The sequence below is a fragment of the Kitasatospora sp. NPDC096128 genome, from assembly GCF_040303105.1.
Classification (GTDB): Bacteria; Actinomycetota; Actinomycetes; order Streptomycetales; family Streptomycetaceae; genus Kitasatospora.
Genome location: NZ_JBEOSP010000040.1, coordinates 12,927 through 70,597 on the forward strand (window position 1 = coordinate 12,927; position 57,671 = coordinate 70,597).

General features: G+C 75.3%; 33 protein-coding genes and 1 pseudogene (1 of these 34 only partly in view). 17 read left to right on the forward strand and 17 right to left on the reverse strand.

Going from position 1 to position 57,671, the window contains the following annotated elements:
- Window positions 1-177: 177 nt before the first annotated feature.
- Both ABTY61_RS33015 and ABTY61_RS33020 read right to left on the reverse strand, forming a co-directional pair.
- Window positions 178-597, reverse strand: coding sequence for a RidA family protein (locus tag ABTY61_RS33015; protein WP_350508823.1), 420 nt, complete (start codon window positions 595-597; stop codon window positions 178-180).
- A gap of 44 nt (window positions 598-641) precedes the next feature.
- Window positions 642-1,148 (reverse strand): cupin domain-containing protein, encoded by a 507-nt coding sequence (locus ABTY61_RS33020; RefSeq protein ID WP_350508824.1) that lies wholly within the window; start codon window positions 1,146-1,148, stop codon window positions 642-644.
- An 85-nt stretch (window positions 1,149-1,233) separates the two neighbouring features.
- Here ABTY61_RS33020 and ABTY61_RS33025 point away from each other — a divergent pair, with 85 nt between their 5' ends.
- The 5 genes from ABTY61_RS33025 (at window position 1,234) to ABTY61_RS33045 (ending at window position 8,508) form a co-directional block, all read left to right on the forward strand.
- The gene (locus tag ABTY61_RS33025; protein WP_350508825.1) at window positions 1,234-1,737 is read left to right on the forward strand and encodes a MarR family winged helix-turn-helix transcriptional regulator; all 504 of its coding nucleotides are present in this window, start codon (window positions 1,234-1,236) and stop codon (window positions 1,735-1,737) included.
- A 424-nt stretch (window positions 1,738-2,161) separates the two neighbouring features.
- Window positions 2,162-2,707, forward strand: coding sequence for a pyridoxamine 5'-phosphate oxidase family protein (locus ABTY61_RS33030; protein WP_350508826.1), 546 nt, complete (start codon window positions 2,162-2,164; stop codon window positions 2,705-2,707).
- Between the two features lie 64 nt (window positions 2,708-2,771).
- Window positions 2,772-5,927, forward strand: coding sequence for an amino acid adenylation domain-containing protein (locus tag ABTY61_RS33035; RefSeq protein ID WP_350508827.1), 3,156 nt, complete (start codon window positions 2,772-2,774; stop codon window positions 5,925-5,927).
- Window positions 5,924-7,162 carry a cytochrome P450 family protein gene (locus ABTY61_RS33040; RefSeq protein ID WP_350508828.1) on the forward strand — a complete coding sequence of 413 codons (1,239 nt, stop codon included), beginning with the start codon at window positions 5,924-5,926 and terminating at the stop codon, window positions 7,160-7,162. The genes ABTY61_RS33035 and ABTY61_RS33040 overlap by 4 nt, the downstream gene beginning before the upstream one ends.
- 53 nt (window positions 7,163-7,215) lie before the next feature.
- Window positions 7,216-8,508: a cytochrome P450 gene (locus ABTY61_RS33045; protein ID WP_350508829.1), complete on the forward strand. Its 1,293-nt coding sequence runs from the start codon at window positions 7,216-7,218 to the stop codon at window positions 8,506-8,508.
- A 154-nt stretch (window positions 8,509-8,662) separates the two neighbouring features.
- Here ABTY61_RS33045 and ABTY61_RS33050 read toward each other — a convergent pair whose 3' ends face one another.
- From ABTY61_RS33050 to ABTY61_RS33060, 3 genes are all read right to left on the reverse strand, one after another.
- Window positions 8,663-15,922, reverse strand: a complete 7,260-nt coding sequence (locus ABTY61_RS33050) for a LamG domain-containing protein (RefSeq protein ID WP_350508830.1) — start codon at window positions 15,920-15,922, stop codon at window positions 8,663-8,665.
- A 595-nt stretch (window positions 15,923-16,517) separates the two neighbouring features.
- Window positions 16,518-17,387 carry a hypothetical protein gene (locus ABTY61_RS33055; protein ID WP_350508831.1) on the reverse strand — a complete coding sequence of 290 codons (870 nt, stop codon included), beginning with the start codon at window positions 17,385-17,387 and terminating at the stop codon, window positions 16,518-16,520.
- An 11-nt stretch (window positions 17,388-17,398) separates the two neighbouring features.
- Window positions 17,399-17,962 carry a papain-like cysteine protease family protein gene (locus tag ABTY61_RS33060; protein ID WP_350508832.1) on the reverse strand — a complete coding sequence of 188 codons (564 nt, stop codon included), beginning with the start codon at window positions 17,960-17,962 and terminating at the stop codon, window positions 17,399-17,401.
- A 413-nt stretch (window positions 17,963-18,375) separates the two neighbouring features.
- Between ABTY61_RS33060 and ABTY61_RS33065 the strand changes: the two genes are divergently transcribed.
- Window positions 18,376-20,040 (forward strand): HAL/PAL/TAL family ammonia-lyase, encoded by a 1,665-nt coding sequence (locus tag ABTY61_RS33065; protein WP_350508833.1) that lies wholly within the window; start codon window positions 18,376-18,378, stop codon window positions 20,038-20,040.
- A 57-nt stretch (window positions 20,041-20,097) separates the two neighbouring features.
- Here ABTY61_RS33065 and ABTY61_RS33070 read toward each other — a convergent pair whose 3' ends face one another.
- Both ABTY61_RS33070 and ABTY61_RS33075 read right to left on the reverse strand, forming a co-directional pair.
- Window positions 20,098-20,991 carry an imine reductase family protein gene (locus tag ABTY61_RS33070; RefSeq protein ID WP_350508834.1) on the reverse strand — a complete coding sequence of 298 codons (894 nt, stop codon included), beginning with the start codon at window positions 20,989-20,991 and terminating at the stop codon, window positions 20,098-20,100.
- Window positions 20,988-22,145 carry an acyltransferase family protein gene (locus ABTY61_RS33075; protein ID WP_350508835.1) on the reverse strand — a complete coding sequence of 386 codons (1,158 nt, stop codon included), beginning with the start codon at window positions 22,143-22,145 and terminating at the stop codon, window positions 20,988-20,990. The genes ABTY61_RS33070 and ABTY61_RS33075 overlap by 4 nt, the downstream gene beginning before the upstream one ends.
- A 250-nt stretch (window positions 22,146-22,395) precedes the next feature.
- On the opposite strand from ABTY61_RS33075, the pseudogene ABTY61_RS33080 reads away from it, so the two are divergent.
- The 5 genes and pseudogenes from ABTY61_RS33080 to ABTY61_RS33100 all read left to right on the forward strand — a co-directional run.
- A pseudogene (locus ABTY61_RS33080) lies at window positions 22,396-25,284 on the forward strand (type I polyketide synthase); the annotation flags it as partial.
- A gap of 30 nt (window positions 25,285-25,314) precedes the next feature.
- Window positions 25,315-31,812, forward strand: coding sequence for a type I polyketide synthase (locus ABTY61_RS33085; protein WP_350508837.1), 6,498 nt, complete (start codon window positions 25,315-25,317; stop codon window positions 31,810-31,812).
- Window positions 31,813-31,845: 33 nt separating this feature from the next.
- The gene (locus ABTY61_RS33090) at window positions 31,846-38,295 is read left to right on the forward strand and encodes an SDR family NAD(P)-dependent oxidoreductase (protein ID WP_350508838.1); all 6,450 of its coding nucleotides are present in this window, start codon (window positions 31,846-31,848) and stop codon (window positions 38,293-38,295) included.
- A 13-nt stretch (window positions 38,296-38,308) separates the two neighbouring features.
- Window positions 38,309-39,859, forward strand: a complete 1,551-nt coding sequence (locus ABTY61_RS33095; protein WP_350508839.1) for an aspartate aminotransferase family protein — start codon at window positions 38,309-38,311, stop codon at window positions 39,857-39,859.
- A 131-nt stretch (window positions 39,860-39,990) separates the two neighbouring features.
- Window positions 39,991-41,040, forward strand: a complete 1,050-nt coding sequence (locus tag ABTY61_RS33100; protein ID WP_350508840.1) for a beta family protein — start codon at window positions 39,991-39,993, stop codon at window positions 41,038-41,040.
- A gap of 214 nt (window positions 41,041-41,254) precedes the next feature.
- Here the strand turns inward: ABTY61_RS33100 and ABTY61_RS33105 are convergent, their stop codons facing one another.
- The 5 genes from ABTY61_RS33105 to ABTY61_RS33125 all read right to left on the reverse strand — a co-directional run bounded on the left by ABTY61_RS33105 (window position 41,255) and on the right by ABTY61_RS33125 (window position 45,832).
- Entirely contained in the window at window positions 41,255-41,767 is a 513-nt protein-coding gene (locus tag ABTY61_RS33105) for a hypothetical protein (protein WP_350508841.1), read from the reverse strand.
- Window positions 41,764-42,372 (reverse strand): thioredoxin family protein, encoded by a 609-nt coding sequence (locus ABTY61_RS33110; protein WP_350508842.1) that lies wholly within the window; start codon window positions 42,370-42,372, stop codon window positions 41,764-41,766. The genes ABTY61_RS33105 and ABTY61_RS33110 overlap by 4 nt, the downstream gene beginning before the upstream one ends.
- A gap of 155 nt (window positions 42,373-42,527) precedes the next feature.
- On the reverse strand, window positions 42,528-43,661 hold the full coding sequence (locus ABTY61_RS33115) for a hypothetical protein (protein WP_350508843.1): 1,134 nt from the start codon (window positions 43,659-43,661) through the stop codon (window positions 42,528-42,530).
- Window positions 43,662-43,760: 99 nt separating this feature from the next.
- A complete protein-coding gene (locus ABTY61_RS33120) occupies window positions 43,761-45,386 on the reverse strand; it encodes a M48 family metalloprotease (protein ID WP_350508844.1) in 1,626 nt (541 codons plus the stop codon).
- Window positions 45,387-45,607: 221 nt separating this feature from the next.
- A complete protein-coding gene (locus tag ABTY61_RS33125) occupies window positions 45,608-45,832 on the reverse strand; it encodes a hypothetical protein (protein ID WP_350508845.1) in 225 nt (74 codons plus the stop codon).
- A gap of 168 nt (window positions 45,833-46,000) precedes the next feature.
- Between ABTY61_RS33125 and ABTY61_RS33130 the strand changes: the two genes are divergently transcribed.
- Together ABTY61_RS33130 and ABTY61_RS33135 are read left to right on the forward strand one after the other, a co-directional pair.
- Window positions 46,001-47,044: a homoserine dehydrogenase gene (locus tag ABTY61_RS33130; protein ID WP_350508846.1), complete on the forward strand. Its 1,044-nt coding sequence runs from the start codon at window positions 46,001-46,003 to the stop codon at window positions 47,042-47,044.
- Window positions 47,045-47,087: 43 nt separating this feature from the next.
- Window positions 47,088-48,383 (forward strand): MFS transporter, encoded by a 1,296-nt coding sequence (locus ABTY61_RS33135; RefSeq protein ID WP_350508847.1) that lies wholly within the window; start codon window positions 47,088-47,090, stop codon window positions 48,381-48,383.
- Here ABTY61_RS33135 and ABTY61_RS33140 read toward each other — a convergent pair.
- Window positions 48,370-50,004: an FAD-binding oxidoreductase gene (locus ABTY61_RS33140; RefSeq protein WP_350508848.1), complete on the reverse strand. Its 1,635-nt coding sequence runs from the start codon at window positions 50,002-50,004 to the stop codon at window positions 48,370-48,372. The two genes, ABTY61_RS33135 and ABTY61_RS33140, sit on opposite strands and share 14 nt — an antisense overlap.
- Before the next feature lie 383 nt (window positions 50,005-50,387).
- On the opposite strand from ABTY61_RS33140, the gene ABTY61_RS33145 reads away from it, so the two are divergent.
- Window positions 50,388-51,203, forward strand: coding sequence for an alpha/beta fold hydrolase (locus tag ABTY61_RS33145; protein ID WP_350508849.1), 816 nt, complete (start codon window positions 50,388-50,390; stop codon window positions 51,201-51,203).
- Here the strand turns inward: ABTY61_RS33145 and ABTY61_RS33150 are convergent.
- The 3 genes from ABTY61_RS33150 to ABTY61_RS33160 form a co-directional block, all read right to left on the reverse strand.
- Window positions 51,184-51,582, reverse strand: a complete 399-nt coding sequence (locus tag ABTY61_RS33150) for a DUF488 domain-containing protein (protein ID WP_350508850.1) — start codon at window positions 51,580-51,582, stop codon at window positions 51,184-51,186. The two genes, ABTY61_RS33145 and ABTY61_RS33150, sit on opposite strands and share 20 nt — an antisense overlap.
- Before the next feature lie 72 nt (window positions 51,583-51,654).
- Window positions 51,655-52,128: a nucleoside deaminase gene (locus tag ABTY61_RS33155; RefSeq protein WP_350508851.1), complete on the reverse strand. Its 474-nt coding sequence runs from the start codon at window positions 52,126-52,128 to the stop codon at window positions 51,655-51,657.
- A gap of 183 nt (window positions 52,129-52,311) precedes the next feature.
- Window positions 52,312-53,457, reverse strand: a complete 1,146-nt coding sequence (locus ABTY61_RS33160) for an AI-2E family transporter (protein ID WP_502895466.1) — start codon at window positions 53,455-53,457, stop codon at window positions 52,312-52,314.
- A gap of 331 nt (window positions 53,458-53,788) precedes the next feature.
- Here ABTY61_RS33160 and ABTY61_RS33165 point away from each other — a divergent pair, with 331 nt between their 5' ends.
- A complete protein-coding gene (locus ABTY61_RS33165) occupies window positions 53,789-55,873 on the forward strand; it encodes a sensor histidine kinase (protein ID WP_350508852.1) in 2,085 nt (694 codons plus the stop codon).
- 27 nt (window positions 55,874-55,900) lie between these two features.
- Here the strand turns inward: ABTY61_RS33165 and ABTY61_RS33170 are convergent, their stop codons facing one another.
- Window positions 55,901-56,158 carry a hypothetical protein gene (locus ABTY61_RS33170; protein WP_350508853.1) on the reverse strand — a complete coding sequence of 86 codons (258 nt, stop codon included), beginning with the start codon at window positions 56,156-56,158 and terminating at the stop codon, window positions 55,901-55,903.
- 340 nt (window positions 56,159-56,498) lie between these two features.
- On the opposite strand from ABTY61_RS33170, the gene ABTY61_RS33175 reads away from it, so the two are divergent.
- Entirely contained in the window at window positions 56,499-57,434 is a 936-nt protein-coding gene (locus ABTY61_RS33175; RefSeq protein ID WP_350508854.1) for an ABC transporter ATP-binding protein, read from the forward strand.
- Window positions 57,431-57,671: the 5' portion of an ABC-2 transporter permease gene (locus tag ABTY61_RS33180; protein ID WP_350508855.1), read on the forward strand. The gene runs 611 nt beyond the window's last position; the window shows 241 of its 852 coding nt (coding positions 1-241); the start codon lies at window positions 57,431-57,433; its stop codon lies beyond the right edge, outside the window. The genes ABTY61_RS33175 and ABTY61_RS33180 overlap by 4 nt, the downstream gene beginning before the upstream one ends.

Here is a 57,671-nt window from a genome sequence, read left to right on the forward strand (position 1 = left end):
CGGCCCCCCCCCCCCCACCGCGGCACCCCCCGGCCCCCGCCGGCGCGCCACGTACGCCCCGCGGGCCCGGCCCCCCGCGCCGGGGCCCCGCCCCTGCTGTCGTACTGGGCGTCAATCCGGTCTGCGGCGGTGGGCGAGGGGTCCCACCGGCCGGTGGGACCCCTGCGCGTGGGCGGGTCAGCCCGCCGCGCCCGCCGTCGGCCGGACGGCGACCGCGTCGATCTCGAAGAGCATCCCCGGCAGGGCGAGCGAGGCCACCCCGCTGAGCGTCTGTGCGGGCAGCCGGTCGCCCCAGGCCGCGGCCAGGACCCTGCCGAGGACGGCCAGCTTCTCCGGGTCGTGGTCGACGATGTACGAGCCGAGCCGGACCACGTGCTCGAAGCCGAGGCCGACCCCGGCGAGCGCGGTGCGCAGGTTGGCGAGGGCGAGCTCCGTCTGGGCGGCGAAGTCGCCGGGCACCACCTGGCCGTCGGCGTCGGAGGCGTACTGGCCGGCGATGAACACCGGTTCGCCGGGCGCGGAGGCGGCGTGGCTGTAGCCGAACGGCGTCGGGTCGTGCAGGCCGGGCGGGTTGGTGATGGTGCGGGTGTCGGTCACGGGGTTCCTTTCCTGGTGTCGGGCGGGGCTCGGTGTCGGGCGGTCTACGGCTCGGACCGGGTGGTTTCCTTCCGGGCGTCGCGCCAACTCGGCGACTCCAGGAAGTGGTTGTCGAAGAGGTCCTGCTTGGCGAGCAGTTCCTCGGGCGTCGCCTCGCCCGCGCGGATCCGCTCCAGCAGGCGGAAGTAGTCGAAGCGTTCCACCCCGGGGGTGATCACGATCAGCAGGTCCACCCCGGAGTCCGGCGCCGCCGCGAAGGCATGCGGCAGATGGGGCGGCACCACCACGAGGTCGCCGCTGCGGGCGGTCACCACCTCGTTCCCGACGAGCACGTGGGCCGAGCCGTCGACGACGAAGAACAGCTCCGAGGAGCCCCCGTGGTAGTGCGGAGTGGCGCCGTCCTTGCCGCGCCCCAGCGTGACGCGCAGGGTGCTCAGGGCGCCGCCGGTGGCGCTGGAGTCCGCCAGCAGCCGCCCCTCGCCGCCGGGCATTCCGACGGTCTCGGCTTCGTCGCCCCGCACCACCACGGCTTCCGGTCCGATCAACGTCATTGGCCTCTCCCCACAGTGAGCACTCCAGTAGTTCCATGGCTGATAGTACTACGTCTAACTATCTTCCATCGAATAACATTCCTCCATGGATCACGTGGACGTCATGCTCGACCAGTGGAGCCGGGAGCGCCCGGACCTCGACCTGGCCGCGGTCGGCACCCTCGGCCGCCTCGGCCGCCTCGCGCTGCTCGCGGGCCGGGTCGTCGAAGAGGTGTTCAAGCAGCACGGCCTCCAGCGCGGCGAGTTCGACGTTCTCGCCACCCTGCGCCGCTCCGGCGCGCCGTACGAACTGATGCCCTCCGAACTCGCCGAGCTGCTGCTGATGTCGCGAGCCGGCATGACCAGCCGGATCGACCGGCTGGAATCGGCGGGCCTGGTGGAACGCCGCACCGACCCGGCGGACCGGCGCAGCGTCCGCATCGCTCTCACCGCAGCCGGACGCGCCCTCGTGGACTCCGCCTTCACCGACCACGCGGCCAACGAGACCGCGCTGCTCTCCGCCCTCTCGGGCGGGGAGCGGGCCACCCTGGACGGGCTCCTGCGCAAACTGCTCGCCGACGTCGAGGGCGCGCAGAGTCCGGCGCCCTGACGGCCCCGCCCGCCACCCCCGCCGGAGGTCCGGTCACCCGGGACTGCCGGCGGAACGGTCGCGGTGTTCCGGGCCGCGGGGTGGCCGGACGAGGCCTGCTGACGGGAGGGCCCGGTGGGGGTGGTGGTGAAGTTCGGGCTGGTTCAAGCCACTGAGTGACATGTTCACGACAGTAGAGGGATCTCTCCGTAATCGTACGTGTCAGTAGCGTCATGCTGTTCCTACGGAGACGAACGGGCCGCCGGGTCGCACCGGCGGTCCGTCGTCGTGTCCGGCGGCGCAGCCACGCGATCGGGTGGCCGTCGTCCCGTCGTCCCGCCTTCCGCGCACGCGCTGCGCCCTCCGGCCCGGCCATGGCTGCCGAGCAGCGGCCGCGGGCTGCAACTTCCTGATGAGTAAAGGGGATTGACCGATGCTGCCCACCATGTCGCAGAACGACCGGGAGAGCTTCCTCGCCGACCGTCGAGTCGGGGTGCTGAGCGTCGCGGACCCCAGAGACGGCGACCGGGCGCCCCTGAGCGTGCCGGTCTGGTACGGCTACGAGCCCGGGGGCGAGATCCTCGTCCAGACGGGGCGCGAGACGGTCAAGGGCCGACTGCTGCGCGCCGCCGGCCGGTTCAGCCTCTGCGTGCAGGACGAGCGGCGGCCCTACCGGTACGTGAGCGTGGAGGGGCCGGTCGTGACCGTCGAGGACCCGGTCCCGCCGGCCGTCCGGGACGCCTTGGCGCACCGCTACCTGGAGCCGGACGAGGCCCGCGGCTACCTGGAGGCCACGGCCGACCAGCTCAAGGACGACATCCTGTTCCGGCTGCGGCCGCAGCGCTGGCGGACCGCCGACTTCTCGGCCTTCGCCGCCGACTTCGCCGAGCCCGGCGAGCGCGCTTCCGGAGCCGCCGCTGACGCCGCCGCCGCAGCCGATGTCGCCGCCGCCGACGCCGTTGCCGAACCCGCCGCCGACAGCGCGGACTGACCTGCGCGCCGTCGGCACCGGCCTCATGGCCGCGGCCGGCGGGCCCACTCGCCGAGAAGGACCCATGACCGATATCGATGTCTCGTCACGCCCGCTCCACCTCCCGGCCCCCCGCCCCGCGGCCCGCGCCTCCCACCAGGACCGGCCGCAGGACCTCACCCTCCAGGACCTCACCCTCCCGGAGCTCTTCGCCCGGCAGGCGGCCGCGCACCCCGACGCCCCAGCGGTCCAGCACCGCGAACGCGTCCTGAGCTACGGCCGGCTTGACGCGGGGTCGACCGCCTTGGCCGCCCGACTGCTGGCCGCGGGCATCACCCCCGGCGAACCCGTCGGAGTGTGCGGCAGCCGGTCCCCGGAGGCGCTGATAGCCCTGCTGGGCATCCTCAAGGCCGGCTGCGCGTACGTCCCGCTGGACGACGACCTGCCACCGGCCCGGCTGCGCGCCATGGCCGAGGACGCCGGGCTGCGCGCCGCCGTCACCCTACCCGGCACCGAACGCCCGGTCCGCGGCCTGCGGGTGAGCATCCCGGCCGTCGACGACGGCGACCCCGCCCCCGCGCCCGTTCGGACCGCCGACGTCCGGTCCGCCCCCACCGACTGCGCCTACGTCGCCTTCACCTCCGGCACCACCGGCCGCCCCAAGCCCGTGGCGATCCCGCAGCGCGGCGTCGCCCGGCTGGTCCTGGCCGACCGCGAGCTGCCCCCGCCCGGGCCCGGCGACCGGATCCTGCACGGCTACGGCCTGTCCTCGGACGCCTCGACCATCGAGATCTGGGGCGCCCTGCTCACCGGCGCCTGCCTGGTGATCGCCGACCGCGAGGAACTCCTCTCGCCGACCGCGCTGGAGCACCTGCTGCGCAGCCGGGGCGTCACCGTCGCCTACCTGACCACGAGCGTCTTCCATCTGCTCGCCCGGACCAGCCCGCGGGCGATGGCGGGCCTGCGCTTCGTCTCGGCCGGCGGCGAGGCGATGGACCCGCGTCTGGCGAACGCCGTCCTCGCCGCCTGCCCCGGCACCACCGTGGTCAACTTCTACGGCCCGACCGAGAACTCGGTGGTCTCCACCGCCCACGTCGTCCGCCCGCTGCCCGAGGACGCCGCGGGTGTCCCGATCGGCCGACCGTACGCCGGCACCACCTGCCACGTCCTGCGCGCCGACGGCACACCCGCGCCGCCGGGGGAGGAGGGCGAGCTGTACGTCGGTGGCGACGGGCTGGCCCTCGGCTATCCGGGCGACGACCGGCTGACCGCGGAGCGGTTCGTCCGCCTGCCGCAGGTCGAACCCGGCGGCCGGCTCTACCGCACCGGCGACCGGGTCGTCCGCAACGCCGACGGCCTGCTGGAATACCGCGGCCGCGCCGACCGCCAGGTCAAGCTGCGCGGCGCGCGGATCGAGCTCGACGAGGTGGAGGCCCGGCTGCGCGCCCACCCGGCCGTGGCCGAGGCCGTCGTCGAGGCCGACGGGGACGCGCTGACCGCCTACCTCACCCCCACCGCCCCGGGAGCGGACCTGCCGTTGCCTGAACTGCGCGGCCACTGCGCCCGCTGGCTGCCCCCGCAGGCCGTCCCGGTGCTGGTCGCCCTCGACCGCTTCCCGGTGACCAGCGGTGGCAAGGTGGACCGCAAACGCCTACGCGCCGTCCCCGTCACCGCTGCCACCGCCGCCGCCGCCGTCACCGCCGCCGTCACCGAGGACGCATCGGCGCAGGAGCGGCCGGCCGAAGGGCTCGCCGGGCTCCTCGCCGGCATCTGGCAGCAGGTGCTGCGCACCAGGCCCGCCCCCGAGGACGACTTCTTCCACCTCGGCGGCGACTCACTGCTCGCCTCCGAGGCCGTCACCCGGACCCTGGCCGCCCTCGGCCTCGATGCCGCGCTCAGCTCCACCCTCATCCGGGCCCTGCTCACCGCGCCCACCCTGGCGCGCTTCACCGAGGCCGTCCGCGCCGCCCGCGAGGGCGCCCCGGCCGGCGCCGGGGAGAGCACCGTCGACTTCGCCCGGGAGACCGAACTCGGCTTCCGCCTCCCGCCCGCCCAGGGCCCCGCACCCCGCCCCCAGGACCCGAAGGACGTCCTGCTCACCGGCGCCTCCGGCTTCGTCGGCGCCTTCCTCCTCGCCACCCTGCTGCGCCGCACCGCCGCCCGCGTCCACTGCCCGGTCCGCGCCGCCAGTGCGGCCCACGCCGAACAGCGCGTGCGCACCGCGCTGGCCCGCTACGGCCTGCGGCTCGACGAGGCCGACCGGCAGCGGCTGGAGTGCTTCCCCGCCGACCTCGCCGAGCCCGGCCTCGGACTCCCGGCCGAGCACCTCGCCGACCTCGCCGGCCGACTCGACCTGATCGTCCACAACGGCGCCCAGGTCAACTTCCTCTACCCGTACGAACAGCTGCGCGCCCCCAACGTGGACGGCACCCGCGAGATCATCCGACTCGCCGCGCCCCGCCGCGTCCCGGTCCACTTCCTGTCGACCGTCGCCGTGGTCGCCGGCTCCGGCGCGGCCGGGGTGCGCGAAGCCGCCGAGGACGCCCCACTGGCCCACGCCGACGGGCTCACCATGGGCTACGCCGAGAGCAAGTGGGTGGCGGAAGGGGTGCTGCGCCGCGCCGCGGAGCAGGGACTGCCGGTGGCCGTCCACCGCCCGTACGAGGTGACGGGGGACCAGGCGAGCGGAGTGAGCAACACCGAGACCGCGATCTGCTCCCTGTTCCGGACGATCGCCGAGACCGGGCTGGCCCCGGACATCGCCCTGCCGATGGACTTCGTCCCGGTCGACCACCTCGCCGAGGCCGTGGTCCACATCGCCACCCGGCGGGACGCCGACGGCCGCACCTACCACCTCACCAACCCCCGCCCCGCGATGCTCTCGGACGTCATCGACCGGATGCGGGCAGCCGGCTGCGCGGTGCGCACCCTGCCCTACCCGGAGTGGGTCGACGAGCTGGTCCGGCACGTCGCCGCGAACCCCACGAGCGCCACCGCCCCCTTCGTGTCGCTGTGCGTGGACCGCAGCCGCACCGCCGACATGTCCGTCAAGGAGCTGTACTTCGAGGGCACCTTCCCGGTGCTCGGCCGGCACAACGCCGAGGCCGCCCTCGCGGACAGCGGGCTGCGCTGCCCGCCGGTCGACTCCGCCCTGCTGGACCGGTACCTGGAGTACTTCTTCAGCTCCGGCTACCTCCAGCGCCCGATCACCACCGCCGCCGTCCGGGAGGGCACCCGATGACCGACACCGCCGTCCCCGCCCCCATCCCCGTCCCCGAGGTGACGCCCGGCACTGCCGGACCGCCCTGCGGCTACGCCCGGCTGCGCGCCGAACAGCCCGTCGTCCAGGCGGAGTTGCCCAACGGTGAGACCGCGTGGCTGCTCAGCCGCTACGAGGACGCCCGCGCCGCCTTCGCCGACCCCAGGCTGGTGCGGCCCCTGTTGTCCGCCTGGCCGCCCGTCGAGGGCGACGACGCGCCGCCGCCCTGCCTGCCGACCTTCCTGGAGATGCGGGGCGAGCACCACGAGCGCGTGCGGCGTGCCGTCCTGCCGCTGTTCGGCCGCGGGCGCCTGGAGTTCATGCGGCCCCGCATCCGCGCCATCGCGGCGGAACTGATCGACGCCATGACGGCCGGCTCGCCCGACCGCACGGCCGACCTGGTGGCCGGCTACGTCGAACCGCTGCCGCTGCGCGTGCTGTGCGAGACCATCGGCCTCCCGCACGAGGACCGCGACCGCTACCTCCCGCACACCCTCACCCTGCTCAGCGCCGCCGGGCTGGCCATGGACGAGATCCTCGCCGCGCTGTACGCCCTCCAGGACTACGCCTCGGAGCTGATCACCCGCAAGGAGGAGGAAGAGGGGGAAGAGGGGGAAGCACCGCAGGACGGCGACTACATCCGACTGCTGCTCGCCGAGACCCGCCGCCCCGGCAGCGAGCTGGTCCGGGACGACGTGGTGAGCTTCGTCGTCACGATGCTGATGGCCGGCTACAAGACCAACATGCAGCACACCGGCAACGCGCTGCTCACCCTCCTCACCCATCCCGACCAGCTCCGCCGGCTGCGCGACGAACCCGCCGGGACCGCCACCGCCGTGGACGAACTGCTCCGCCACGTACCGCTGATGAACGCGATCAACATCCTCGTCGCGGAGCAGGACCTCACCCTCCACGGGCAGCGGATCCGGGCCGGTGACGCCGTCGTCCCGGTGCCCGCCTCCGCCAACCGCGACCCCGAGGCGTTCACCGACCCCGACCGCCTCGACCTCACCCGCACGCCCAACCCGCACATCGCCTTCGGCCACGGCCCGCACGCCTGCACCGGCGCACACCTGACCCGCATGCAACTGGCCGTCGTGATCCAGGTACTGCTGGAGAAGCTGCCCGGCGTCGAACTCGCCGAGCCCGCCGAGTCGCTGCCCTGGGACGAGACCACCCCGCTGCGCGCCCCGGCCCGGCTGCCGGTGCGCTGGTGACGACGGCATCGACGCCGCGCACCCCCATCCCCGTACAGAAAGGACCGCGCCACATGAGCGCACCCCAGGCGCCCGCCACTACCGGCGAGGCTGCGGACGGCACGCCGGACGGCACCCCGGACGCGGGCTCCCTGCCCCGCTACCCGTTCAGCACCGACGGCGACCGCCTCGCCCCCGAACTGGACGAACTCCGCAGCCGCTGCCCCGTCGCCCGGGTGCGGACCAACTCCGGCGGCGAGGCGTGGTTGGTCACCGGCTACGAGCTGGCCCGTGACGTCCTGCGGGACCGCGCCTTCGCCCGCTCCGTACTCGGCGAGGCCGACAGTCCGACCCAGGACGCCCCGATCCTGGCGCCCGAACTGCTGGACGCCATGAACCACCTCCAGCAGGCCGGACTGCGCGACGAAGTGCTCACCGCACTCGGCCGCAACCAGCCCGAACTGCCCGCCGACTGGGTCGCCGAGGTCACCCTCGAAGGCCTGGAGCGGATGGTCGCCGAGGGCGCGCCGGGCGACCTGCAGCGCCACTTCGCCGAGTGGGTCGCCGCACAGTGCCTGTGCCGGCTGCTCGGCCTGCCGTTCGCGGACCGGGAGTGGCTCGCGGAGCGAGCCGACAAGGACCTCACCATGGCGACGTACTCCGACGAGGAACTCGCCGTCAACTGGGAGGAGATCCGCTCCTACATGGCCGCCTTCCTGGCCGCCCGCACCCCGGGGCGGCCGCGCGGCCTGGCCGACCGGCTCGCCGACCTGAACGCCGAGCGGAACCTGAACGCCGAGCAGCAGGGGCTGTACGCCGAGCAGCAGGGGCTGAGCGACGAGCAGCTGTCCAACATCGTCTCGGTGCTCTTCGTCAGCGGCTACGAGGACTTCGCCAGCTTCCTGGGCGTCGCCGCCGTCAACCTCCTCCAACACCCCGAGGCGATGGCGGAGTTGCGGGAGAGCCCGGAGGCGACACCCCGGCACGTGGAGGAACTGCTGCGGTGCAGCGTCGTGCTCGGCAACGCGATCCCGCGCTTCGTCACCGAGGACACCTCCCTGGGCGGCGAACAGGTCAGGGCCGGCGACCTGATCCTGCTCTCCCTGGACGCCGCCAACTTCGACCCCGGCACGTTCGCCGACGCCGAGCGGTTCGAGCCCGCCCGCTCGCCCAACCCCCACCTGCGCTTCGGCCACGGCCGCCACCACTGCCCCGGCGCCCACCTGGTGCGGCGGCAGTCCGACACGGCCTTCCGGGTCCTGCTCCAGCGGTTCCCGGGGCTGCGCCTGGCCGTGCCCCTGGACGAAGTCCCCTGGCACCCCGACCGGATGGCCATCATGGCCGCCGCCGTCCCGGTCACCTGGTGACCTGACCCGGTGTCCGTATCCAAGAACTCTTCGGGCAGGCAGCAGATCTCCCCGAACCTGCACGTCAGCGGTGCGAACGTCCTCTGAGAGACGACGACTCCCGTGCGGGTCGCGGCAGTCGAGCCGCGTCCCGCACGGGAGGTCCGATGGATCGTCAGGCGACGGTCAGGTCGTACGGACCGGCCAGCACCAGGTAGCCGTCATTGGCCAGCAGCCACAACTGGTACTTCCCGGCGCCGAGCCCCCGGGAGTCGGGGATCGAGACAGTGCCGTCGGCGTTCGGGGTGTACTGCCAGTGCAGCGAGCCGGCGTTGAGGGCCGCGCCGGGGCGGTAGATGCCGACCCAGTTCTTCGGCATCACCTGGTCCGCCGGGATGCTGTACCCGACGGAGATGTCGGTGCCCTGGGGGCTGGTGGCGGGCACGGTCAGCGCGGCCTTCGGCGCGGCGGGCGTCGGGGTCGGGATGGGCGTCGGGGTGGTGGCGGGCGTGCCGGTGCTGACGGCCCTGCCGGGCAGGGCCAGCGGGCCGCCGCTGTCGGAGAGTTGGTAGTACGCGGCCAGGCGTTCGGTGATGGTGGCGGTGTGCGGGACGAGGGTCGGGAAGTTGGCGGTGAGCACCGTGGCGGTGGCCGCGGTCAGCTCGGCGAGCCCGCGGGTGGCGCCGGTCAGGTACGGCTCCAGCTTCTGGAACAGCTGGTGGTCGCTGGTGAGGTTGAGCGCGCCAAGCGCCTTGGCGTAGCCGGGGGCGCCGGGCGAGCTGGTGTCGAGGACGCGGCTGACGTAGGTGACGCGGTGCATGACGCGCCAGCACGGGGGCTTGCGGTCGGCCTGTCGGGCCTTGGCGAGTTCCCGGGCGTGCGGGTGGGGGTTGTTCTCCAGCCATTCGGGGTCGACGACCTTGCCGTAGAAGTCCTCGAAGTTGTCGCTGGAGGTGTCGAGGTAGAAGGTCATGAACCGGTAGGCGTCCACCCGGCCGGGGGTGAGTACGGGCTTGTTCTTGGCGTCGAAGACGGGGTTCCCGGCGGAGTCCTGCTTCTGCAGGTCACCGTTGGGCTTGGCGGTGACGTCCAGGCTGAAGGTGCGGCTGGAGTCCTTGGACTTGCGGCGGGTGAGGCTGAATCCGCCGCCGATGGCGAGCTCGTATCCGGCGTCGAAGCCGATCCCGGCGGCCTCGAACGTGCCGCTGCTGGAGTAGGTGGCGCCCATGGTGAGGCTGTACTCGCCCGCGGTCGTCTGCACGACCTGGTCGGTGGTGCTGGTGACCTCGGAGAACAGGCCGCCCGCCGCCGTCCACACATAGGTGTTGACGATGTTGCGCTTCGCCGCGGACTTTCCGGCGGCGCGGGCCTTGGCGGCGTCGCCGCTCGCGGCGGTCAGGCCGGTGCTGCCGGTGCCGCCCATCATGCCCTTGAGCACCCGGTCGGCGGCCGCGGCGATCGGGTCGGGGCTCAGCGGGTGGGAGTTCACCGACTCGTAGAAGCCCTGGAGTTGGCGTTCCTCGCGCTGGATCCGGCGCCTGAGCGCGTAGGCCTCCTTGGGCCGGAAGTAGCTGAACCCGGTGCCGGTGCCCGCCTTCGGGAAGTCGGGGTCGGGGAACGACTGCAGGGCGCCGGTGGCGGGGTCGGCGGCGAAGCCGACCACGCCGTCGAGGGTGCCCTGCTTGGTGTACTGCGGGTTGATCGGGAACGGGATGATGTTCCAGTCGGTGGGGATGTCGGGGTTGGGGATCATCCGGTAGGCGACCAGCGCGCCGTTGTGCTTCAGCCGCAGCGCGTACTGGTCCGCGGTGTCGGACTGGACGAACGCGAAGCCGGTGTTGGCGGGCACCCAGCGGCGGCCGGCCGTGGGGTTGACCTGCTTCTTGGCGTCGTCGGGCTCCCAGGAACCGGTCAGGGAGACCTCGCTGGTGCGGGTGATGGTGGCGCCCTGGGTGACTTGGGTCTCGCCGCTCCAGCCCCAGCTCTGCTTGATCTCCGCGCTGACGCCGGCGGTGGCCGAGCCGCTGGAGGCGCGTTTTGCGGTGCCGGCGCCCAGCGGCGCGGCGACGATGTAGGTGTCGTCGCTGACCGAGCCCTTGAAGTAGGCCTTCGCCGAGGCGTCGAAGCTGCCCTTGCTCTCTCCGGCCAGCGTGTCGGTGACGGTGTTGGCCTGGACGAACTTCACCGAGGACGCGTCCTTGAAGTCGTCCGAGGTGCCCTTGATCAGGTTCTCCGACGGGACGGGCGGCGCGCCTTCGAGGTAGCCGACCAGTTGCGGCGCGAACTGCGCCTGGCCGACCCAGGTGGTGACCAGGTCACCGACCTTGTACCCGGTGGTGAGGTTCCAGGCGCCGTCCCGGATCGCGGAGTAGGCGCGCTTCATCACGCCGAACCGCAGCCCCTGCGAGTCGGTCTGCAGGTCGGCGTACTCGCCGGCCTGCGGGGTGGCACTGATGCGGCGCTGGAAGACGGTGCGGGTGCCGGTCAGCGCGGAGCGGACCTGGGCGGTGTCGTCGCTGATCGGGGCGTGTGAGATCAGCACATCGGGCACCGGAGAGGACGGGTAGAGGTGGCAGCCCGCCGGTCCGGCGTCGAGGACCTTCACCTCGGCCGTCGTACTGTCCAGGTCGATCGGGTAGTAGGCGAGCAGGTCCTCGTTCACCGTCCGCAGGCGGGTGAACATGTTGTCGAGGATCTGCTCCTGGGTACGGCAGGTCCGCCACACCCGCAGCTCGTCCAGACCGCCGTCGAGCAGCTGGCTCCAGCTGCCGTCGCGGCGCTGCATCGCGCCGACGGTGACCTGCGGGGCACCGAAGTCCGTGAGCGCAACGTTGTTGTCGGTCGTGCCGACGGAGGGGACTCCGTTGTAGTACAGGGTGATCGTGTTGCCCCGGGGGTCGGGGGTGCGGACCCGGGCGGCGCCGCGCAGCTGGGCGGGGTAGGTGCCGCAGGCGTCCGCGGTGACGGCTCCGGTGCGCTCCGGGAAACGCCACCAGGCGAGCAGGCCCTTCTCGTCCGGGGCGACCGCCCAGACGCCGATCTCCTCGGCACTGCGGACGACGTTCCAGATCCGCACCTGCGACAGGATGCCGCGGAACCCGAACGCGGTGGTGCCGACGCGGTACCGGCCGATCTCGCAGTTGGCGTCGTTGCCGATCGACTTGGCGCCCTTGAAGGTGCCGGAGTCCCCGCCCGCTGTCGTCCCGTCGACGTTGAACCGGATCTTGATCTCGCCGGTGACCGGGTCCGGGGCGGACCGGGTGACGGCGACCTTGGTGAACTGCCCCAGCGGCACGGGGGTCGCGGACGTGTACGTCCTGACGGATCCGGCCCGTCCGTCACCGGATTCGAAGGCGAACGCCAGCTTCCCGTCGCCGGTGAGGTAGAAGGCGTACGGAACGGCGTCGTCGAGGCCGGTCTCCAGGGCGCCCTTGCTGACCAGGCCCTGCGGGGTGCCGAACCTGTCGACCTTGAGGAACGCCTCGATGGTCAGCTCGCCCGCCAGGTCCAGGCTGTCGGGGCCGCCGGCGTCCAGGTGGCCGGTGCCGTCCAGGGAGACCGCCCAGTCCTGCCGGAAGCTCACGCCGACGTGGCTCCACTCGCCCACCGGGAAGGCGGCCTTGCTGGTGATCGCCTGGGTGCCCACGGCGGCCGACACCTGGAAGCTGTAGGGCGCGGACGGCTCGTAGAAGGAGAGCGGCCCGTTCGGGGTTCCGTCGTGGCTGTTCCCGGTCCGGTCCTTGGTCTGGCCGTCGGGGAACGTCCAGTACGCCAGCAGCCCCTGCTCGGCCCCGGTCATCCGGCGCTTGGCCGAGACCAGAATCTCGCCCGGGGTGCGGGCCCGGCCCCAGACCCGGAACTCGTCGGACCAGCCCGGGGTGCAGCCCAGCAGCGTGGAGGCGGTCTGCCGGTAGGCCGTCCTGGCGATGTCCTGGGCGACCTGCACGCCGTCGCGGTACAGCGTGCGGCGCCGGGTGGCGGCCTCGTACACCGCGCTCCAGCAGTGCCAGCCGAGGTCGTCCTGGCCGCCGGACAGCCGGTCCGCGCCGCCGCTCGCGTCGCGCCAACCGAAGGAAACCTGTCCGGACGCCTGGAGAGCGAACTCCAACGAGGGCGCCCCGGCCACGAACGTGGTGTGCCAGAAGACCAGGCCGTCCGAGCCCGGCTCGCGACGTGCCCAGAACTCGATGGTGAAGTCGCTTCCGCCCAGGGCGATCCGACTGCCGCAGTTGAGGTGGCCGCCGTTGGAGCGCATCGCACTCCGGTCGCTCGTCGCGGTGAGCGCCAGCGCGTACGGGACGTCACCGGAGTTGGCCTGCCAGATCCGGCTCCGGCCGTCGACCGAGGCCGGGTTGACCCAGGCCTCCACGGTGAAGTTCCCGTCCGGGGAGACGTTCGGCCACTTGCCGCTGGGCAGCGTCAGGCGCTGGCCGTTCTTGCCGAAGTTCAGCGCCCGGCCCGGGGCGTCGCCCCGCCAGCGCGGCAGCAGGGGCTGCGCGCCGTCGGCGGCCGTGCCGTCGGCGACCTGCTGGTCGGCGGCGACGCCGACGGTGGAGACGCCGAGGATCCGGGAGCCGGCGGCGAGCGAGACGCCCGGCGCGGTGCAGGTGGCCCTCGCGTAGTCGTACAGCGCCGAGTAGAGGTCCTGTCCGCGGGTGTCGGCGAGGCCGCCGACGGTCAGCGTGATCTTGTTGCTGCCGGTGGCGACGGTGCCCGCGACGGTGCGCAGCCGGCCGCCGATGGCGACGGCCGAGCCTGCGGCCAGGCCCTGGGTGAGCGGTTCGGCGAGTTCCACGACGGCGTCCTGCGCGGCGCTGATCCGGCCGAGCAGGGCGCCCGCGATCCGGCGGCCGTTCAGCACCCGGGCGAAGTCGCCCGCCGCGCGCGGCACTTCGGGGAACCGTTCGACGGTCGTGCCCGCCGTCACGGTGACGGTGCAGGTGTCGGCGGTGCCGCCGGCGGCGACGGTGACGGCGAAGTCGGCCAGCCGGGCGCCCGGATCACGGCTGATCAGGGAGACAGCGCCGGTGCCCGCGGTCAGCTTGCGGGCGGCGCGGGAGACCGTGGTGGGGTAGTAGACGGAGAAGAACTGCCCGTCGGCGCCCGCGTAGTAGAGCACCACGTCGCCGTTGGCGCTGTCCAGCAGGGACGGCGCCCGGTCGCTCCAGGCGAAGGTCAGCAGCGCGCCGTACGCGCTCAGGCCGCCCCGGTCGACGGCGACCCGCGGCATCGGCACCTGCACCTCGGCGGCGCCCTTCAGTCCGCCGGAAACCAGGGCCAGCTCCGCTTCGGCGGCGGCGACCTGGGCCTGGTCCTGGCCGATCCGGGCCTGCGCGGCGTACCTCTCCTGCAGCCCGTCGATCCACACGTCACGCTCGGACCGGCGGTTGCCCTTGTCCTTGAGGTAGTCGATGTAGCTCAGGGCGCCCGGCAATCCGTCGACGAGCTTGCGGTCGTTGCCCAACTGGATCCGGGCGGTGTCGAGCTTCGTCTGGGCGGCGGCCAGCTGGTCGTAGTTGTTGCCGGTCGCGGGCGGGCCGACCGGGTCGAGTGCCAGTTCGCGGGGGACGGCGGCGAGCCGCCCGCCCCGGTCGAGCGCGAAGTCCAAGGTGCACAGGTAGCTGCGGCCCGTGATGCCGTCCTTCAGCGGCGGCCCGGAGGTGGCGCAGGCCAGCAGGACGCGGGCCTGGCGCTTCTCGGTGGCGACGCTGCCGTAGCCGGAGGCCTGCGTCTCCTGCTGGAAGTAGAGCGTGGCGCTCAGGCCGCCGACCACCTCGCGGCCCTTGATCGTGAACATGTCGCGGGACAGCCCTGCACCGTCGCCGATGGGGGCGTCCGAGCCGACCCAGGTCGCCCCCTTGACGCTCGCGTCGCGGCGGCGGTCGCAGAGGTTGGCGGCGACGGCGCCGACGCCCTCGTCCATCCGCAGGTAGCCGACCAGGCCGGGTTCGGTGCCGATCTGGCGCCGGCCGCGGTCGGCGAGGTCGGCGGCGCTCCGGGCCTGGTTCCAGATCCGCACCTCGTCGAGGTCGCCGGCCCATCCGTTGACCTGCGCCCCGTTGTTCCAGGAGGTGCCCAGTACGTTCGCGGACGCCGGGACCGGCGCGGTCGGCACGGTGGTCCGGCCGACTTCGGCGCCGTCGACGAACAGCGCGACCTCGCTGCCCTTGACGACCATCGCCACGTGGGCGTAGACGCCGGGGGTCAGGGCCTGCTTGCCCGTCAGTGCCCAGCCCCGGGGGCCGCAGCCGGCGGTCAACCGGTACTGCCCGTCCAGGCCGAGGTGGAAGCCGGTGGGCACGCTCTCGTCGAGCGAGGCGAGGATGGTGCCGGCGGGCGCGGTGGGCTTCACCCAGGCCTCGAAGGTGCAGCCGCCGGTCGGCGCGGGCAGCCCGTCGGTGCCGATCCGCACGTCGGCGGCGGTGCCGGCGGTGAACCGCAGCGCTGTGCCGGCTCGGTCGGTGGTGGCGGGGACGGGGATCAGCGGGCGGCCGGTGTTCGGGTCGGTGCCGGGTTCACGCTCCAGCACGGACTTGCGGTACCGCGGGTCGGGGCTGGTGTACAGCTGGGTACCGGCGGTGTCGAACAGGCCGTCCTCGGACTGCTCGCAGTTGTACGACTCGATGCGCTTCTCGGCGGCGTTGTTGACGAACAGCTGCCAGCGCGAGGCGCCCTCGACCTCGGTCGGCAGCAGCATCACGGCGTACCCGCCGTCGGTCAGCTGCGGCACGAACGACAGCCTGGTGGTGGGCTCGTAGAACTGCTTGCCGTCCATGTCGCGAGTGCCGAGCGTGTCGGTGCCGCCGGCCGCCGGCCGGTACTTGCTGCGCGAGCGCTGGTAGCGGGCCTCCACCACGGGTTTGAGCGCCGAGCCGACCAGCGCGTACCGGTCGCACAGCAGCGAGGAGTCGGCGGCCGGCACCTTCGCCCCGCCGTCCTTCAGGTAGTCGGTCCGCTTCGGGTCGCCGGACAGCGTTCTGCCGGTGGTCCGGTACACCGCGTCGGCGTGCCCGGCCTCGACGGACTGCCGGAACACCAGGATGTAGCGGCCGTCCGAGAGCACCTGGATCGGCACCGGCGCGGTCAGCCGCGCGGTGGTCGACAGGAAGGGGTCGGTCTCCGCGCCGAACAGCTCCTGCGGCCGGATCTCGGCCGTCCCGCCGGCCCTGACCGTCGGCAGCGGGTACGTCATCGGCACGTCTTCGTACGGGTCGACGAACTCGGTCGGGAACGGCAGCAGGGCCGGCTCCGCGTTCCAGTACGCCGCGTCCAGGTCGCCCTTCTTGGCGTCCGCCTGTTCGAGGTCGAGCACGCTGTAGTAGATCCGTCGCCTGTCGTCCATGGCGAACGCCACGGTCGTCCCCAGGTGGCGCACCATCGCCGTGGACACGTAGGTCCGGTCCCGGTACGTCCTCACCAAAGCCTTGTCGCGCAAGCGCTCCACTTCCCCCCTGCTACGGCCCGCCGGGCATGCCGGGGCCGGATCGTGTCCAACGACGTGTGCGCGCCCCCGATTCGGGGCGGTGGAACCCGCGGCAGGGCATCCGAGGTGCCAGGACGCCGCTGACCGCGGCAGTGCAGTGATGTGCCACAGAAACCGGGCGGTTCGATTCGAACCGACATCCGCTCACGGCATCCTATGCGCCCGCTCCACGGCCGGAAGGAGAAGTTCCGATTCTGGCCACCGGTTGACCGAAGAACGCTCACCATCCGAACCTGATGGACCGTCAATCATACGGCCCTGCGCCGAATCCGCGCCGTTCCCGCCGCCGGGTCGATCCCGGTGCACGGGGGGCGCACGGTCGTGCTGGTCGGCGCGCAGCCGCGGCCGGTGCCGCAACTGCGCGCCGCCGGTCGCTCAGTGCAGGAGTTCGAGCGCGCTGTCCGCGTCGTTGACGAAGTAGACCGCGCCCCGGTCGAGTCGAACGCGGGACGGGCGGCCCTCGGCCCCCGTCGGCGCCGACATGCCGACGCCCCGCCGGTCCGGCCCCGAGGGGGGCCGGACCGGCGGGGAGAGGGGGCCCCTAAGGTCAGCGGGCGCTGCCGCGGCGGCGGCGGAACACGAGGATGCCGCCCGCCAGCGCCAGTGCCGCGGCCGTGCCGCCGATCACGACGGGCGCCGAGGACGGGGCCGCCGCCGCCCCCGCCGCGGTGCCGTAGCCGCTGGACATCCCGGCAGCGGCGTACTCCGAACCGGGAAGCTTGTCGGCGTACCGGGCCTTGACGAGCTTCTGGTACTCGCTCAGCGAGGCCGAGGACCGGCCGTTCAGTCCCTGCCGCGCCTGGTCGTTGAGCGGCTCGACCGTGGTGAGCCGCAGCTGGTACCAGCCGCGGATCTGGGGCTCGCTGAACACCAGCGTCCCGGGGGCGGCCTTTCCGGCGTACCCGGCGTCGCCGGCGCCGTCTCGCACGCCGGCCAGGTGCCAGCCGCCGCCCTGGGTGGGGGCGAGCATGACGGTGGCCTGGCGGCCGTTCACCGTGCTGTTCAGCGCGGAGACCAGATAGCTCAGCCGGATCGCCTGGGCGGCGACCGGCAGGGCCGTCCCGGCGACGAATTCGGGGGTGAGCTCGTTCAGGGCCAGTGGGTCGTCGACCGTGAAGGCGGGGAGGCCCGCGCACGGGTCGGCCCGGTCGGGGATCGGCTGCGCCGCCGGAGGCGCGTCCCCCTTGGGCAGCGGAACGCTGAGGAAGCGGCAGACGGCGTCTCGGACGTCGGCGGACTTCGCCAGGTCGAGGGCGGACCCGTAGTCCGGGATGTCCGCCGGGAGCGGATCCTTGACCGGGGCCGCGTGGACGGGCCCGGCGAGCGCCAGCAGCGTGCAGGCGCCGGCTGCCAGCAGGGCGGCTGGGCGGAGGCGGCGGGTGGTCGCCGGTCCGGCGGGTGTCGTGGTCCTGTGCATGGCCGTCCGCCTCACCTGGAGATGCCGATCCGGGAATGGGTCCACTTGAACGAGCTGTTGCTGACGTAGTCGGCGTAGTTCCACCACGTGTAGGTGGCGGTGTCCGGCCACGGGTCGGCGACCCCGATGGTGTTGTTCGAGGTGTCGAAGCCGTAGACCACGTTCATGTGGCCGCCGCCGGACGTCCAGCCGATCCGGGCCGCGACCGGCCGGGCCGCCTTGACGTCGGTGTAGACCTGGTTGAAGGTGGCCGCGGTGTTCTGGCCCGTGCCGAGGTTGGTCATGCCGAGGCTCTTCCAGCCCTTGGCCATGTCGTCGAGCGTGGCCGGCTGGTTGTTGCAGCCGTAGTACGGCTGGGCCCGGGTGCAGAAGTCCGCCTGGGTGCTGCCGTAGCCCTGGAACTTGGCGATGGTCAGGCCGGAGGCGACCCAGCACCACTGGGACTTCTCCTGCTTGAGCATGGTGATGTTGTCCTGGCCGGCCTCGGCGTGGGCCTGGCCGCCTGCGGTGGCGAGCAGCGCCGAAGCCGTCAGGAGGACGGTCGTCGCCGTGGTCGTGAATCTGGATCTGCCCATGGGTCTGCCTTCCCGCGCGGAGCGCGATGGGGGTCGGGGGATCAGCAGAGCCATGACAGCACGCGATGGTGCGATTGCGGAGCGTATGCGAAGGAGTGTTGCGATCGAGTGTGCATCGCGACCGCGGAGGCCGGCGCGTCGGCCGCCCGGCGGGTCGGCCGCCCGGTCGGGGTGGCCGGGTCGGGCCTGCGCCCGTGCAGCGCGAGAGCGGCGGTGACTTCCCCCGGGAGGGGACACGTCGTGGTGCGGCGGGCGGATCGTGGTGACGTAGGGTGATAGGGGGTCGACAGGGGGGAGTCGAGAGCTGGTCGGCGGCAGGCCCCGCGCGGACCTGCCCTCGAACCCCGTTCCACCACGTCCCGCCCTTGGCCCGTGGCGGGCGCCCTGGGGCGCCCGCAGACAGGAGAGTTGAGTTGTCGTCCGACAGTACGCAGTGCCCGCAGTGGGTCCAGGACCGTCCGTCCACGTCCCGTGCCCCCAGAGCGGACCTGCTGCTCGACGGCCGCTCGCTCACCGTCAAGGAGGCCGCCGCGGCGGCCCGTCGGCCGGTGGCCTGGCGGGTGGCCCTGGCGGACGGCGCGGTCCACCGGATGAAGCGGTCGGTGGACCTCAAGAACGCGATCGTCGACTCCGGGCAGCGGGTGTACGGCGTCACCTCCGGCTTCGGCGACAGCAGCACCCGGCAGATCTCCCCGCGCAAGGTCGAGGCGCTCCAGGCCAACCTGATCCGCGGCTTCAACTGCGGCCTGGGCCCGGCGGCTTCACCCGAGGTGGTGCGGGCGACGGTGATCGCCCGGGCGAACTGCCTGGCGCGCGGCAACTCCGGCATCCGCCCGGAGGTCGTCCAACTGCTGCTGGACTGCCTGGAGCAGGACGTCCTGCCGGTCGTGCCGGAGCGCGGCTCGGTGGGTGCCAGCGGCGACCTCGTCCCGCTCAGCTACCTCGGTGCGATGCTCACCGGGCACGGTGCGGTGCTCCACCGGGGCCGGGTGCGGCCCGCCGCCGAGGCGCTCGCGGAGGAGGGCCTGGAGCCGGCGGTGCTCGCCTCCAAGGAAGGGCTGGCGCTGGTCAACGGCACCTCCTTCATGGCGGGCTTCGCCGTCCTGGCGCTGCACGACGCGACCGAACTGGCCTTCGCCGCCGACCTGTGCACGGCACTCGCCTCCCAGGTCCTCAACGGCAATCCGCGCCACTTCGACCCGTTCGTCTTCGACCACAAGCCGCACCCGGGCACCGCCGACTCCGCCCGGACGGTGCGCCGGCTGCTCGGGCGGCTCGGCGACGGCCCGTACGCGGCCGACGAGGACGCCGGCCGGGCCGACCCGATGCCCGACGGGACGGGCTACCGCCGGCTCGCCGAGGCCGTCCAGGACCGGTACTCGATCCGCTGCGCGCCGCACGTCAACGGCGTCCTGCGGGACACCCTCGCGTTCGCCACCGACTGGACGCACGTCGAGATCAACTCCTCCAACGACAACCCGCTGTTCGACACCGACGCGGGGGTGGTCGTCAACGGCGGCAACTTCTACGGCGGGCACATCGGCCAGGCGATGGACTCGCTCAAGACCGCCACCGCCAGCGTGGGCGACCTGCTGGAGCGGCAGTTGCAGCTGGTGGTGGACGAGAAGTACAACAACGGGCTCACCGCGAACCTCATCCCGCGCTTCCCGGAGGACAGTTGGGAGGCCGGCCTGCACCACGGCTTCAAGTCCCTCCAGTTGGCGGCCTCCTCGCTGGTCGCCGAGGCGCTCAAGCTGACCATGCCCGCGACCTCCTTCTCCCGCTCCACCGAGGCGCACAACCAGGACAAGGTCAGCATGGGCACCATCGCCGCCCGGGACGCCCGGACGGTCGTCGAGCTGGTGCGCGAGGTGGCGGCGATCCACCTGCTCGCCCTGTGCCAGGCCGCCGACCTGCGCGGCCCCGAGCGGCTGAGCGGGCCGACGGCGGCCGTGCACGCGGCGGTGCGCGCGGTGTCGCCGGTGATGGACGGGGACCGGGGGATGGAGCGGGACATCGCGCTGGTGGCGGAGCTGATCGCGTCAGGCCGGCTGCGGGCGGCGCCGGCCAGCCTCTGATCCGGATCTGGTGCCTGAACTCCCTTTGAATCAAGGAGAGTTCAGGCACTCGCAGGACTACACCGTCGGCTTGCTGAAGTGCTCGATGGCGGCCGCGTAGCCGTCGGCGGCGTGGCCGCGGGCGGCGACGGCCTCCATCACCGCGAGCAGCTGCCGGGGCAGGTCGGGGTTGACGCTCCGCCGCTCGCTCTCCTGCAGGAGGTGGACGGCCCCGGCCAGGTGGGTGCTGAGCGCCGAGTCCTCGGCGGTGTAGTCGCCCTCGTCGATCTGCCGGGCGTAGCGGTTCACGAAGACGCCCATGCCCGCGAACAGCAGCTCGGCGGTCGGCGCGAACTCGGTCGCCCCGATCCCGGCCGTGCGCAGCAGCGCCGCCGCGTGCAGGAAGCCGTTCAGGCCGGACCACAGCACGCTGAGCATCGCGACGTCGTGCAGCGAGGCGAGCCCGCTGTCCGCGCCGAGGTGGATCGGGTTGCCGCCGAGCGCGGCCAGCGTCCCCTGGTGGGTACGGAAGGCCTCCTCGGGCCCGCTGTAGAGCACGGCGGTGTCCGGTCGGCCGATGGTGTCGGGGGTGGCCAGGAGCGCGCCGTCCAGGCTCTGTGCGCCGAACCGGGCGGCGGCCTCGGCGACGTCGGCGGCGTCCTGGGAGGTGCCGGAGGTGACGTCGACCAGGACCCGGCCGGCCAGAGCGTCGCCCGCGGCGGCGAGGACCTGGTGCACCGCGCGGTGGTCGTGGAGGCAGAGCACCACGAGCGGCGCGGCCGCCACCGCCTCGGCGGGGGTCGCGGCGCGCCGGGCGCCCCGGGCGACCGGGCCGTTCGCGCGGGCGGCGGTGCGGTTCCAGACCGTGGTGGGGTGGCCGGCGGCCAGGAGGGCGTCGGCGAGTGCCGTGCCCATCAGGCCGAGGCCGAGCACGGCGACGGGAGCGGGGGCGGGGGCTTGGGGCGTGGTCACGGGGTCTCCCTCTGGTGGTCGGCGACGGTGCGGAGTTCGGCCGGGCGGGTGCGGAGTTCGGCCGGGCGCGCGCGGCGCGGTTCGTTCAGCAGGCGCACCATCGGCTCCTCGACGGCGAGGTGCAGCAGCCAGGCGGCCGCCAGCGATCCGGCGACGAGGACGACGGTGAAGAGCAGCGGGCGCAGCCCGTCGGCGGTGCCGTCCGGGTCGAGCAGGGCGTCGCCGTGCTCGATCACCAGCAGGTGCGTCAGGTACAGCGCCATGGACAGCGCCCCCAGCCGCTCGGTGACCGGGTGGGCGAGCCAGGACGGCCGGCCGAGCCGGTCGGCGTTGGCGGTCCCCGCGATCAGCGCCGCCAGCGGCAGGACGGTGATCGCGGCGATGCCGAACATCAGCGGGGCGACGTGGTCGAGCGGGTAGAGCAGCGCGAAGGCGAGCGCGCCGTGCCAGCTCCGGACCCGGTCGAGCCGCCCCTCCTGGACCAGCCGGGCCAGCACCACGCCCAGCAGGAACTCCGGCATCCGGGCCGGCGGGAAGGTGTAGCTGAACCAGATCTGGCGCTGGGTCACAGCGAGGCCGAACGGCGGCCCGTCGAGCAGCGGTCGTGCGGCCGTGGCCAGCAGCGGGACCAGGACGACGGCCGCGACGGCCGCCGCGGCCCAGTGCCGGAGCCGCTCGGGGCGGATCGCGGCCGCGCGCCGGGCGACGACGGGGAACAACAGGTAGAAGGCCAGGTCGCAGCAGAGCGACCAGGAAACCCCGTTCACCCCGGGGTCGAGCAGGTCGAAACGGGGGGACCAGGTCTGCACGAGCAGCGCGTTGGGCAGCCAGGCGTGCAGCGGCACGGCCCGCCCGGCGGCGGCCAGCAGCAGCACGCCGAGGGCGAGGGTCACCAGATGGCTGGGGAGGATCCGGGCCACCCGGCGGCGCCAGAAGATTCCGACCGGTTGGTCCGGACGCCAGGCCCAGGTCAGCAGGAAGCCGCTGAGCAGGAAGAAGAACGTCACTGCGGCGAAGCCCAACCGGAGCAGCACGGCGTTCTCGCCGTGGCCGCGCGTCCAGATCAGGCTGGAGTGCTGGGCGACCACGGCGGCCGCCGCGACGAAGCGCAGACCGGTGAGCGAGGGCAGCCGGGTCGTTCGGCCGAGTGCCAAGAGCGTTCCCGAGGTGTCGGAGCGGGTGGGGGAAGGCCCGGTGATCGTATCCGAACCGGCTGATTTCTTGGGCACTTTGACGGCTCGTCGGAAATACCGGGACGATTGACTGCTCTGCATACTTTCCTGGTGAAAATGTTGACGGCGGGTCAGATCTGATAGAGATCACCTACCCGGCTAAGGTGCGTGCGCGATTGTCCGACGTCGCGCCGCCCCCTGCCCGCCCCGCCCAGGACCGGAGACCCACGTGGCCGACAATGACACCCTGCGCCAGTACTTGAAGCGTGTGGTCGCCGACGCCGTCGACACCCGGGAACGCCTGCGCGCCCTGGAGGAACGGCAGTCCGAGCCGATCGCGGTCATCGGCACCGCCTGCCGCTACCCCGGCGGCGCCGACACCCCGGAACGTCTCTGGCAGTTGGTCGCCGACGGGGTCGACGCCGTCTCCGGATTCCCGTCGAACAGGGGCTGGCCGCTCGACTCCCTGTTCCATCCCGACCCCGACACCGTCGGCACCAGTTATGTCGAACACGGCGGATTCCTGTACGAGGCCGACCGGTTCGACGCCGAATTCTTCGGCATGTCACCCCGGGAAGCCCTCGGCACCGACCCCCAGCAGCGAATCCTGCTGGAAATCGCCTGGGAGGCCTGCGAAAGCGCCGGAATCCCGCCCGAGCAGCTCCGCGGCAGCCGCACCGGCGTGTTCGCCGGGGTGATGTACAACGACTACGGCAGCCGGCCGCAGCTGCCCCGCGAGGACTTCGAGGGCTACCTCTTCAGCGGCAGCGCTCCCGGCATCCTGTCCGGCCGACTCGCCTACGCCTTCGGCCTGGAGGGCCCCGCCGTCAGCGTCGACACCGCCTGCTCCTCCTCCCTGGTCGCCCTCCACCTGGCCTGTACGGCGCTGCGCCGCGGCGAGTGCGACCTCGCCCTGGCCGGCGGAGTGACGGTGATGTCCACCCCCGCCGCCTTCCTCGGCTTCTCGCGCCAGCGGGCCCTCTCCCCGGACGGCCGCTGCAAGGCCTTCTCGGCGGCCGCCGACGGCGTCGGCTGGGGCGAGGGCGCCGGGCTGCTGATGCTCGCCCGGCTGTCCGACGCGCGCCGGGACGGCCGGCGGGTGCTCGCCGTGGTGCGCGGCTCGGCCGTCAACCAGGACGGCGCCTCCAACGGGCTCACCGCGCCCAACGGGCCCGCCCAGGAACGGGTGATCCGCGCCGCCCTGGCGGACGCCCGGCTCACCACGGAGGACGTCGACGCGGTCGAGGCCCACGGCACCGGGACGGCGCTCGGCGACCCGATCGAGGCCCGGGCGCTGCTGCGCACGTACGGCGCCCGCTCGCCGGAGCGGCCGGTGTGGCTGGGCTCGCTCAAGTCCAACCTCGGGCACACCCAGGCGGCCGCCGGGGTCGGCGCCGTGATCAAGATGGTCGAGGCGCTGCGACACGGCCGGCTGCCCGCGACCCTGCACGCCGAGCAGCCCTCGCCGCACGTGGACTGGGCGTCGGGGGCGGTCGCGCTGCTCACCGAGGCCCGCGACTGGCCGAGGGGCGAACGGCCGCGCCGGGCGGCGGTCTCCTCCTTCGGGCTCGGTGGGACGAATGCGCACGTGATCCTGGAGGAGGCCGCGCTGCCTGAGGCCGCGGAGCCCGAGGCCGCGTTGCCGGTGGTGCCCTGGGTGCTCTCGGCGCGTTCCGTCCCGGCCCTGGCGGCCCGGGCGCGTGACCTGCTGGCCGTCGTCGGCGGACCAGACCCGGCCCCGGACCACCGGGACGTCGCCCGGGCGCTGGCCGCCACCCGGGCCGCGCTGCCGTACCGGGCCGCGGTGGTCGGCCGTACGGCGGACGAACTCGTCGGAGCCCTGAACGAGTTGGCCGGGAGCCTGGCGGAGGACGGTGCCCGGCGGACGGTCGGCGGGACCCGAACGGTCCTGCTGTGTCGGGGCGGCGAGGGGCCGGGGCCGGAGGCGGTGGTCGAACTCCGCTCCGCCTTCCCGGTGTTCGCCGCCGGGTACGAGGAGCTGGCCGGCGTCCCCGGGGTGCCGGGCGGCTTCGCGGCCCAGGTGGCACTTCACCGGCTGTACGCGGCTTGGGGGTTGAGCCCTTCGGCGCTGGTCGGCGAAGGCGATGGGATGGTGGTCGCGGCCCACCTGGCCGGGGTGCTCTCCGTGCCCGACGCCGTGAGCCTGCTCGCCGCGCGGGAGCGGCTGCGCCGGCAGGGCGAGGACCCGGCGGCCCGGGCGGAGTTCCGCCAGACGGTGGCGGGGCTGGCCTTCAAGCCGGCTGAGCGTCCCCTGCTGTCGGCCGCGACCGGCCGCGAGGAGCCGGTCGAGTGGTGGGCCGAGCCGGCGGCCTGGCTGGCCGAAGTCGGCGAGCTGCCACTGGACTTGGGCGCCGTACTGGTCCTGGGGGCGGGCGAGGGCGGCCACGCGGTGCCCGCGCTGGCGGCCGGCGAGGCGGCGCCGTGCGCCGTAGTCCGGGCGCTCGCCCGGCTCCACGTGCTCGGGGCGCCCGTCGACTGGTCGGCCTTCTTCGCCGGGACCGGCACCCGGCACGTCGAGCTGCCGACCTACCCCTTCCAGCGCGAGCGCTACTGGCTGGAGCCGAGCACCTCCGCCGACTCCCCGGCCCCCGCCGTGCCGTCGACCACCCCGGTGGAGACCGGCGCGCTCGCCCGGAGCCTGGCCGAACTCCCCGCCGGGGAGCGGCGCGCCCACCTGCTCGACGTGGTGCGTGCCGAGGCGGCCGCCGTCCTGCGGATTGCCGATCCGACGACCATCGAAGTCACCCGTCCGTTCCGGGAGTTCGGCTTCGACTCGCTCACCGCCGTCCAGCTGCGCAACCGGCTGGCCGCGCTCGCCGCGGTCGAGCTGCCGGTCACCGTGCTGTTCAACCACCCCACCCCGGAGGCCGTCGCCGACCTCCTGCTCGACCGGACGGCCACCGCGGAGCGCCCGGACCCGCTCGCCGAAGTCGCCCGCCTGGAACAGGCCCTGGCGGCCCGCCCGGCCGACGACCCCGCCGTCCACGCGGCCACCGACCGCCTGCGGCAACTCCTCGACCGCCACGGCCGGGTGGAGACCGCCACCAAGGACGAGCTGTTCGACCTGATCGACCACGAGCTCGGCCGGGCCCGGACCTGACGGTCCGCCCGCCGAGAGAGGAAGCCAAGCATGTCGGACGACGAGAAGCTCGTCGACTACCTCCGGCGGGCGACCGCCGAACTGCGCAGCGCGCGCCGGAGGGTGGCCGAACTGGAGGAGGCCCGGCAGGAGTCCGCTGAACCGGTGGCCGTCATCGGCATGGCCTGCCGCTTCCCGGGCGGGATCGGCTCGCCCGAGGACCTGTGGCGGCTGGTGCTGGACGGCGGGGACGCCGTCACGCCGTTCCCCGCCGACCGCGGCTGGGACCTCGACGTCCTCTACGACCCCGATCCTGCGGCGCCCGGCACGTCGTACGCCCGCGAGGGCGGGTTCATGGACACCGCGACCCGGTTCGACGCCGCCTTCTTCGGCATCTCCCCGCGCGAGGCCATGGCCATGGACCCGCAGCAGCGGCTGCTGCTGGAGACCGCCTGGGAGGTGTTCGAGCACGCGGGCATCGACCCGACGCCGCTGCGCGGTGCCGGGGTCGGCGTGTTCGCCGGCGTCTCCGAGCAGTCGTACCTCGGCCCGGACGCCCCGGCGGAGTACGAGGGCTACCTGCTGACGGGCCGGTTGGGCGCCGTGGCCACCGGCCGGATCGCGTACACCTTCGGCTTCGAGGGCCCGGCCGTCACGGTCGACACCGCCTGCTCCTCCTCGCTGGTGGCGCTGCACCTGGCGGTGCGCTCGCTGCGCGGCGGCGAGTCGGCGCTCGCGCTGGCCGGCGGGGTGACGGTGCTGGGCTCCCCGCTGGGCTTCGTCGACTTCGCGCGCCAGCGCGGCCTGTCCCCGGACGGCCGCTGCAAGTCCTTCGCGGCCTCGGCGGACGGCACCGGCTGGGCCGAGGGCGCCGGGCTGGTGCTGCTGGAACGGCTCTCCGACGCCCGTCGGCACGGCCACCGGGTGCTCGCGGTGGTGCGCGGCTCGGCGCTCAACCAGGACGGTGCCTCCAACGGGCTGGCCGCGCCCAACGGCCTCGCCCAGGAGCGGGTGATCCGCCGGGCGCTGGCCGACGCGGGTCTCACCCCGGCCCAGGTGGACGCGGTGGAGGGCCACGGCACCGGGACCAGGCTGGGCGACCCGATCGAGGCCCAGGCCCTGCTGGACGTCTACGGTCCGGACCGTCCGGCCGAACGGCCGCTCTGGCTGGGCTCGTTCAAGTCCAACATCGGGCACGCGGCCGCCGCCGCCGGGATCGGTGGCGTGATCAAGACCGTGCAGGCACTCCGGTACGGCGTGCTGCCCCGCACCCTGCACGTGGACGAGCCCACGCCGCTGGTCGACTGGACCGGGGTCCGGGTGCTCACCGAGCAACAGCCCTGGCCGCGTACCGGAGCGCCGCGCCGGGCCGCCGTCTCGGGCTTCGGCGTCGGCGGGACCAACGCCCACCTGGTGCTGGAGCAGGCGCCGGAGCCCGAGCCGACGGCAACGCCCGAGCCGGGGCCCGGACCCGAGCCGAGGGCCGAGGCGGATCCGCTGCCCGCCGTACCGTGGCTGCTGTCGGCCGCCACCGGGCCGGCCCTGCGCGCCCGGGCGGTACGGCTGTTGGAGCACCTGGAGGCGCACCCCGAGGTCTCGCCCGGGGACGTCGCCGACACCCTCGCCACCGGCCGGGCCGCGCTCAAGCACCGCGCCGCTCTGGTGGGCCCCGACCGGGACGCCCTGCTGCACCGGCTGCGGGCGTTCGGGGCGGAGGACGGCGTCGCCGCACGGCCCGGCCGGACGGCATTCCTGTTCACCGGGCACGGCGCGCAGCGCCCGGGGATGGGGCGCGGCCTGTACGACGCCTTCCCGGCCTTCGCCGCGGCCTTCGACGAGGCCTGCGCCGAGCTGGACCGGTACCTGGAGGTGCCGCTCGGCGCGGTGCTCTCCGGCGCGGGCGCGTTGGACCGCTTCGCGTACTCGCAGGCGGCGGTGTTCGCCTACGAGGTGGCGCTGTTCCGGCTGTTGGAGTCGTTCGGGGTCCGGCCGGACGTGGTGGCCGGCCACTCGGTGGGCGAGCTGGCGGCGGCGCACGCCGCGGGCGTCTTCTCGCTGCCGGACGCGGCCGCCGTGCTGTCCGCCCGGGGCCGGCTGGTGGAGGCGCTGCCCGTCGGCGGGGCGATGGTGGCGCTGGAGGCCACGGAGGCCGAACTGCTCCCGCTGCTCGCGCCGTACGGCGGGCGGGTCTCGCTGGCCGCGGTGAACGGTCCGTCCTCCGTGGTGGTGTCGGGGCCCGCCGAGGAGGTGGGCGCGCTCGCCGCCGAACTGGAGGGCCGGGGCCGCCGGGTCCGACGGCTGGCGATCAGCCGGGCCGCCCACTCGGCCGCGCTGGACGGCACGCTCGACGAGTTCCGACGCGCGGTGGCCGGCGTGCGGTCGGGCACGCCGACGCTGGCGCTGGTGTCGACCCTGACCGGGCGGCTCGCCACCGCCGAGGAGCTGCGCTCCCCGGACCACTGGACGGCCCAACTGCGCCAACCGGTGCGCTTCCTGGACGCGGTCCGCACGCTCGCCGCCCAGGGGGTGGGGGTCGCGCTGGAGGTCGGCCCGGACGCGGTGCTGTCGCCCCTGGTGGGCGGCTGCCTGGACGAGGGTGCGGCCGTGACGGCGGTGGCCGCCGTCCGGGCGGGCGCGGCCGAGGGGCCGGGACTGGTCGCGGCGCTGGGGGAGCTGTGGGCGGCTGGGGTGCCGGTGGACTGGCGCGCCGTCCTGGGGCCGCGCCGCTCGGGGCCGGTGGAGCTGCCGACGTACCCGTTCGAGCGGGAACGGTACTGGCTGACCTCCGGCCCGGCGGTCACCGCCGGACCGGGCGGCCGGCCGCTGGCGCACCCGCTGCTGTCCGCCGTCCACGAGGTGGCCGGGCACGGCGGGCTGCTGTTCGCCGGACGGCTGCCGGAGCCGTCCCCGGCCGCGCTGGTCGAGCTGGCCCTCCGGGCGGGCGCCGAGGCCGGGTGCGCGGTGCTCGACGAACTGCTGGTGGGCGAGTCGGCCGTGCTGCCCGAAGTCGGTTCGCTGGAGGCCCAGTTGGTGCTGGCCGAGCCGGAGGCGGACGGTCGCCGCCGGTTCACGGTGCACACCCGCTCGGGGGAGGACGGGGCCTGGGTCCCGGCCGCCTCGGGTGCGCTCAGCCGGGGCGGCGCGCGGCCGGTGGCCGAGGGCGGGGCGTGGCCGCCGCCGGGTGCGGAGGCCGCCGAACCGGAGACTGGCCAACCGGAGGCCGGCGAACCGGCGGCCGTCGAGCCGGAGGTCGCCGGCGTGACGGCGCGGTGGCGTCGCGGCGAGGAGCTCTTCGTCGAGGTGGCCCTGACGGACGAGCGCGCGGTTGAGGACTGGGGCCTGCACCCGGACCTGTTGGAGCGGGTGGTCCGCTGCGCCGGGCCTGGGTCCGCCGTCGAGTGGCGCGGCGTCCGGCTGTACGCCGACGGTGCCACCCGGATCCGGGCCCGGATCACCCCCGGGCCGGCGGGCCCGGCGCTGCACCTCGCCGATGCGACCGGCCGTCCGGTCGCCTCGGTGGAGGCGGTGACCGTGCGTCCGACTGTCGAGCGGGCGGCCGCGACCGCGCGGGCCCGTGCGCACGACGGACTGTTCCACCTCGACTGGGTGCCGGTCACCCTGCCGACGGCCGTACCGCCGGTCCGGTGGGCGGTGCTCACGAACGGAGCAGCCGAAGCGGAGGGAGCGGGCGAAGCGGAGCCCGCCCTGTCCGTGGGACGGCGCTTCGGCGACCTAGGGGCGGTGCTGGCCGCCGTCGGGGAGTACCAGGCGGTGCTGGCACCGCTGTCCCCGGCGCCGGGGCCCGACGTCCCCGGCCGTGCGCACGAACTGGCCGTACGGGCCCTGGAGTTGGCGCAATGCTGGCTCGCGGACGAACGGACCGCCGGACGGCCGCTGGTGGTGGCGACCCGAGGCGCCGTGGCCGGGGCGGGTGATCCGGCGGCGGCCGCGGTGTGGGGTCTGCTGCGCTCGGCCCAGTCCGAGGCTCCCGACCGGATCCTGCTGGTCGACCTGGACCACGACCCGGCCTCGCTCGCCGCCCTCCCCGCCCTGCTCGCCTCCGGGGAGCCCCAGGCCGCGCTGCGCGCCGGTCGCGCCCTGGTGCCCCGACTGGCCCGCGCCGTCCCGCCGTCCGGGCCGGAGGCCGCCGGCGGCTCGCCCTGGCGCCGCGACGGCACCGTGCTGATCACCGGTGGCGTCGGTGCGCTCGGCGCGGTCTTCGCCCGTCACCTGGTGCGCCGGCACGGCGTGTCGGACCTGCTCCTCACCGGCCGGCGCGGGGCGGCGACCCCCGGCGCGGACCGGCTGCGGGCCGAGCTGACCGTCCTCGGCGCCCGGGTCGAGATCGCCGCCTGCGACGTGGCCGACCGGGCCGCGCTCGCCGCCCTGCTGAAGGCCGTCCCGGCCGAGCGGCCGCTCACCGCCGTGCTGCACGCCGCCGGGGTGCTGGACGACGGGATGCTCGCCGCCCTGACCCCCGAGCGGCTGGCGGCGGTGCTACGGCCCAAGGTCGACGCGGCCTGGCACCTGCACGAGCTCACGCTCCGGCACGAGCTGTCCGCCTTCGTGCTGTTCTCCTCCGTCGCCGGGATCGTCGGCGGGCCGGGCCAGGCCAACTACGCCGCCGCCAACACCTTCCTGGACGCCCTGGCCGAGCAGCGTGCCGCCCTCGGCCTGCCCGCCACCTCACTCGCCTGGGGGCTCTGGCGGGACGAGGGCGGCATGGCCGGGCACCTGGGCGAGGCGGACCTGCGCCGGATCGCCAGGGGCGGGCTGCGCCCGGTCACCGCCGAGGACGGCCCGCACCTGCTGGACGCCGCGCTGGCCGGCCGGCGGGCCGCCGTGGTGGCGACCCCGCTGGACCTACGGGCGCTCCGGCAGCGGCCCGCCGAGGTCCCCCTGGTCTTCACCGGCCTCACGCCGCTGCCGCCCCGCCCGCGGGCCGGGACGGGCGAGGCCGTGGCCGAGACCTTCGCCCGACGGATCGGCGCACTGCCGCCCCGGGAGCGCCGTGAGCGGGCCGTCGAGCTGGTCCGGCGCGAGGCCGCCCGGACGCTCGGCCACCTCGACCCGGGCGGCGTCGGCGCCGAGGACGCCTTCCCGGCCCTGGGTTTCGACTCCCTCGGCGCCGTCCAACTGCGCAACCGGCTCGACGCGCTGACCGGCCTGCGGCTGGCGGCCGGGGCGGTCTTCGCCCACCCCACCCCGGCCGAGCTGGCCGACCACCTGCTGGAGACGCTCGCGGCGACCGGCGCCCTCCCCGCCGCCGGCGCCCTCGCCGCCGCCGGCACTGCCGGCACCCGCTCCGCCCCCGACGGGGACTTCGCGGCCGACATCCGGCTCGACGAGGACATCCGCCCGGCCGCCGAGGTCGTCCCGGTCGCCGTCGAACCCCGGGAGGTGCTGCTGACCGGGGCGACCGGCTTCCTCGGCGCCTTCCTGCTGCGCGATCTGATGCGCTCGACCAAGGCCACCGTCCACTGCCTGGTGCGGGCCGCCGACCAGGCCGCCGCAACGGAGCGGCTGCGCGAGCGGCTCCGCTGGTACCGAGTGTGGGACGAGATCGACCCGGACCGGCTGGCGGTCGTGGTCGGCGACCTCGGGCAGCCCCGACTCGGTCTGACCGAGCCGGAGTTCGACCGGCTGGCCCGGATCGTCGACGTGGTCCACCACGCCGGGGCCGCAGTCAACTGGCTGCGTTCCTACGCCGAACTCCGGGCCACCAACGTGGCCGGCACCCGGGAGGTGCTGCGGCTGGCCGCCCGGCACCGCACGGTGCCGGTGCACCACGTCTCCTCCACCGGGGTGTTCACCCCTGCCGCCGCGGGCGAGGGCCCGCGGACCGTCACCGCTCTCACCGGCCCCCCGGAGGCGCTGGCCCACGGCTACGCGCAGAGCAAGTGGGTCGCCGAGCAGGTGGTGGGGATCGCCCGGGAGCGCGGCCTGCCGGTGACGGTGTACCGGCCGGACGTGATCTGCGGGGACCAGCGCCACGGAGCCTGCCAGACCCGGGACTTCGTCTGGCTGAGCCTCAAGGGCCTGGTCCAGGCCGGGGCGGTCCCGGCCGGGCTCGCGGGCGAGGGCCTGGGCGCCGTCCACATGACCCCGGTCGACTACGTCAGCGCCGCGATCACCACGCTGGCGGGGCAGCGGGAGAGCACCGGCGGCACCTTCCACCTGCAGAACACCGGCACCGATGGGTACGGTGAACTCATCGGGTACCTGCGGGAGTTGGGCTACCCGCTCCCCGAGGTGACGGGGGAGGAGTGGCGTCGGACGGTGCTGGCCGACCCGGGCAACGCGCTCACCCCGCTGCTCGACGAGTTCGAGCGGCTCTCCGGCCACCAGGGCGTCCACCGGCTGATGGACGTGACCGGCACCGACCGGGCGCTCGCCGGCACCGGGATCGACCGGCCGACGGTCGACCTGCCGCTGTTCCGGCGCTACGTGGACTTCTTCGTCCGGACCGGCTGGCTGCCGGCGCCCCCGGCGGAGGCCGGCCCCGCCGCGACGCCCGAGGACGCCAGGACGCCCGCGCCCACCGCCTGACCGTGCCCCGCCCGCCCGACCAGGAGGACGACCATGCATCTGGAGATCACCCCGATCGACGCGCTGCGCCGCGCGGCCCGGCGGCCCGGGGCCGGCCCGGCCCTGCACTACGAGGAAGCCGCGATCGGCTACCCCGAACTGCTGGACCGGGCCGGGCGGCTCGCCGAGGTGCTCGCCGACGGCGGGGTGAGGGCCGGCCGCCAGGTCGCCTACCTGGGCCTGAACAGCCCCACCCTGCTGGTGGCCTACCTCGCCTGCAGCTGGCTGGGCGCCGCCTTCGTCCCCGTCAACCACCGGCTCGGCGCCGCCGAGGTGGCGGAGCTGCTGCGGGACTGCGACGCACATACCGTGGTGGCCGAACCGGGCCACGTACCGCTGGTCGACCGGGCCTCCGGCGCCCGGTTGCTGCTCGTGGACGACGACCCGGCCGCCCCGGTGACGACCCCGCCCGGCCCGCACTGGACGCCGCTCGCCCCGGCCCTGGCCGCCGCGGCCCAACCGCCGCGCCGGCCCGCGCCGCTGGACGCCGAAGACCTCGCCGTCCTGCTGTACACCTCGGGCACCACCGGCCGGCCCAAGGGCGTCCGGCTCACCCACGGCAACATCTGGTGGAACGCCGCCAACATCGACGCGGCGATGACCACCCGCGAGGACGACGTCAACCTGGTGGTCACCCCGCTGTCGCACATCGGCGGGCTCAACTGCTTCACCCTGCGCAACCTCGGCCAGGGCGGCACGACCGTGCTGCGCCGCCGCTTCGACCCCGAGCGGACCCTGCGCGACCTGGTCGAACTCAAGGTCGACACCTTCTTCGCCGTCCCCTCGATGTACGCCCTGCTCGCCCGGCAGCCCGGCTTCGCCGAGGCCGACCTGACGGCGCTGCGCGGCGCCGTGGTCGCCGGTGCGCCCGTCCCGGCCGCCCTGGTCCGCGACTACGCGGCGCGCGGGGTGATGCTCCAGCAGGCCTGGGGCCTGACCGAGACCGCCTGCTTCGCCAGCTACCTGCCGCCCGAGCTCACCCTGGCCAAGGCCGGCTCGGCGGGCCGGGCGATGCCCTTCACCCAGCTGCGGATCGTCGACCCGGAGACCGGCACGGACGTCGCCGGGCCGGACCGGCCGGGCGAGGTCTGGGTGCGCGGCAAGCACGTCTCGCCCGGCTACTGGCGCGGCGAGGAGCCGCTCCGGGACGCGGACGGCTGGTTCCGCACCGGCGACCTCGGGCGGCTGGACGCCGACGGCTGCCTCTACCTGGTCGACCGGCTGAAGAACGTGATCATCCAGAACGGTGAGAAGGTCTACCCCGCCGAGGTCGAACGGGCCCTGGCCGACTGCCCCGGCCTGCGGGAGCTCGCCGTCCTCGGCGCCGCCCACCCGGAGTGGGGCGAGACCGTCGTCGCGGTGGCCGTCGCCGAACCCGGCAGCACCCCGACCCTGGAGGCGGTACGGGAGTTCGGCGCGGCCCGGCTGGCGCCCCACAAGCTCCCGGTCCGGCTGCACCTGGTCGGGGAGATCCCGCGCAACGGCGCCGGGAAGGCCGACCGGGCCGCGCTGCGCCGGCTGCTGCCCGCGCCGGCGCAAGCCCCCGGGCCGCCGCGCCCGGACGGCCTGGCCGGACTGGTCGCGGCCGCGACCGAGGCGGCGCTCGGCTTCCCGCCCGGTCGCCGGTACGGCGCCGCGAGCTTCGCCGAGCTCGGCATGGACTCCCTCAAGGCCGTCGCCCTGCGCGACCGGCTGGCCGAGTCCACCGGCCTGACCCTGCCCGCGACCCTGGTCTTCGACCACCCGACCCCGGCGGCCGTGGTCGCGCTGCTGCGCGCGCGTCTCGGCGGAACCCCTGCTCCGGAAGGAGGGTTCTTCGAGGACGGCATCGAGGTCGGGGCCGCGGACGACCCGGTGGTGATCACCGGCATGGCCGTCCGCCTCCCCGGCGGCATCACCACCCCCGAGGAGCTCTGGCAGCTGCTCACCGAGGAACGGGACGCCGCCTCCGGCTTCCCCGAGGACCGCGGCTGGGACCTCGCCACCCTCGCCGACCCCGACCCCGAGGCCCCCGGCCGCTCCGACACCCGGCACGGCGGCTTCCTGCGCGACGCCGCGCTGTTCGACGCCGACTTCTTCGACATCTCCCCGCGCGAGGCCGCCGCGATGGACCCCCAGCAGCGGCTCCTGCTGGAGACCACCTGGGAGGCGCTGGAGCGGGCCGGGATCGCCCCGACCGACCTGCACGGCCAGGACGTCGGGGTGTTCACCGGCGTGTTCGCCAACGGCTACACCGAGCGCGTCCCGGTCTCCCGTTCGGCGGACGGCTACCGCGTCACCGGCAGCGCGACCAGCATCGCCGCGGGCCGGGTCGCGTACGTCCTGGGCACCCACGGCCCGGCCGTCGCGGTGGACACCGCCTGCTCCTCCTCGCTGGTCGCGCTGCACCTGGCGCTGCGCTCGCTGCGGGCCGGCGAGTGCACGACGGCGCTGGTCGGCGGCGCGACGGTGATGGTCACCCCGGACGCCTTCGTGGAGTTCTCCCGCCAGCGCGCCATCGCGCCCGACGGGCGGTGCAAGGCCTTCGCGGAGGCCGCGGACGGCACCGGCTGGGCCGAGGGCGCGGCCGTCCTCGTCCTGGAGCGGCTCTCCGCCGCCCGCCGGGCCGGCCGGCGGCCGCTCGCCGTGGTGCGCGGGTCCGCCGTCAACCAGGACGGCGCCTCCAACGGGCTGACCGCGCCCAACGGCCCCGCCCAACAGCGGGTGATCCGCCGGGCACTGGCCGACGCGGGGCTGCGCCCCGACGAGGTCGACGCGGTGGAGGCGCACGGCACCGGCACGGTGCTGGGCGACCCGATCGAGGCCCAGGCCCTGATCGCCGCGTACGGGCCGGAACGCGCCGAGCCGCTGCTGCTGGGCTCGGTGAAGTCCAACCTCGGACACACCCAGGCGGCGGCCGGCGCGGTCGGCGTGGCCGCCACGGTGCTGGCCCTCCAGCACGGGGTGCTGCCCCGCACCCTGCACGTCGACCGCCCGAGCAGCCGGGTCGACTGGTCCGGCGGCGCGGTGCGGCTGCGGACCGGGACGCAGTGTTGGCCCGAGCGGCAGCGCCCGCGCCGGGCCGGGGTCTCCTCCTTCGGGATCAGCGGGACCAACGCCCACGTCCTGCTGGAACAGGCCCCGGTCGAGGACCTGGCCCCGGGTGCGGGCCCGGCCCCGATCGCCAGCCCGGCCCCGGAGGCAGGCCCGGTGCCGGAGGCAGGCCCGGTGCCGCTGGTGGTGTCCGCCCGGACCCCGCAGGCCCTGGCCGCCCAGGCCGGGCGGCTGGCCGAGCTGCTGGACGGCGGGGCCCGGCCGCAGGACGCGGCGCTGTCCTCGCACGTCGGGCGGGCCCTGTTCGAGCACCGGGCCGTCGTGCTGGCGGCGGAGCCGGCGGACGCCCGCGCCGCGCTGCGGGCCCTCGCCGCGGGCGGGGAGGCGCCCGGGCTGGTCACCGGCACCGTACCGGTGGACCGGGCGGACCGGGACGTGGTGCTGGTCTTCCCCGGCCAGGGCACCCAATGGGCCGGAACGGGCCGGGAGTTGTGGCAGGGCGAAGCAGTCTTCGCGGAGCGGATGGCGGCCTGCGAACGGGCCCTGGCCCGCCACGTCGACTGGTCGCTCGCCGACGTCGTGCACGGCGCCCCCGACGCCCCGCCGCTGGACCGGGTGGACGTGGCCCAGCCGGTGTCCTTCGCGGTGATGGTCTCGCTCGCCGCCCTCTGGGAGGCGTACGGAGTGCGCCCGGCGGCCGTCCTCGGCCACTCCCAGGGCGAGATCGCCGCCGCCTGCGTGGCGGGCGCGCTCTCCCTGGCGGACGCCGCCCGCACGGTCGCGCTGCGCAGCCGGGCCATCGGCGCCCGGCTCGCGGGCAGCGGCGGCATGCTCTCCGTACCGCTGCCCGAGCGCCGGGTCCGGGACTGGATCCGGGCCTGCGGCGGGGGAGTCGAGATCGCCGCCGTGAACGGGCCCGAGCGCACCGTGGTCGGCGGGGACGGCGCGGCGCTCAGCGCGTTCCACGCCGAGTTGGAGCGGCGCGGCATCGATGTGCGGATGATCCCGGTCGACTACGCCTCGCACACCGCCCGGGTCGCGGAGCTGGAACCGGAGCTGCTGCAACTCCTGGACGGCGTACGGTCGTCGGCCCCGACGGTGCCCTGGTACTCGACGGTCGACGGCGGCTGGGTCGGCGGGCCGGTCGGGCCCGACTACTGGTACCGCAACCTGCGCCGACCGGTCCGCTTCGAACCGGCCGTCCGGGCACTCGCCGAGCAGGGCTTCACGGCCTTCGTCGAGGTCGGCGCGCACCCGGTGCTGGGCACGGCGATCGAGGCGACCCTGGCCGACGCCGGGGCGGGCCCGGCGGCCGCGGTCTGCGGGACCCTGACCCGGGGCGAGGGCGGCCGGGACCGGTTCGCCCGCTCGCTCGCGGAGGCGTTCGTCCGCGGCGTCCCCGTCGACTGGACGCCGCTGCTGCCGCCCGGCGCGCGCCGGATCGACCTGCCGACCTACCCGTTCCGGGGGCGGCGGTACTGGCCGGAGACACAGGCACCTTCGGGCGGCGCTGGAGGCCTGTACCGCGTCGCCTGGCGGGACCTGCCGGCGCGGGGCGCGGCGCCCGTCACCGTGACGCCGGTCACCGACCTGGCGGCGCCGCCGTCGGACTCCTCGCACTGGCTGCTGGTCCCGCCCGCCGACCACGATGCCTGCGCCGACCGGGACGCCCGCGCCGACCGGGACGCCTGCGCCGACCACGATGCCTGCGCCGACCAGCCGCAACGCGTCCGGCGGTCGACCACCCGGGTGCTGACGGCCATCCAGGCCTTCCTCGCCGATCCCCGGTGCGAGGACCGCCGACTGGTCGTCGCCACCCGCCACGGCGTCGCCACCGAGGACGGTGAACCCGTCGACCCCGCCGAGGCCGCGCTCTGCGGCCTGGTCCGCTCGGCACAGACCGAGCACCCCGGCCGCCTGCTGCTCGCCGACCTCGACCTCCCCGCCGACGCGACCCCCGAGGACCGCGCTCGAGCGGTCGCCACCGCCCTCGGCGAGGCGGCGGCCGCCGACGAGCCGCAGTTCGCCCTCCGCGGCTCGACCGTACGGGTGCCCCGGCTGTCCCCGGTCACCGCCGCAGCCGTGGACGGGCCGGCGCTCGACCCCGGCGGCACCGCGCTGCTCACCGGCGGCACCGGCCTGCTCGGCCGGCTGATCGCCCGCCACCTGGTGACCCGGCACGGGCTGCGCCGCGTCCTGCTCGCCTCCCGACGCGGCGCGGACGCCCCCGGAGCCGCCGAACTCCGCGCCGAACTGGCCGAGTTGGGTGCCAGTGCCGAGGTCGTCCGGTGCGACGTCGCCGACCGCGACCAGGTGCGGGCCCTCATCGCGGGCGTACCCGCCGAGGCACCGCTCACCGTGGTGGTGCACGCCGCCGGGGTGCTGGACGATGCGGTGGTCGGCTCCCAGACCCCCGGGCGGCTCGACGCCGTATTGCGCCCGAAGGCCGACGCCGCCGTCTGGCTCGACCAGGCCACCCGCGTGCTCCCCGCGCCCGTCACGCTCGTGCTCTGCTCCTCCGCGGCGGGCGTCCTGGGCACCGCCGGTCAGGCCGGGTACGCGGCGGCCAACGCGTTCCTGGACGGCCTCGCGGCCCGCCGCCGGGCCGCCGGCCTGCCCGCGGTCTCGCTGGCCTGGGGGCCCTGGGACGCCCCCGACGGCATGGCCGCCGCCCTGGGCCGCGCCGACCGGGCCCGGCTGGCCCGCACCGGCGTACGGCCGCTCCGGCCCGCCGAAGGGCTGCGGCTGTTCGACGCGGGCCTCGCCGACGGCCGGGCCGCCCTGGTCCCGCTCGCCCTGGACGCCGCCGCGATCCACCGCCCGGCCCCCGCGATGCTCCGCGACCTCGTCGAAGCCGGCAGCGCCGATCCCGCCCGGGGCACCGCCGACCCCACGCCGGGCAGCACGGCTCCCGAGCCGCAGGCCGTACGGCTGGTCGCCACCGACCCGGGTGCGCTGCTCGACCTGGTCCGCGCCGAGGCCGCCGCGGTGCTCGGGGCGGACGAGCACCTTCCGGCCGAGGAACCCTTCGAGTACGCGGGCTTCGACTCCCTGATGGCTCTCGAACTGCGCGACCGGCTGGCCCGGCTGACCGGCACCCGACTGCCCGCCACCCTGGTCTACGACCACCCCAACCCGACCGCCGTCGCCGAACAGCTGCGCCACCTGATGGGCCCCGTCCAGGAACGGCAGCAGGCCGCTGCGGCCCTCGACACCCTGGAACGCACGCTCACGACTGTGGACGAGGAGGCCCGCGAGGACCTCACCGCCCGGCTGCGCAGCCTGCTCCGGCGGCTCGAACCGACCGCGACCGCCGCCCCGGCGGAGACGCTCTCGGCCGACGAGCTGGCCGACGCCGACGACGACGAACTCCTCCGCTTCATCGACACCCGGCTCCGACCGGCACTGTGAGAGAGACACCGCGATGACCCCCACCGCTCTGGCCGAACCCTTCCTCCGCGCCCAGCTGGAGTCCCTGGGCCTGGCCGTCGAGTACGTCCGCGCCGAGGGCGACCTGCTCCACCGGCGCGGCGCCGACGGCCGCGAACTCCCCGTCCTCGACCTCGTCGGCGGCTTCGGTGCCACGATCCTCGGTCACAACCACCCCGAACTGGTGGCGCTCGCCCGGGAGTTGCTGGCCGCCCAGGTGCCGGTGCACGCCCAGTTCTCGCTGCACCCGTACGCCGAGACCGTCGCCCGCCGGCTCAACGACATCCTCCACCGGGACACCGGCGACCCGGGCCCCTACACCGCTGTCTTCGCCAACAGCGGTGCCGAGGCGGTCGAGGCCGCCGTCAAGCACGCCGAGCTGGACCGCGGGTCGAAGGCCGCCGCGCTGCTGGCCCGGGTCGACGACGGCCTCGACCGGGCCCGCCGGGCCGTGCATGAGGGCGCCGTCCTCTCCGCGGCCGCCCAGGAGCTCGCCGAGGGTGGGGACTTCGAGGCCCTGGCCGCCGCCCTCACGGCCGTCAACCGGTCCCGGGCCGCGGAGCCGCCGGTCCTGCTCGCCCTGGCGGGCGGCTTCCACGGCAAGCTCGTCGGCAGCGTCCAACTGACCCACAACCCGGCCGTCCGGGAGCCCTTCCGCGCCCTGGCCGCCCCCTGCCGGTTCGTCCCCGCCGAGGACCCGGCCGCCCTCGCCGCCGCGATCGCCGAGGAACGCCGGACGGTGCTGGGCCTCACGCTCACCGGCGGCACGGTGGACCTGGTCGGGCACGAACTGCCCCGGCTGTGCGCGCTGGTGCTGGAGCCCGTCCAGGGCGAGGGCGGGGTCCGGCCGCTCACCGCCGGGTACGCGCGCGAACTCCAGCGGATCTGCGCCGAGGCGGACTGCCCGATCGTGGTCGACGAGGTGCAGAGCGGCATGGGCCGCACCGGCACCTTCCTGGCGAGCTCCGCGATCGGGCTGCGCGGCGACTACTACGTGCTCGCCAAGAGCCTCGGCGGCGGCCTCGCCAAGGCGGCGGTGATGCTGGTCCACCACCGCCGCCACCGGCCCGAGTTCGAGCTGCTGCACAGCTCCACCTTCGCCAAGGACGCGTACTCCACCCTGATCGCCGCCCGCACCCTGGAGCTGCTGGAGGCCGAGGGCGGCGCCCGCTACCGGCAGGCCGCCGAACGCGGCGAACGGATCCTGGCCCGACTGGAGGGCGTGCGCGACGACTTCAAGGACGTCGTCGCGGACGTCCGCGGCCGCGGCCTGATGCTCGGCCTGGAACTCCACGACCAGGCCGACTCCGCCTCCCCGCCCCTGCGCGAGCTGTCCCGGGCCGGTGTCCTGGGCTACGCCGCCGCCGGCTACCTCCTCAACGCCCACGCCCTACGGGTCTTCCCGACCGCCAGCGCGACGACCACCCTGCGGATCGAACCCTCCGTCGGCATCACCGACCCGCAGCTCGACCAGGCCGAGACCGGCCTGCGCGCCCTCTGCGAGGTGCTCCGGGCCCAGGACGGCGAGCGGCTGCTCGCCCGCTGAGGAAGGGAGCCACGAGGCGCGTCCGGGAGCGAGTGCGCCCGGTACGCGCCCTGGTGGGGCGGTGGCGTACGCCGCACACTGACGGAGCGACAGCGACGCACTGTGCACGCACGACCGTCAGCGGGGGGCCGATGGAGTACGTACCGATCCTGCGTGGCAAGGCGGGCGAGTTCATCGCCCTGCGCAACATCAGCGCCGAGGTGCGGGCACGAATCCGTCCGCTCCTCGAAGTCCACCCCGACCAGCGCCTGGCCGACGTCGTGCGGACCTTCGCCCGCCACGCCGGCGAGCACCTCCCCGCCCACCTGGCCGTCACCGTCGACTGCGGTCAGCTCTGGCAGCACGGCGCGGTGGGGACCGGCTACCGCGGCCACGCCGTGCGGTGGCTCAGCGAGTCCTTCCAGGACTGGCTCCAGACGCTCATCCCCGCCTTCCGCACCACCGACCCGGTCGGCTCCCTCGACGAGATCCGCCAGGCCCAGCTGGCCCACGGCGCCGGCGGCTGCCTGCGGATCGACCTGCACCACCTGCCCGGCGGCCCGGGAGAACTGACCGAGGACGTGCGCGCCGTCCTGGCTGCCGTGGCGCTCACGCCGCAGGACACGGACCTGCTGCTCGACGCCGGCTACCTGCCCGGCCCCGACGCGGTCACCAGCCTGGTGCCGCGCGCACTCGACGTCCTCGGCTGGGCCCGCGCACAGCCCTGGCGCCACATCGCGCTGGCCGCGGGGGCGTTCCCGCCGAGCCTGCGAGGGTTCCGGCCGTACGTCCTGACCGCGCTGCGCCGCCACGAGCTGGACCTCTGGGAACACGTCGCCCGCCGGGCGGGCGGCCCGCCGCCCGACTTCGGCGACCACGGCGTCACCCACCCCGACCCGCCGGAACCCGCCCGGATCCGGGCCGCGCCCGCCAACCTGCGCTACACCGGCAGCCGCCACTGGCACGTCGTCCGGGCGGTCGACGCGACAGGCCTGGAAGCCCTCCGGCTGTGTCGTCAGCTCACCCGGGCCGACGTCTGGCGCGGCACCCGCGCCCATCCCTCCTGGGGCGATGAGGAGATCCACAGCCGAGCGGTCGGGCTCGAGCGCGGCCCCGGCGGCCCCAGCCAGCGTCGGGCCTGGGAGACCTCCCACCACCTGGCCACGGTCGTCGGGGCCATCGCCGAGCGGGGCCGCCCCTGACGCCGCCGTCCGTGCCCTCGGCGCGAGGTACCGGTTGTACCGGTTGCGGAGCCGGGACCGCTACAGGCGGCCGCCGTGGCGCTCAGGCCGACGACGAGCAGGACGGGAACGGTGCGGCGCCTGGGGCCCCCGGGTCGTGGCGCGGGTCGTCGGGGCGACGGTAGCCGTTCGTACGATCGGGTGCGGGTGGTGTGAAGGGTCCGCGATCCGTTCGTCAGCCGACCGTGCCGAGTGGGACGGCCTGGTCGGTGACGGGGATCAGGCAGCGCTGTTCGCTGCACGCGCCGAAGCTGACGACGGCTTCGCTCGGCCCGGTGGCGGCCCGGCGGACCGGGAGGGTGACGGTGACCGCGCCGTCCGGGTAGACGGGCAGGTCCACGCCGAGGCCGAGCGGGCTGACGGTGCGCAGCGGGCGGTCGGCCCGGGCGGTGCCGTCCGGTATCAGGCCGCCGCGTACGGCCAGGCGGGTGGGCAGGCCGAGGCCGTCGATGCCCTCGGCGGGCAGGTCGACGCTGTACAGGTGGAACCCGGCCTCGTCGGGGGTGAAGGTGGCGCTGAGCTGCCGCCGCCCGTCGTCCGCGGTGCTGAGCCGGACCGCGACGGTGACCCCGCCGCCACGGTAGGTGGCGGCGCGGTCGGCGGCCGGGGCCGGGTCGGCGGCGCATCCGGCCGGTCCGAGGACCAGCAGGGCGGCGATCGCGCCGAGGGCCCGTCGGGCCGGGGTCATGCCCGCGCCCAGCGCTTGAGGAAGGCGGCGACCGTCGTGGCGCTCATGGTGCGGGCGTCGGCGAAGGCGCCGTCGTTGCTGGCGGTGCGCACGGTGCCGTCGGGGGAGAGCACCACGAGTGCGGGGATGCCGCTGCTCTGCAGGTCGACGTACTGGGCGGCCAGGTCGAGGTTGTGGTCGAACCTGCCGACGTCGATCGCGACGACCCGGTAGTCGTCCCGCAGCAGCGGGTTGACCTGCGGGGAGCGGAAGAGCTTGTCGAGGACCTTGCAGTCGGGGCACCAGTTGGCCCCGAAGTCGAGCAGCAGCGGGCGCTGGTCCCCGGCCGAGGCGGCGAGGGCGGTCTTCACATCGGCCGCGGCGTCCCGGGTGGCGTCGTATCCGTCGGGCAGTTCGCCGGTCCCCGCCCCGGCCCCCGTCCCCGTGCTCGCCGGTGCGGAGCCTGTGGGCGTGGGGACGGTCGGGGCGGCGGCCGCAGGGGCCGTCCTGGGGGCCGCTGTGGGGCCGGCGGCCGCCCGGTCGGTGGCGCTGCCGCGGGAGCTGCAGCCGGTGAGGAGCACGGCCGTCAGGACGGTGCTGGTGAGCAGGGCGCGGCGCTGCCGCATGGGTTCCCCTTCCGATGGTGAGTGGTCGGCCCGGGGAGGATAGCGGGGGCGGGCCCCGGGCGGCCGGTGATTACCTCGTCCGGGTGGAGTTCGCCGATGGCGCCGCCCGCTTCCCGGCCCCCGGCCCCGCCCCCGATCCCACGGAGGTGATGCCGTCAGGCCTGCTGCCCGGCCGCCTCCACGGCGCCCTGAACGGCGTTGACGCGCAGATCGATGAAAGCCTGCCGGGGGTCCTTGAAGTTGGTGAACGGCTGCGGGATGTACCGGCCCAGCGCCTGGAACTGGGCCAGCGCCTCGGTGGGCCGCCCGGCCTTGGTCAGGGCGTACGCGAGCCAGCCGCGGGCGTACCGGATCCGGGGGTGGTCGGGGTCCGCGGCCGCGAGGTCGGCGAGCGCGGCGTCGAGGGCGGCGCCGACCTCCGGGCGCTGCCAGGCGGTGGCCTTCTCGCCGTCCTGGGCGAACTGCTCGAAGTAGGCCTCCAGCTTGATCGGCGCGAGCAGGCTGCCGGCCGGTGCCGCGGCGATCGCCCCGTCGATGAAGCCGTGCATCAGCTCGTGGCTGCCGCGCCACTTGGCGCACCAGTACTGCAGCGCCCGGGTGTGCGCCGTCCAGTGGTGCGGGTCGCGGTCGACCAGCTCGGCCCAGAGCTGCCGGAAGCGGTCGTTGGGCCAGCCGAGGCCCATCGCGATGGGGATCTGGACGACCCACGGGTTGGGGTCGTCGGCGGGGGCGAGTGCGGCGGCCGCGACGGCGGCCTCGGCGGCCTCCGCCAGGATGCGGTGGAAGCCGTCGAACTGCTCGCGGGTGACCTGGTTGGCGCGGGCGCTGGTCCGGACGTTCCAGGCCAGGTAGACCAGGGCGTCCGCGTGCAGCAGGGCGGCGGTCGGGTCCTGCGGCCGCTCGGCGCGCCAGGCCTGCAGCCAGGCGTCGTCCTCGGCGGCCAGCTGGGCCAGTTCGCGCTGGCGGCGCCACCGGAGGTCGGCGGTGGCGTCGACGGTGAGATAGGCGGCGGCGGGTCGCCAGTCGCCGGCCTTCGCGGCGGCGAGGACGGCGGTCTCCTCGGCCTCGGGCCGGTCGTCCAGCAGGAGTTCGCTGCCGAGCAGCAGTCCGTGCTCGGCCGGGACGATGGTGTTCTTCGCCCGGGCCTCCTCGGCGAGCCGTGCCTCGTGCCTGGCGATGGTGGCCTTGGCCTGCTCCAGCTGGGCCAGCTTGCGCTTGGTCAGCTTGGTCATGACGACCGGGAAGAGCAGGACGAGGCCGATGACAACCAGCACGATGATGCCGATCAAAGGTGTTCCTTCCAAGGTGTGACGGGCCGGCGGTGTGACGGGCCGGTGGTGTGATGGGCCGGTGGGGTTTCAGGCCGGTGAGTGGGGCGACGGGCCGGGTCAGACGGCGGGGGCGCCGGCCGCCAGGCCCGCCCCCGCGAGCAGCTCCCGCAGCGGCGCGGTGTCGGGGGCGTCCCCGCAGGCGGCGTCGAGGGCCGCGTCGAAGCCGTCGTCGAAGCCGTCCGGCAGGCGGAGTTCGGCCGGTCCGGCCCAGGAGAGCTCCCACCCGGCCAGGCCGGCCTCGGCCAGGGCGACGACGGTGGCGTGCGCCAGCTCTTCGCGCAGCATCGGGCGGGCGAACTCCCGGGCGGCCCGGCCGGTGGCCGCGGCGGCCTGTTCGCTCTTGGGCAGCCGGTCGGTGAACTCCCAGGAGCGGCCGGCGTCGATGCCGTCGAGCAGGCCGTGCGCGGTGGGCGGCAGGCCGAGTCCGATGAGTGCCTGGCGGGCGGGGGCGCCGGCCTCCCGGGCGCGGGTCAGCATCGACGCGCGGACCAGCTCGGGCCAGTCGACCCGCTGCTTGCCGGAGGCCTCCGGGATCAGCGAGACGACCTCCAGCTCGGCGAGCGCCCGCTCCGCTTCGCGCAGCAGTGCCAGCGCGGGGCCGGTGGCGCCGGGGCCCCGGCCGTCGTCGGGCAGGGCCTCGATCGCGGCGACCCGCAGGTGGATCGGCGGGTGGGAGTCGTACGGGTCGGGCTCCTGTTCCGGCAGGTCGAGCGCGTGCTCGGCGAGTTCCGCGCGGCGCTTCGGGTCGCTCAGCAGGTGGTGCAGGCCGCCGTAGACCTGGCCGGGCGGCGGGAGCAGGCCGGCGTCCCAGCCGATGGTGGCGTAGCGGTTGAGGTAGAAGTTCTGGGCGGCGTCCAGCGCCGGGATCCGGCGCAGGGCCGCGGCGGTGGCGTCCCGGCCGGCGAGCTGCGCGGCGACCTGGTCGGCCGCGTACTCCTGGCGGCGGCCGACGGCCTCGGAGACGCGGAAGTAGAGCTTGGCGTAGCCGGTGAAGAGCCCGGCGAGGGCGCGGTCGACACCGCCGCCGGCCTTCTCGTCGGAGGGCTTGCGCCCCTTGGCCAGCCGCTTCTCGGCCTTGGCGGCGAGTTTGGCGGTCTCCTGGGCCTGGTGCCGGTCCGCGCGGTGGTGGAGCCCGCTGACGGTGTGCAGGACGGCGCGGCGGCCGGCGACGGTGACGGCGGCGAGTTTGACGTCCCGGTTGCTGTAGTGGCCGAACTCGTGTGCCAGCACGGACTCCAGCTCGCCCTCGGTGAGGCCGATCAGCAGCGGGGCGCCGATGACGAGGTGGCGCTTGCCGGGGATCAGGCCGAGCAGCCTGGTCTCCTCCATGACGCCCGCGTTGACCTCGGGCACCAGGCGGATCTCGGCCGGGCCGCGGACGCCGGTGCGCTCGGAGATCCGGTCGACCAGGGCCCAGAGCTCGGGCTGCCGCTCGCGGGCCAGCAGTACGCCGGGCAGCTCGCCGTCGTCCTTGCGACGGCGGGTCAGGAACACCACTCGGGCGACGGGGTAGCCCACGGCGGCGCTCAGCGCCCAGAGCTTGAGCAGCCCGGGGCGGAACTCGCCGGACGCCTGGTACAGGGCGACGTCGAGGGCGATCAGGCCCACGAGGATGCCGAGGGCGAGCAGGTAGAAGCCGATGAGCAGGGCCACGGCCGTGACGGCTCTGGTGGATGTGCTCATGGCGGTGGAACGCTGGGGCGCGCCCATGCGGTGGTCCTCCCCCTGGGCGCGACGACGTGAGCGGCGCGCGGTTGTTGCATGGTGAACGGGTGTGCGACGAGTGAGGATCGTAGCGGTCCCCGGGCGGCCCGCGCACCGGGGTCAGCGGCCCCCTGCCCCCGTTCCCACCTGCGGGTTCGTCACCGTTTCCGATTCGTGCGGGCTTGCCGGGATTCGGCCCGTCAGCGGCCGCTCGCGGCCAGCGCCTCCCGGACGGTCAGCAGGCAGGGGTCGCAGTACCGGTCGGGCACCTGGGTGCCGTCGGCGTCGCCGGGCGGCACCACGCGCTGGGACGGTTCGAGGAACCGCCCGCACAGCGACGCCGACGCGTCGTCCTTCGCCACCACGTGCCACACCACGGCGGGCGGCGACACCGCCGGGTCCTGCTCGGCCCACATCTCGTACACGGCGACCTCCACGGGCTCGGGGCTCGGTCACCCCATGCAACCCCGGGACCCTCCGGTCGGCCACCGGGCCGGGCCCGGTGGGATGGTCGCCGCGCGCGTGCCGAGGCCCGCCGGGGGCGGCAACGACCGGCCCCGGAGCGGCCGATGGCCCCGGGGTATCCTGCCGGGATGCCTTCACCAGATGCCGGGGCCGCTCCCCGGTCCGTGCCGGGCGACGACCCGGCGGTCGTGCTGTCGGGCTACGGCCCGGTCGGCCGCGCCTACGCCGAGCGCCTGCTGACGGAGGGGGACGGGCTCGCCCGCGAGCACGGCGTCCGGCCGAGGCTCGCGGCCGTGCGGGTCGGGTCGGCGGAGGTGGAGCCGCGCGACGGCGGACCGGTCCCGCCGCGCGCCGAGTGGGGCCCGCTGGGCCCCCTGGCGCGGACCCTCGACCGGACCGGCGCGCGGGTGCTGGTCCAGGCGCTCCCGTCCTCCCCGCAGGCCCGGCAACAGGCCGCCGAGGAGGCCGTGCTGGCCCTGCGTCGCGGCGTCCACGTCGTCACCGCCACCAAGAGCCACCTGCTCAGCCACTGGAGTGAACTCGGCGGGGCCGCCCGGGCGGGCGGCAGCCTGATCAGGATCTCCGGGGCCACCGGCGCCGCCCTCCCGGCAGCGGACCTGGCGCGTACGGGGGTGCGCGGGCTCGGCTGCCGTTCGGTCCGGGCCTGCCCCAACGGGACGGCCACCTTCGTGCTCGACCGCCTGGCGGCGGGCGACCCCCTCGACCGGGCGGTCGCCGAGGCCCGGCGCCGCGGCATCGCCGAGGCCGACCCCTCGGCCGACCTCTCGGGCGCTGACGCGGCCACCAAGGTGCGGCTGCTCGCGGCCCTGCTGTGGGGCTGGGAGCCGTCGGCGGTACGGGTCAACGCGGAGGCGGTGGCCGAGCGGACGGGCGCGGCGGCGGTGGCCGCGGCCGCCGAGGGGCGCCGACTGCGGGCCGTGGCGAGCGCCCGCGCGGACCGCCCGCTGCTGGTCGAGGTCCGGCTGGAGCGGACCGAGCCGGGCGACCCGCTGCACGCGCTCACCGGCCCGGAGAAGGCGGTCGTCTACGGCTGCCCCGAGGCCGGCGACATCACGGTGAGCGGCGGCCGGTCCAGCCCGCTCGGTGCGGCACTCGCGATGCTGCGGGACACTCTTGACGTCACGGCGGCCCGCACGCACGGCTTCGGCTGAGCCGCGCGGGTGCCCCGGCACTCACGGCGATCGTGGAGGTGTGGTGGGCACGGACCCAGTGGGCCGGCGGCGGGCCGACCGGACGGCCGGACAGAGCGGCGGCGGCGCGGACATGCGGCCGTGGCGCTTCGTGGTGTGGTTCGGCATCGTCAGCCTGCTCGCGGACTTCGTCTACGAGGGCGCCCGTTCCATCACCGGCCCGCTGCTCGCCTCGCTGGGCGCCTCGGCGACGCTGGTCGGCGTGGTGACCGGCGCGGGCGAGGCGGCGGCGCTCGTCCCGCGGCTGCTGTCCGGGCCGCTCGCCGACCGCACCGGGCGGTACTGGGGGCTGGCGATCGGCGGCTACGCGCTCACCGTCGCGGCCGTCCCGCTGCTCGGCGTGGCGGGCTCGCTCGGGGCGGCCTGCACCCTGGTGATCGCCGAGCGGGTCGGCAAGGCGGTCCGGTCACCGGCCAAGGACACCCTGCTCTCGCACGCCACCGCCGCCACCGGCCGGGGCCGGGGCTTCGCCGTCCACGAGGCCCTCGACCAGGTCGGCGCGGTCATCGGGCCGCTCACCGTCGCCGCCGTGCTCGCGGTCACCGGCGGCTACGGGCCCGCGCTCGGTGTCCTGGCCGTCCCGGGCGCCGCCGCCCTCGGCCTGCTGTGGTGGCTGCGTACCCGGGTGCCCGACCCGGGCCGTTACGAGTCCGCGGCAGAGTCCGCACGCGAGCCCTCGCCGCGCGCCCCGGCGACCCCGAGCCCCGCCCCGGCCCCCGCACGGCAGTCGCTGCCCCGCGCGTTCTGGGCGTACGCGGCGTTCACCGCGGCGACCATGACCGGCTTCACCACCTACGGGGTGCTCTCCTTCCACCTCGTCCGGCACCACTTGCTCACCGCCTCCGCCGTCCCGGTGCTGTACGCCGGGACGATGCTCGCCGGCGCGCTGGCCGGCCTGGTCACCGGCTGGCTGTACGACCGGGTCGGCCCGCGCACCCTGGTGGCGCTGCCGCTGCTGGCCGCGGCGGTGCCGGCGCTGGGTTTCGCCGACGCGGTGGCGCCCGCGGTGGCCGGCGCGCTGCTGTGGGGCGCCGCGCTGGGCGTCCAGGAGTCGACCCTGCGGGCGATGGTCGCCGATCTCGTCCCCGCGCCGCGCCGGGCGACCGCCTACGGGGTGTTCGCGGCCGTCGTCGGCGTCGCGACCCTGGCCGGCGGGGCGCTCACCGGCGCGCTCTACGCGGTGTCCGTCCCGGCGCTGGTGGCCACGGTGATCGCCGTCCAGGCCGCCGCCCTGGTGCTGCTCGCCACGGTCCGCCCGGGGCGCGGCCGTCCGTCCCGAGGCCGAGTCACGCCGGGGTGACGGCCTGGGGGAAGGCGAAGAGGCCGTCCGGGTCGTAGGCGCGTTTCACCCGCCGCAGGCGGTCGAGGTTGCCGCCGTAGTACGCCCGCGCCCAGTCGGCGAGCCGCGGGTCGGGGTAGTTCTGGTACGCCTCGCCGCTCGCGTACGGGCGCATGGCGGTCCAGACCTCCTGCAGCCAGGCCTGCGACTGCTCCACGCCCGGCCCCGAACCGGCCCCGGGCGACGGGTAGTTGGCGATGTACTGGGCCGCGAACAGGGCGCCGCGGTGGACGAAGGCGGTGTCCCCCGGGGCCACCCGGTTCACCGCGCCGCCCAGGGCGTCGAAGGCGACCGAGGCGCTCCCGCCCTGCGGCGCGACCTGCGCGTACCGGTCGACAGCGGTCACCAGCGCCGCGATCCCGGCCGCGCCGATCGGCCTGGTGTAGAAGTCGGAGCGGGCCGCGTACGAGATCCTGGTCAGCCGGCCTTCCGGGCTCTGTCCGGGCAGGCCGCCCGGCAGATGGGCGGCCGCCTCCGACCAGCCGGCCACCCCGCCCATCTCCTTCATGGTGTCCAGGAACGGCGCGGTGTGCAGCGACGCGGTGGCCGGGGCGACGGCCAACCGGTCGACCAGGTCGGCGAGTTCGCCCTGCGGGCCGAGGAAGTTGACGGTGCTGGTGAGACGCAGCCGGCCGTCCGGCCAGGTGTCCAGGTGCAGGTTCGCCCAGAGCTGGTCCGGCGCGCCCGCCACCCAGCTCTGCCAGGCCGCGACGACGGACCCGGCGGCCGACCACGGCCAGGACAGGAAGGCGTACGCGCAGCTCACCGCCGGGTGGGTGCGGAAGCCGAGGGACGTGACCACACCGAAGTTGCCGCCGCCACCGCCGCGCAGCGCCCAGAACAGCTCGGGGTCGGCACCGGCGTCCACTTGCCGGATCCGCCCGTCCGCCGTCACGACCTCCGCGCCCGTGAGGTTGTCGCAGGTCAACCCGTACGCGCGGCAGGTGACGCCGATACCGCCGCCCAGGGCCAGCCCGGCCACGCCCACGCTCGGGCAGGAGCCGGCCGGGACGGTCACGCCGTCGGCCGCCAGCCCCGCGTACACATCGATCAGCCGTGCGCCGGCCCCGACCGTGGCCGCGCCGCCCGAACCGCCGACCGCCGCCATCGACCCGACGTCCAGCACCATCCCGCTGCCCGAGGACCAGCCCGCGTAGCTGTGCCCGCCGCTGCGCACCGCGACCGGGACGGCGTGCCGGCGGGCGAAGGCGAGGCAGGTCGAGACGTCCTGGGCGGTGGCCGGGTAGACGATCCCGGCGGGGCGCAGGCCGTCGAACTGCGGCTGGTAGAGCCGGCTCGCGTCCTGGTAGCGGCCGTCCTGCGGGCCGATGACGGTGCCGCCGAGGTCCTTCGCCAGCGCGGCCCAGTCGGCCGGGCCGGCCGGGGTGGGGCTCGCCGTGCCCGGCCGGGGCGAGGGCGTGCCCGTGGGGGCCGACGGGTCCGGGGACGGCTTCGGTTCCGGCCCGCCGCAGGCCGCGAGCAGTACCGCGAGGGGTGCGGCGAGGGGTGCGATGGCCAGCCGCAGCACCCGCCTCCGGTCCGGTCCCGCCGGGAGGTCCGGCGTCGCTCCGCTGTCGCTCATGCCCGCCCCTCAGCCCGGGGGCCGCCGCTCCGGGACGCCCCCGGCGCCGCCGCCCATGGCCGCACGGTACCCGCCGGCCCCGTGATCGGGTGCCGACTTGCCACAACCACGGGGCGGTCGGCGGCGCGCGCCGGGAACCGGGGGAGCAGAGGGAGCGCGGGGAGCAGCACGGGCATGCGACCGACGGTCGCACCCCGCCCCCGCCCGGCGGACCCGGCTCGCGGGCCCTCACCCGGATGACCGCACACCGCTCCCGAGGCCCGCGCCCGCCCGCCCGTACGTCCGGTCAGCCGCCGTCCGCCGGCACGGCACCTGGTTGCCGTCGCCGCGGCGCGGTGCCTGAATGGACCCGGGGCGGATGTCCCCAGGTGAGGAGCGGGAGCATGCCGAAGGTCCGGGCGAACGGCGTCGACCTCCACTACGAGCTGACGGGCGCGGGCGAGCCGCTCGTCCTGGTGCACGGCTCCTGGGCCGACCACGCCAACTGGGACCAGGTCCGGCCGGCCCTCGCCGAGCGGTACCGCGTCCTGGTCTACGACCGGCGCGGCCACAGCCGGAGCGAGCGCCCGCCCGGGCCCGGCTCCCGGACGGAGGACGAGGACGACCTCGCCGCCCTGGTGGAGGCCCTCGACCTGGCTCCGGCGCACATCGCCGGCAACTCCTTCGGCGCCTCGACGGCGCTGGGCCTGGCGGTGCGCCGCCCCGAACTGTTCCGCACCGTCATCGCCCACGAGCCCCCGCTGATGGCGATCGTGCCGCCGGAGCCGGACCTGCTGCCGGTGATGCGGGCGGTCGAGGGGCGGATCGACTCGGTACTCGCGCACCTGCGCGCGGGCGAGTCGCGCGAGGGCGCGCGGCAGTTCGTGGACGAGGTCGCCTTCGGGCCGGGGACCTGGGACCGGCTGCCGCCGGAGCTCCGGGACACCCTCATCGCCAACGCCCCCACCTTCCTCGACGAACAGCAGGACCCGGGCTGGCCGCTGCTCGACCTCGCCGGGCTGTCCGCCCACCCGGGCCCCGCCCTGCTGACCGTGGGGACGGAGAGCCCGCCCTGGTTCCCCGCCATCGTCGCCCGGCTCGCGCGGGCGCTGCCCCGGGCGCGGGTCCGGACCCTGGCCGGGGTCGGCCACACCCCCCATGTCACCCACCCGGCCGAGTGGGTGCGGACCGTGACCGGCTTCATCGAGACGTACCGCTGACCGCCGGCCCCGGTCGGTCCGGCCCGCCCGCCAGCCATTCGGCCAGTACGGCGGCCTGGCTGTGGTCCACGTCCCTGGTGGCCGTCAGCAGGGTGAGCGGCTCGTGGGCGGCGAGCTCGCGCAGGTGGTCGACGGCCTCCCGGTGCCCGGCGTCGCGCAGCTCGGCGAGGTAGCGGCGGCGGAACTCGGCGAACCGCTCCGGGGCGTGGCCGTACCACGTGCGCAGCTCGGTCGACGGGGCGACGTCGCGCAGCCACTCGTCCAGGTGCGCGTCCGCCTTCTTCACGCCGCGCGGCCAGACCCGGTCGACGAGCACCCGCTGCCCGTCCCCGGGCGAGGAGTCCTCGTAGATCCGGCGGTAGCTGATCCGTTCGGCCATCTCGGGTCCTCCAGGGGTCGGCGGGACGGGTGCTCGTCGGTTGCCCCAGTCGTCGGCCACCCCAGTCGTCGGCTACCCCCAGTAGCCGACGTGCACCGCGGAGGCCTCCTCGAAGAGGAACGGTCCCGACACCTCCACCGTGCTGCCGCCCGCCGCGAAGACCGCGCGGCACGGCAGGTCGAGCACCGGCTCGTCCGGGTCCACGCCCGCGATGGCGTTCAGCTCGGTCGCGGCCAGCGCGTAGACGACCCGGCGGATGCCGCTCCAGTAGATCGCCCCGGCGCACATCGCGCACGGCTCGGTGCTCGAATACAGGACGGCGTCTGCGAGTTGGTGCGGGGCCAGGGTGCGGGAAGCCTGCCGGACCAGGTTGATCTCCGCGTGGGCGGTCACGTCGTGGTCGGTCAGGACGCTGTTCTCCGCGGTCAGCAGGACCTTCCCGTCGGGGCCGGTGAGCAGCGCGCCGAAGGGGTGGTTGCCGTGCGCCCGGGCGGAGGCGCCCAGCTCGATGGCGGCGAGCAGGTGCTCGGGGGAGTGGTCGGCCATGTCGGACTCCTCGGGCGGTGCGAAGGGGGGCGGAGGGGGCGGGAGGACGCACCTGTTCCGCCCGCAGGGCGGGATCGTAGCCGCTCGCCGCCGGGCCCCTCGACCAGTCTCACCCCGTCGGCGCCGGGCCGCCCCGGCACGGGTGGGGTGAGCCGGGCCCGGGGGCCCACGGGCGCCGGAGCCTCAGTGCTTCGTGGGGTGTGGGTCGCCGTGGTCGCGCAGCTCGGTGAGCACGGCCCAGGCCACCGACACCACCGGCACGGCGACCACCGCGCCCAGGACGCCGGCCAGGACGGCGCCGCCGATCACCGACAGGGCGATCGCCACCGGGTGGATCCGCACCGACCAGCCGAGCACCAGCGGGTGCAGCAGGTGGCCCTCGATCTGGCCGATCACCACGATCAGGGCGAGCACCAGCAGCGCGACCACCGGCCCCCGGGCGGCCAGCGCGACCAGCGCGGCGATCGCCAGGGCGATCGGGGAGCCGATCAGCGGGACCAGCGCCGCCACGAACTCCAGCACCATCAGCGGCAGCACCAGCGGCACCCGCAGGATCGCCAGCGCGATGCCCACCAGCGCCGCGTTGACCGCCGAGACGATCAGCACCCCGCGGGTGTACCCGGCGAAGGTGCGCCAGGCGGCCTGCCCGGCCCGGCTCCAGGCGGGGCGGGCCCCGGCGGGCAGCTGGCGCTGCGCCCAGCCCCACATCCGGTCGCCGGAGTGCAGGAAGAACACCGAGCAGAACAGCGCCAGGGCCAGCCCGGTGACCAGCTCGACGGCCCGGCCCGCGCCGCTGAGCGCGGTGGTCAGCAGCGCCGAGCGGTGCGCCGAGACGAATGCGCCGACCTTCGTCCGCAGGTCGGTGACGGTGCCCGCGCGCAGGTGGAAGGGCGCACCGGTGAGCCAGTGGTCGATCCGGCCGAGGCCGCCGCGCAGCTCGTCGCCGATCCGGTTCCACTCGTCGGCGACGTTCGTCCCGACCAGGGCCAGGATCCCGCCGACGACCGCGACCGCGCACAGGAAGGCCACCAGCACGGCCAGTGCGCGGGGCAGCCGCCGGGCCAGCAGGTCGACCAGCGGGCGCAGCACCGAGGTGATCACCAGCGCCAGGAACAGCGCGGTCACCGGTACCTGCAGTTCGCCGAGCACCCCGACGGCCAGGTAGGCGGCCACCCCGAGCAGCCCCAGCCGCCAGACGTACCCGGCGGCGGTGCGCAGCCCGGCAGGGACGTGCTCCGCGGGCGCTGCGGGCCGCGCCCGGCGTACCGCCACCCGGGGCGGGCGGCTGCCGAGCGGCCGGGGGCGCCGACCCGGTCCGGAGCGGTTCACGGCGGGCTCAGCCGGGAGTGTCGTGCGGGTCGCTCATGGGGGTTGCCTCCTCCGTCCTCGGCCTGTTCCCAGCGTCTCCCGGGGCTCCGTGCTCCGCACACCTCGGCGGGCCGCGGAGCACGGGCGCGGGTCCGACCGCCGGGGCGGCCGGGAAGGGCTCAGGTGCCGCCCCGCTGCGCTTCGTCGGTCGACCGCTGCTCCGCGCGGGCGGCGCCCGCCTGCTCGATCAGCGCCTGCACCTCACTCCAGGGGCTGCTGCCCCATGCGCCCGGGACACCGGGTGGACGAGACTGCAGCCATGCGGCCGGTCGCGGGTGAGAAGAGGGCGGCAATGGGTGCAATCGGTGCGGAGCGCGCGCGGAGCCTCCGGTGGCGGCCCGGGCCCGGGCGGGCGGAGCGGCAGCTGGCGACGGCGGGGCTGTGCGCGCTGGTCTGCCTGGCCGCGGGCGGGCTGTGGGCCGGGTACGTACTGGGCCACCTGGGCACGCCCGGGATCGCCGAGCCGACCCGGCACCTCGCGGTGCTCGGGTACGGGCTGGCCGCCGTCGCCGGCGGGGTGCTGGTGCACGTCCACCGCCCCGGCCTGGAGCTGGGCTGGGTGCTGCTGGCGTACGGGTCCGCGCTGATCCTGCCGCTCGCCGCCGAGACCCCGGTCTGGACGGAGGTGAGCGACCCGCGCTACGTCGGGGCCGTGGTGGTGCTCAAGTCGATCGGCTACACCGTCAGCGGCACGCTCTGGCAGGTGCTGCCGCTCTGGCTGCCGTACGGCCGGCTGACCGACCGCCGGTGGTGGCTCGCCATCGGCGCCGTGGGCCTGTGGATGCTGCCGCAGGCGAGCTACTACGTCTACCAGCCGACCGTGTTCGGCCGCCCCAACCCGCTCGCCGACAGCACCCTCGCCGACTGGCTGCGGCACTTCAACGGCACGCTGCACATCACCCAACTGGCCGTATGGGTCGCCCTGACCGTCCTGGTGGTGCTCGTCCCACTGGCCCGCACCCGCCGGGTCTCCCGGCACCGCCGGCACAACGTGCTGATCGCGATCGCCGTCTACCTGCTCTGGGCCGGCGCCGAGGCCGGCTACTACTTCAACGGCCAGAGCACCGCCTCGTACGCCGCCTTCGCGGCCGCCTCCGCCCTGTGGACCGTCACCCTCGCCGCCGTGGTGGTGCGCGACGGCTCCTGGCGGCTGGACCGCTCGGCCCGGCGGGTGCTCGTCGGGCTGCTGGTCGCCGCCGGGCTGGCCGTCGTCTTCGTGCTGCTGGCCGGGGTGCTGTCGACCATGCTGCTGCCGGGCCGGGGCCTCGGCGCGCTGTGCGTGGTCGCCGTGGTGTTCCTGCTCGCCGGCGGACTGCCCCGGGGCGTGCGCCGGGCCTCCGGCATCGTCGACCGCTGGTACTACGGCTCGCGCGCCCAGCCGTACCAGGTGCTGCGCAGCCTCGCCGGGCGGGTCAGCCAGACCGTCGACCCGCAGGACGTGCCCACCGTGCTGTGCGCCACGGTCGGGGACGAACTGCGGCTGCCCGGCGTGGACCTGACCGTCTCCACCCGCGGCGGTGAACGCCGGCTCGCCGCGGTGGGGGAGCCCCCCGTGGGCGGTGAGCGCTTCGCCCTGGTCCACCGCGGCAGCGAGATCGGCCGGCTCACCGTCGCCCCGCGTCCCGGCCAGCGCGCGCTCGACGACAGCGACCGCGACATCCTGCGCTCCCTCGCCGACCAGGCCGCGCCCGCCGTCGCCTCGCTCCAGCTGATGGAGGACCTGCGGGCCAGCCGCGAGCAGATCGTCGCCGCCCGGGAGGAGGAGCGCCGCCAGCTGCGCCGCGACATCCACGACGGACTCGGCCCGCTGCTGGCCGGCCTGCGGCTGCGACTGCAGGGCGCGGCCGCCGTGGACGACCCGGCCCGCTTCGCCCGCGCCCTGGAGGACGTCGCCGACGACCTGGCCACGGCCGTCCGCGAGGTCCGGCGGATCACCGACCGGCTCGGGCCCACCGCGCTCGGCGACTACGGGCTGACCCGGGCGCTGCGCCGCCTCGCCGACACCTTCAGCGGCGACGAGCTCACCGTCACCGCCCTGCTCGCCCCGGACCCGCTGCCCGACCTGCCCGCCGCCGTCGAGGTCGCCGTCTACCGGATCACCGCCGAGGCGCTCAACAACGTGCTGCGGCACGCCCGGGCGAGCAGCGCCACGGTGACCGTCCGGGTCGACCCGGGGCGGCTGGAGCTCGTCGTCGAGGACGACGGGCGGGGCCCCGGCGACGCGGCGTACCCGGGGGTGGGGCTGCGGTCGATGAGCGACCGGGCGGCGGAGATCGGCGGCAGCTGCACCGTCGATCCCGTCGTCGACCCCGCCGTGGGCTCCGGCCGGGGCACCCGGGTGCACGCGGTGCTGCCGCGCAACCCGGCGGCGGGCTGACGGGAGCGGCCGCGGGCCGGGCGGGGGTCAGTCGCAGTTCGGCGGGTTCGGGCACGGGACGTGACCGTGGTCGTGGCCCTTGCCGTGACCGTGACCGTGACCGCGTTTCTTGCCGAGGCCGTGGCCGTGGCCGTGAGCGCGGCCCTTGCGCCTCTCCTCGTCGATCGCCCGGTGCTCGGCACAGGCCTTGCAGCACCGGGCGGCGCGGGCGACCACGGCCGCGAAGACGACGACCCCAGCAGCTCCGGCGGCGACGGCCACCGGGTTGACCGATCTGGCGCTCATGGTGTCCTCCGGGAGGGATTCCGCAGGCCGGTCGACCCGCCCCTCCATGGCACCGCCGCACCTGCCCCATGCGCATGGGGCCACGGTCCCGTCCGAGTCCCGCCGCGGCTACGCTCCGTCGCGCTCCTGGGCCGCCGGCGTGGCCGCCGTGCGGGAGGCGCGGTGACCATCGAGTAGTCGGCGTCGGCCGCTTCTCCGCGGGTAGGGCGACGGAGTGGTACCGCGGTACTACGCGGCGTCCGATGATCAGTCCGCAGTGCCACGGATCCGGCCCCGCCGGGCCCTAGCGTGGAACCGTGGGCGGCCGGGAGGGCCCGGCCCCTGAACGTAAGGGCTAGCGATGATCGAGGCGCACCAGCTGACGAAGCGGTACGGGGAGAAGACCGCCGTGGACGGGCTGGACTTCACGGTCCGGCCGGGGGCGGTGACCGGGTTCCTCGGCCCCAACGGGGCGGGGAAGTCCACCACGATGCGGATGATCGTCGGACTGGACGCGCCCACCAGCGGGTCGGTCCGGGTCAACGGCCGCCGGTACGCCGAGCACGCCGCGCCGCTGCAGGAGGTGGGCGCGCTGCTGGAGGCCAAGTCCATCCACCCCGGCCGCTCGGCCTTCAACCACCTGATGGCCCAGGCCCACACCCACGGCATCCCGCGCCGCCGGGTCGAGGAGGTCATCGAGCTGACCGGCCTGCAGTCGGTGGCCCGCAAACGCGCCGGGGCGTTCTCGCTCGGCATGGGCCAGCGCCTCGGCATCGCGGCCGCCCTGCTGGGCGACCCGGCCACGGTGATGCTGGACGAGCCGGTCAACGGGCTCGACCCCGAGGGCGTGCTCTGGATCCGCAACCTGCTCACCTCGCTCGCCGAGGAGGGCCGCACCGTCTTCGTCTCCTCGCACCTGATGAGCGAGGTCTCGCTGGTCGCCGACCACCTGATCATCGTCGGGCGGGGCAGGCTGCTGGCCGACACCACCGTGCAGGAGCTGGTCCAGCAGGCCGGCGGCGACGTCGTCAAGGTCGTCAGCGCCGACCCGACCCGGCTGCGCTCGGCGCTCGCCGGACCGGGCGTGGAGATCACCGGCCGCTCCGGCTCCGAGGAGCTGCTGGTCACCGGGCGGACGGCCCGCGAGATCGGCCTCACCGCCGCCGAGGAGGGCATCGCGGTGTTCGAGCTGACCCCCCGGACGGTCTCCCTGGAGGAGGCGTTCATGGAGCTGACCCGGGACGCCGTCGAGTACCACGGCACCACCACCGTCGAGACCCAGAGGAGCGCGGCATGAGCACGATCGCCCCCAGCCAGACGTCGTCCACGCCCGCCGGGACGCGCCCCGCAAGCCCCGCCTACAAGGTGACGGCCGCGCGCGTGCTGCGCTCGGAGTGGGCCAAGCTCTGGTCGCTGCGCTCCACCTGGATCACCCTCGGCCTGGCGCTGCTGTTCCTGGTCGCCTTCGGCCTGATCGCCGCGTTCCAGTTCAAGTCGCGGATCACCTCCGGCCGCCCGATGGACCGGGACTTCG

Excerpts from the sequence above, each read along its gene's own strand:
- ABTY61_RS33020 (WP_350508824.1), bottom strand. The coding sequence starts at position 1,148 with ATGACGTTGATCGGACCGGAAGCCGTGGTGGTGCGGGGCGACGAAGCC.
- ABTY61_RS33025 (WP_350508825.1), top strand. The coding sequence starts at position 1,234 with ATGGATCACGTGGACGTCATGCTCGACCAGTGGAGCCGGGAGCGCCCG.
- ABTY61_RS33030 (WP_350508826.1), top strand. The coding sequence starts at position 2,162 with ATGTCGCAGAACGACCGGGAGAGCTTCCTCGCCGACCGTCGAGTCGGG.
- ABTY61_RS33035 (WP_350508827.1), top strand. The coding sequence starts at position 2,772 with ATGACCGATATCGATGTCTCGTCACGCCCGCTCCACCTCCCGGCCCCC.
- ABTY61_RS33040 (WP_350508828.1), top strand. The coding sequence starts at position 5,924 with ATGACCGACACCGCCGTCCCCGCCCCCATCCCCGTCCCCGAGGTGACG.
- ABTY61_RS33045 (WP_350508829.1), top strand. The coding sequence starts at position 7,216 with ATGAGCGCACCCCAGGCGCCCGCCACTACCGGCGAGGCTGCGGACGGC.
- ABTY61_RS33055 (WP_350508831.1), bottom strand. The coding sequence starts at position 17,387 with ATGCACAGGACCACGACACCCGCCGGACCGGCGACCACCCGCCGCCTC.
- ABTY61_RS33060 (WP_350508832.1), bottom strand. The coding sequence starts at position 17,962 with ATGGGCAGATCCAGATTCACGACCACGGCGACGACCGTCCTCCTGACG.
- ABTY61_RS33085 (WP_350508837.1), top strand. The coding sequence starts at position 25,315 with ATGTCGGACGACGAGAAGCTCGTCGACTACCTCCGGCGGGCGACCGCC.
- ABTY61_RS33090 (WP_350508838.1), top strand. The coding sequence starts at position 31,846 with ATGCATCTGGAGATCACCCCGATCGACGCGCTGCGCCGCGCGGCCCGG.
- ABTY61_RS33095 (WP_350508839.1), top strand. The coding sequence starts at position 38,309 with ATGACCCCCACCGCTCTGGCCGAACCCTTCCTCCGCGCCCAGCTGGAG.
- ABTY61_RS33100 (WP_350508840.1), top strand. The coding sequence starts at position 39,991 with ATGGAGTACGTACCGATCCTGCGTGGCAAGGCGGGCGAGTTCATCGCC.
- ABTY61_RS33105 (WP_350508841.1), bottom strand. The coding sequence starts at position 41,767 with ATGACCCCGGCCCGACGGGCCCTCGGCGCGATCGCCGCCCTGCTGGTC.
- ABTY61_RS33110 (WP_350508842.1), bottom strand. The coding sequence starts at position 42,372 with ATGCGGCAGCGCCGCGCCCTGCTCACCAGCACCGTCCTGACGGCCGTG.
- ABTY61_RS33120 (WP_350508844.1), bottom strand. The coding sequence starts at position 45,386 with ATGAGCACATCCACCAGAGCCGTCACGGCCGTGGCCCTGCTCATCGGC.
- ABTY61_RS33130 (WP_350508846.1), top strand. The coding sequence starts at position 46,001 with ATGCCTTCACCAGATGCCGGGGCCGCTCCCCGGTCCGTGCCGGGCGAC.
- ABTY61_RS33140 (WP_350508848.1), bottom strand. The coding sequence starts at position 50,004 with ATGAGCGACAGCGGAGCGACGCCGGACCTCCCGGCGGGACCGGACCGG.
- ABTY61_RS33145 (WP_350508849.1), top strand. The coding sequence starts at position 50,388 with ATGCCGAAGGTCCGGGCGAACGGCGTCGACCTCCACTACGAGCTGACG.
- ABTY61_RS33150 (WP_350508850.1), bottom strand. The coding sequence starts at position 51,582 with ATGGCCGAACGGATCAGCTACCGCCGGATCTACGAGGACTCCTCGCCC.
- ABTY61_RS33155 (WP_350508851.1), bottom strand. The coding sequence starts at position 52,128 with ATGGCCGACCACTCCCCCGAGCACCTGCTCGCCGCCATCGAGCTGGGC.
- ABTY61_RS33165 (WP_350508852.1), top strand. The coding sequence starts at position 53,789 with ATGGGTGCAATCGGTGCGGAGCGCGCGCGGAGCCTCCGGTGGCGGCCC.
- ABTY61_RS33170 (WP_350508853.1), bottom strand. The coding sequence starts at position 56,158 with ATGAGCGCCAGATCGGTCAACCCGGTGGCCGTCGCCGCCGGAGCTGCT.
- ABTY61_RS33175 (WP_350508854.1), top strand. The coding sequence starts at position 56,499 with ATGATCGAGGCGCACCAGCTGACGAAGCGGTACGGGGAGAAGACCGCC.